This window comes from Arthrobacter sp. Leaf141 (assembly GCF_001424565.1).
In the GTDB taxonomy this organism is placed as follows: Bacteria; Actinomycetota; Actinomycetes; order Actinomycetales; family Micrococcaceae; genus Arthrobacter.
The window spans coordinates 601458-649842 of record NZ_LMOL01000005.1 but is presented as its reverse complement, the minus strand read 5'-3'; the positions used below and the strand labels follow the sequence as shown (position 1 = coordinate 649842).

Here is a 48385-nt window from a genome sequence, read left to right as displayed (position 1 = left end):
TTGAACCTGTGACCTCTGGGTTATGAGCCCAGCGAGCTACCGAACTGCTCCACCCCGCGTCGCAAGATCTACTTTACCGGGAGGTGAACGTGGGGCCAAATCGGGAGGGCGTGATGTGCGTCTCGCAGCGGCGGCGCCCGCCCCATAGAGGAGCGGACGCCGCCATTGCAATGCCTTTACTGCCTAATTTCCGGCGGACGCCGAGGGCGAAGCGGACGGCGAGGCCGAGGGTTCAGCCGAGGCATCCGGAGCCGGCGTGGCCTCCGGTGCTGCACTGGCCGGCACCTTGGCCTCGGCGTCGAGGGCTTTCTGCAGTGCTGCAGAGATGCGCTTCTGCGCCTCGCCGTAGGCTGCGAAGTCTCCCGCTGCCAGTGCGGCCTGACCGGCCTGGATGGCGGAGTTGGCCTCGTCCAGGGCCGCCTTGAGCTCGGCCTTGGCGTCGGCGTTCCCCGGTGTGGTCGGCGCTGCCGGGTCCACGGGCGTCTGGCCGTTGTTGTCCGAGTCGCCGGCCGCAGCACCGGAGTCGCCACCGAAGAGCTGCTTCAGCGCCTCATCCAGGGTGGGCGCGAAGCCCACCTTGTCACCGAACGCCACCAGCACGCGCTGCAGTGTGGGGTACGACGTCTCACCAGTGGATTTCAGGTAGACGGGCTGGACGTACAGGATGCCGCCGCCCACCGGAAGGGTGAGCAGGTTGCCGTTGAGGACTTCCGAAGCACCCTGGCGCAGCAGGTTCAACGCCTGGGAGACCGTGGGATCCGAGTTGAACTTGTTCTGGGCCTGTCCAGGGCCGGGGACCTGGGTCTCCGGCGGGATCTGGAGCAGCCGCAGCTGGCCGTAGCTGTCAGCCTTCACACCAGCCTCGTTCCCAGCGTCGGAATCCGCCGCAAGGAAGCCGTACAGCACGTTGCGGGCATTGCCGTTGACGATCTGCGGTATGAACGAGGACGTCAGCTGGAACGCGGGTTCCTTCTGGTCAGGCATCTGCAGTGACATGTAGAACGGCGGCTGCTTGACGCCGCTGGTCGAATCCACTGTGGGGTCCGCCGGTACGCTCCAGACGTCCTTGGTCTGGTAGAAGGTGGACGGGTCCGTCACGTGGTACTCGCCCAGGAGCTGGCGCTGGACCTTGAACAGGTCCTCCGGGTAGCGGACGTGGCTCATAACATCGCCCGACATTTCGGAGAACGGCTTGAGCGAGGTGGGGAACACTTTCTGCCAGGCCTTCAGCAGCGGGTCCTGGTCATCCCAGGCGTAGAGCGTGACGGAGCCGTCGTAGGCGTCAACAGTGGCCTTGACCGAGTTCCGGATGTAGTTCACCGAGCTGTTGGGCAGGGCCACGGCGCGTCCGGACGTGGTCTGGGTGTCAGTGGTGGCATCGGAAAGCTGCTCCTGCTGCGAGTACGGGTAGTACTGGCTGGTGGTGTAGCCATCCACGATCCATTTGACCCTGCCGTCCACCACTGCCGGGTAGGCGTTGCCGTCGACGGTCAGGTACGGGGCGACCTTCTCCACGCGTTCGCGGGGGTTCCGGTCGTAAAGGACCTGTGATTCCTCGTTCACGCCGTCGGAGAGGAGCAGGTCGGAGGACTGGAACTTGATGGAGTACAGGATCTTGTTGAAGAAGCTGCCCACGTTGGGACCGCCGTTGCCTTCGAACGTGTACTGCGCATCGCCTTCGCCTTCGCGGCCTGAGGGCCGGTCCTGCTCACGCGCCGGCGCTCCGTCCGGGGCACCCACGATCGAGTAGTCCGGCGAGGACTCGCCGAAGTAGATGCGCGGCTCGTAGGTGGAGTCATCGCCCAGCACACCTGTGGAGGGGATTCCGGACTGCAGGAACTCGGGCTTGCCATCCACCGTGAACTTGTTGCCCTTGGCAGCAACCACGCCGTAGCCGTGCGTGTACACAACGTGCTGGTTGAGCCAGCCCTGCTGATTGTTGGCGACGTTCGACGGGTTCAGTTCACGCACCGCGATCACGGTGTCCTGGATCTTGCCGTCAACCTCATACCGGTCAACGTTCAGCGCCTCGGGGAACTGGTAGTACGGGCGGTACTGCTCCAGCTGTGAGAACGCGTCCGAAATCAGGTTCGGGTCCAGCAACCGGATGTTCGCCGTGGTCTGGGCGTCCGGGGCGAGGGCACCGGTGCTCGCCGTGTTCGTGGCGTCATACCGGTCCACCTGGATCGCATCCAGGCCGTAGGCGGCCCGGGTGTTGTCGATGTTCCGCTGGATGTACGGCTTTTCCAGGGTCTCCTCAGACGGACGGACCTGGAACTGCTGGATGACCCACGGGTAGACGCCGCCGGCCAGGATGGATGTGATGACCAGCATGGCCGTGCCGATCACCGGCAGCCGCCAGCGGCCGATCACAGCGGACACCACAAAGAGGATGGCAACCAGGACGGCCGCGACGGCGAGGATCGCCTTGGTGGGAATGACGGCGTTGACGTCGGTGTACAACGCACCGGCCCAGCGTCCGCCGTTGCTCTGCACGGCGGAGAACCGGTCCAGGAAGAAGTTGACGCCCAGGAGGACCAGGAAGGCGGCACCGGTGACGGCGATGTGGATCTGGGCTGCGCGGCTGGTGAACACACCGCGTTCCATCAGGCGGATGCTGCCGTACAAGTAGTGGGTCAGGATGCCCGCAATGCCGGCGATGACCACAACGCTGATCAGGAAGCCCACCACGAAGCCCAGGAACGGCAGGACCATCAGGTAGAAGCTGATGTCCATGTTGAATTGGGGATCAGTCTTGCCGAACGGCTCCTGGTTGAAAAACAGCAGGACTTTCTGCCACTGGCTGGCTGCGGCGCTGCCGGCAAACAGGGCAAAGAGGACAGGCAGGCCGATCATGACGACGCGCCGGACGGGTTCCAGCTGGGCCTGGTACCTGTTGAGGTTGTCCCTGACTTCGGAGTCCGGGGCGTACACCGGCCGGGACCGGTAGGCGATGCGGATGGCGAAGAAAACACCGGCGAACATCAGCGCAAAGCCGGCCAGGAAGATGCCGATCCGTGACAGGTTCTCGGTGAGGAAGACTTCCAAGAACCCCAGTTGGCGGTACCAAAGGACGTCAGTCCAGACATTGGCAAAGAAAATGAAGCCCACAACCACCAGGGCAACAACGATCAGGGTGGGCGTCAGTGCGCCGCGTCTTGAAGGGGGTCTACCGGTGGGCATGGAGCTGGCAGGACGGGACAAACTGGTACCTCATAGCTGGTCGTCAGATTTACGAGCGTGCGTGCGAGTGACGTCAGGTCCCGGCCAAACCGCTGGATCAGTCCGTCATAATTGCCACGAGTGGCGGTATTGCTTAGTTCCTGTCGAGGACAGATGCGCCCAGTCTAGTTGTTTGTGCACGCTGGCAAGCCGGACGTGTCCTGGCCGCTGCCGGCCAGTTCGACGGCGGCACGCGCACCGGCGAGATTCTCCACCCGGACCACCTGCAGGCCGTCGGGGATGTGCCCCACCACTTCGTCGCAATTGCCTGCGGGCGCGAGGAATACAGTGGCTCCGGCGGCCCGTGCGCCGATGAGTTTCTGTCCGATGCCGCCGATGGGTCCCACGGCACCGTCCGGTGAGATGGTTCCAGTTCCGGCCACGTGCTTGCCGCCGGTGAGGTCACCGGGCGTCACGGTATCGATGATTCCCAAGGCAAACATCATTCCGGCACTGGGGCCGCCCACTTTGTCCAGGGAGATCTGGACGTCGAAGGGAAAGGTGAAGAGTGCCTTGAGCACCACACCCAGGACGAACCTGCCCTCGCCGTTGTCCTTGGGAGTGATGGTCTGGGTGACCTGCTGCCCGTCGCGTTCCACCACTACGTCCACGGGGGCACCCTTGCCTGCCGCGAGGTCCTCCTGGATGACGGCGAGGGACGTGATGTCCTTGCCGTTGATGGAGACAAGGACATCAGAGGGCTGGATCTTGCCTTCCGCGGCGGCCCCTGTGGAGAGGTCTACGGCCTGGAGCTGCTGGCCGTAGGGGATGCCCAGTTCGGTCAGCGCTGAGGCGATGGCGTTTTCCTGCGAGGTGGTCATTGCCACAGTGCTTTGTTCCTGGGCTTCCTCCTTGGAGGTACCCGTTGGGTACAGCAGTTCCTGCGGGTAGACGGCCTTGGAGCGGTCCAGCCAGGCGGAAAAGGCACCCAGGATGCTGACCGGCCCGTTGGGGCCGCCGTCCACGTAAACGGTGGTCAGGTCCAGGTTTCCGGCCGCCGGGAATGTTTCCCTGCCGGTCACACTGATGACGGGGTGGCCCTGGCTCTGTCCCAGGGTGTTGTAGGTGGGGCCGGGTGATTCCACTACGTAGGGAACGGGAATGGTGGCGACGGCGATCCCCAGTCCCAGCGCGGACACACCGGCGAGCATCATGGCCGAGACCTTACGGTCCCGGGGCGAAGGCCCGGTAGGGGCATCCGGCGGGAAGCCTTCGGCAGGCCAGCCGCCGGCTGCCTCAGGCGTGGCGGGCGGCGGGGTCAGCCCGGAGGCATGGTCCTCTGGCGGGAGTCCGCCACGGGTCGTAGTCACCGGACCAACATTACGCGGTGCTGGCCGTTGACAGCTCTTTGCCTACAGCGAACGGCGCCGCGGGGCGGCAGACAGCCGTGCACCACCGGGGTACCGTGAAGGTTGATCAACAGTCACACCGACGATCGGCGGGATCATGACCTCCAATCCACTCAACTCCTCCAACGGCGACGAGACGCCGAAGGATCCGTTGACCGAAATGCTGCAGAACCTGATGGGCGGCAAGGGGATGGAAAACTTCGACCCCGCCGAGCTGGCCAAAGCTGCCGGCCTGCCGGACGACCCCAACCTCCTGGCCCAGATGTTCTCCCAGGTCCAGGCCATGATGAGTGCACCGTCCGAGGGACCCGTCAACTGGCAGCTGGCCCACGAAAACGCCCGACGCGTGGCCGCCACCGGCGCAGACCCGTCCGTCACCTCCCAGCAGTCGAAGGAAGTGGACGAGGCACTGCGCCTGGCCGAGCTCTGGCTGGACCCGGTCACCGACCTTCCTGCCACGGGCCTGATTGGCCGTGCGTGGTCCCGTGCGGAGTGGGTGGAGGCCACCCTGGGAACGTGGAAACGGCTCACCGAACCGGTGGCGAACAGCATTGCCAACGCGCTGTCCGCAGCCATGACCGAGCAGATGCCCGAAGAGATGAAGTCCATGATGGGCGGAGCGTCCTCCATGCTGCAAAACATGGGCGGAGCGATCTTCGGCATGCAGCTGGGGCAGGCCATCGGCGCCCTGTCGGCGGACGTGGTCAGTTCCACCGACATCGGCGTGCCGCTGGCCGACCTGGAGATGGCCCTGCTGCCGGCGAATGTGGCGGCTTTCGGCGAGGGCCTTTCCCTGCCGGCCAACGATATCCGGCTGTTCCTGGCCGTCCGGGAAGCTGCGCACGCACGACTCTTCGTCCAGGTGCCGTGGCTGCGGGGCCATCTGCTCAGCGCCATCGAGGCGTACGCCAGGGGCATCCACATCGACACGTCCCGCATCGAGGAACTGGCACGGGACCTGGATCCGAGCAATCCCGAAGGCATCCAGGAAGCCCTGTCCCAGGGCGTGTTTATGCCGCAGCGCACTCCCGCCCAGGACCAGGCCCTGGAAAAACTCGAAACGGCCCTGGCCCTGGTGGAAGGGTGGGTGGACGAGCTCACCGCGGCCGCCACGGAAAAGGTCCTGCCCTCGGCGGGTGCTCTCCGCGAAACGGTCCGCAGGCGCCGCGCCACCGGCGGACCCGCCGAGCATGCCTTCGCCTCGCTGGTGGGTCTTGAACTGCGCCCGCGCCGCCTGCGTGACGCCGCCACCCTGTGGGCCAGCCTCAAGGACGAACGCGGCATCGAAGGCCGGGACGCCATCTGGCACCACCCTGACCTGCTGCCCACGTCAGAGGACCTGGATGATCCTCAAGGCTTCAGCGCCCGCCGGAAACTCGCGGAAGCCAGCGACAGCGAAGTGGACGACGCGCTGCAGAAGCTGTTGAGCGGTGGCTTCGATGACGCCCCGGAGAAAACCGACGACGACGACAGCGGGGAGCCCCAGCCGAAAGGGTAACCGCCGCGAAGGCCCGGCACGCCAGTGCCGGGCCTTCGGCGTCCGTCGCGTCATTCAGGCGTTGCGGTGGAAAAATCAGTCGGCGTCAGCCGGCCACCCGTGCGGTTCCGCGCCGGCCTCGGATCCGCTCTCCGGCAGGCCCCGGCCGGTGGCAAACGAGACGCCTTCGAGGAACGCCTTGGCCCGTTGTGTCTCCGGGTATGCCGTGAGCAGTTGCCAGAAAGCGGCATTGTGGCTGGCCACCAGGAGGTGGGCCAGTTCATGCAGCAGGACGTAGTCGATAACCCACTGCGGCATGGGCCGGAGCTTGTCCGACAGGCGGATGGAGCCCTGGGCAGGCGTCGCCGAACCCCAGCGTGAGTTCTGGTTGCTGACCCAGCGCACCGACGTCGGTACTGCGCGGCCGCCGAGGTACTGCCCGGAGAGCTGCGCCGCGTGGGCCGCGAGGGCTGCGTCGGAAGCGGGACGTTTCCTGCCGGCGGCCGTCCGCCGCTCCCCCTGGCGCTGCAGCTTGGCCAGCATCCGGTGGGCCCACTCCGCTTCCTGGGCCTTGGTGAAGCGGGCCGGGATGGCCACTACCGCCGTGCCGTTCTCCCAGAACGCCGCCACGGTGCGGGTGCGCCGTGCTGACCGCCGGATCTCCACGGGGGCACCATCAGCGGTGGTCAACGGGGCTGCCGCCCGCCGGCCAAGGACCGGCGCCGCAACGACTGCCGGCTCTGTCACAGTTCGGTACTTTCGATGAGGACCCGCAGGACGTCCTCGCCGTAGCGTTCCAGCTTGGTGGGCCCCACTCCGGCGAGTTCCGCGAGTTCCTCCAACGATTCAGGCTGGGCCTCGGCGATGGCCGTGAGCGTTGCATCCGTGAAGACAACAAACGCCGGGACGTCCGCCGACTGCGCCACGTCGCGGCGCCAATTCCGCAAGGCGTCGAAGGTCTGTTCCTCGTAGGTGGGCGGGCACGAATTGCAGCGCCCCACTTTCCGTTCCGCGCCGGTGCCCAGCATGGTGCCGCAAACCCGGCACATGGCCGGGGCCGCGGCCTTCCGGCGTGGCGCCGGGCCTTTGCCCCGCAGGCTGGAGGTGGCCACCGAGTTGGGCCGGAGACCATCCATAAACCGCGACGGTTTGCGGTTGGCGCGCCCGCCCGGTGTCCTGGCCGTTGACCAGGACAGGGACAGGTGCTCACGGGCCCGCGTGATGCCCACGTAGAGGAGGCGCCGTTCCTCGTCCACTGCTTCGGGTGAATCTGCGAACGAGATGGGCATCAGGCCTTCACTGAGCCCCACCAGGAAGACGGCGTCCCATTCCAAACCCTTGGCGGCGTGCAGGGAGGCCAGGGTAACGCCCTGCACGGTGGGCGCGTGCTGGGCAAGTGAACGTTCCTGCAGTTCGTTGACGAAATCAGCGAGGCTGAACTCCGGCCCGCGGACCTCGCGCAGCTCATCGGCCAGCGCCACCAGCGCTGCCAGGGATTCCCAGCGTTCCCGCAGGGCGCCGCCGCTGTGGGGAGCTGATTCGGTGTAGCCGAGGGAGGCCACGATATCGCGGACCACCTGGCCCAGCGTGCCCGCCGAGTCATCCTCGGCCACGGCCCGCGTGGCTGCCCGCAGCTGCAGGATGGCGTCCCGGACTTCCTTGCGCGCGAAAAACCGTTCGCCGCCGCGCAGCTGGTAGCCGATTCCGGCCGCTGCCAGCGCCTGCTCGTAGGCTTCGGACTGTCCGTTGGTTCGGAAAAGGACAGCCACCTGGCTGGCCTGGGTGCCGTCGTCGAGCAGTGCCTTGATCTTCCGGGCCACGGTGGCGGCCTCGGCTTCGTCGTCCGAGCACTCGGTGAACTCGGGGACCGGGCCCGCAGGCCGCTGCGCCACAAGCTGCAGCGGCGACGCCCAGGCGGCGTCAGCGACCGGACCGCCGCTGCGCCGTCCGGCCAGGAGGTCGTTGGCGAGCTTCACCACCTGCGGGGTGGAACGGTAGTCGCGGATGAGCTTGACCACTTTGGCTTCCGGATAGCGCGCTTTGAAATCGAGCAGGTGCTTCGGCGATGCGCCGGTGAAGGAGTAGATGGTCTGGCTGGCGTCACCCACCACACAAAGCTCGTCCCGGCCGCCCAGCCACAGCTCCAGGAGCCGCTGCTGGAGCGGGGAAACGTCCTGGTATTCGTCCACCACAAAGTGCCGGTACTGCTCACGGACGGTGGCGGCGACCTTTTCGTCCTCCTGCAGGATGCCCACCGTGATGAGCAGGACATCCTCGAAGTCGATGACGTTCCGGTCCGTTTTCACGTCCTCGTAGGACTGGAAAACACGGGCGACGGCGGTCAGGTCGAAGCCACCCGGCGCGCCACGGTCCTGGGCGTTCTCCAGGTAGTTCGCCGGGGTGAGCATTGACACTTTTGCCCATTCGATTTCCGAGGCAAGGTCGCGGATGGAGGCCCTGTCAGTACTCAGCCGAAGGCGCCGTGCAGCCTCCGCGAGCATCTGGGCTTTATGGTCCAGGAGGTTGGGCAAGGTGCCACCCACGGCCTGGGGCCAGAAGAACTGGAGCTGGCGCAACGCGGCTGCGTGGAAGGTGCGGGCCTGGACATTGCCGGCGCCGAGGTCCCGCAGCCGGCTGCGCATTTCCGCGGCAGCCCTCGCGGTGAAGGTGACGGCCAGAAGCCGCTGCGGCGAGTAGACGCCTGAGTGCACGCCGTAGGCGATGCGGTGGGTGATGGCGCGGGTCTTTCCGGTTCCGGCGCCGGCCAGCACGCACAGCGGACCGTTGAGGGTGCTGGCCACCTCACGCTGTTCGGCGTCCAGGCCGCCAAGGATGCGGTCCTCGAGGGAGGCTGTGCCGTCAAAATTCTCTGTAGTCACTTCTGCTGTTCTTAGTCTCGACTGCCGGATGAATCCGGTGGATGGTTGGCCTCAGGAACCGGTGAGGTCCTGGATGCGTCCGCCGTACCAGTGTTCGATCAGGGACCTAGCGATGGAAAGCCTGCTGGAGATGGTGATCTCACCAGCGAGCACGGCTGCCTGGAGTTCTTCTCGGCTGAACCAGCGCGCCCTGGTGACCTCAACGCCGTCGGGCGTTGCCTCGGTGTCTTCAGTGATGGCGGTGAATCCAAGCATAAGGGAGGCAGGAAACGGCCACGACTGCGACCCGAGGTACTGGCAGGCTGCCACCCGGACGCCGACTTCCTCGTGAATCTCGCGGACCACTGCCTGCTCGAGGGACTCGCCGGGCTCCACAAAGCCGGCCAGGGTGGAGTAGTTTTTGGCTTCCGCAGGACCCCCGCCGCCCAGCAGCACCCGGCCGTCCGGGCCAACCACCGTCACGATGATGGCGGGGTCCGTCCGCGGATAGTGTTCGGATTGGTCCGAAGGGCACCGCCGGACCCAGCCGCCTGCTTCGACCTCTGTGGGCGTGCCGCACCGCGGGCAGTGCGTGTGCAGGGCGTGCCAGTTGGTAATGGCGCTGGCTTCGACAAACAAGGCTGTGTGCAGGCTGCTCAGGCCCGCTGCGACGTCACGGAAACCGGCCCAGGCGGCGTCCTCGGGGATCCCGGCCGTGCCGGGCGCTGCAGGTTCGGACAGGACAAAGAGCAGCAGTTCGGTGCCTTCGGCAAGTTCCCCGCCCGGAAGGGCCGCGCCCAGGTAAACCACCAGTTCCGGGCCCTGGCCGGCAGCTGTGAGGGCTTCGTGGAGCTCCCTGGCCCCGGCCATGAACAGGCCGACGCCGTGGATCAGGCCCTGCCGCCGGGACAGGACAACAGCCATCGTCCCGGAGCCTGCCAGCAGGTCCGCCACCATGCCGGGCCTGACCCGTCCCACCGAGCCACGGTCCACCAGGGCAGGCCGGACCGGGAGGAGGGCGTCCGTCAGGTGGTTGGCCGGCAGCTGCGCCGGCACCTTCCGGTGGAGCGGCATTACAGACTCAGCGTGGCTCATAGGTCCACCGTACTGACTGGGACTGACAATTGACATTTCCAAGGGCCCGGCTGTGGACCAGCGGACCGCACTATTTCCACATATCTCAAGACTCGCCGCCGCCGGATGGGCCCGCGGGCGGGCGGGCAATCTACCGTTGAACGGTGAGAAGAAAACCGATTGAACTGGCCGCCATTGCAACCGCGGCAGTCCCCGGGCTGACCCCCACGGCCGTCAGCGCAGCCCCGGACGATCCCGCGGACTTCGACTCGGCCCTCCTCCTGGATTCCGAGGGCAAGCGCTGGCGGGTCCGGTCACCCCGGCATGCCGAAGCAAGCGCCCGGCTGGAAACCGAGTTCCTGGTGCTGCGCGCCTTCGCCCCCGGCATCCGCGCCGAGCTGCCATTCCTGATGCCCACGGTGGCCGGCAGCGTCAGGCTTGGCACGCTCACCACGTTTGTCTACTCACATCTGGCGGGCAACAACCGCAGCATTGAAGACCTCACCGCCGGGCCGGACAGCCTGGCCCGGGAAGTTGGTGCCGCCCTCGCGGCCATCCACGACCTGCCCCGCGCGCTGGTCAGCAACGCCGACCTGCCCAGTTACACCCCCAACGAGTTCCGCCAGCGCCGGCTCAACGAGCTGGACCAGGCCGCCACCACGGGCAAGATCCCGTCGGCATTGCTCCGCCGCTGGGAACACGCCATGGAGGACGTGTCCCTGTGGCGTTTCAACCCCTGCGTGGTCCATGGTGACCTGCACGAGGACAACCTGCTGGTGGAGGGTCCCCGCGTCACCGCCGTCACCGGTTGGACCGACCTCCGGATCGGCGACCCTGCCGACGACTTTGCCTGGCTGGTGGCCTCCAACGAACAGGACTTCGTGGCCGCGGTCCTGGCCGGCTACACAGCCGGACGGCGGGACACCCCTGACCAGCACCTGCTCCGCCGGGCGGCCCTTTCCGCCGAGTTCGCCCTGGCCCAGTACCTGGTCAAGGGCATCGCCGCGGGCGACACCGCCATGGTGGCCGAGGCCGAATCCATGCTCGAGACCCTGGCCAGCGATATCGCCGAATACGGCGGGCAGCCCATCAGCGTGGAGCCGCAGCCCGCCTCCGGCAGCGCCGCCCAGGACGCCGGGGCTTCGCCGGCCGGACCTGGGGAGCCGGCCGTCCACGTCGCTGGAAATGCCGTGGCAACGGACGACGGCGGCCATGCCGCGGCCGGGAAAGCCGTGACCGTGACACCGGTACCGGTAGCCGTGCAGCCGGCCGTCCACGTGGCGCCGATCCCGGTGGCTCCGGTTCCTGTGACTCCAGTCGAAGCGGCCCCGGTCGAGGCGGCCCCGGTTCGCGCGGACTCCGCGGCGCCCGCAGCGGATACCTCACCCGGCGAAACCGGGGAGGATACCTCCACCGCCGCCATCTCGATCGTTGAGGCCAAGCAGGCTGAACCGGAACCCTCCGGGCAGGGCCCGGCCAAGTCCGGCAGCTGAGCGGGCCCCGGGCGCACCCCTGATTAGGCCAGGGCGGCCTGGACCAGTTCCTCGAGTTCCCTTGCCGTTGCCAGGTCATGGGGCCGCACCACGTTGTTGTCAGCCACGTAGAAGAAGGCCGCGCGCACGTCATCCAGCGGGACACCCTTCAATCGGGCCCAGGCCAGCCGGTAGACGGCCAGCTGCACGGCCCTGGTCCGCAGGTGGGCACCTGATGGACGCCTGCCGGTTTTCCAGTCCACCAGGTCCCAGCGCCCGTCAGCGTCCTGGAAGACGGCATCAATCCGGCCACGGACCACCACGTCCCCTACCCGGGTCTCCACCGGCACCTCCACAAATGCCGGCGACCTTTCCGCCCAAGGAGAAGCCTTGAACGTGGCCACCATGGCGTCGAGATCGTAGGCGGCGTCGATGTGGTCGTCCGCGCCGGGGGCCTCCCCCAGGTCCAGCATCCCGGTGGTGCCGAAGTAGTCCTCCACCCAGGCGTGGAACGCCGTGCCCTTGCGGGCCGACATGCCCGGTTCGCGGGGCACAGGGCGGCGGAGCCGGGACAGGACTGCCGATGGGTCCTCGCCGAGGTCCACCAGCGTTGACGCCGAGATGTGGCTGGGCAGGTGCACGTCCTGGCCATGGGAACGGCGGGACCGCCGCTCCAGCAGCAGCGCCGCTTCACGGGCCCACCCAGCGGCCGGCCCGGCGGGCAGGCTGGCCGGAGTCGGTTTTCCGGCGTCGGCTGGGCTGTGCAGCTCCTCCCCCGCGGCCACGGCCGGCAGGGCAGCGACCACCCGCGCGGCGGCGGCCTCCATCATTGCCCGGCGGCCCCTTGACAGCCGGAGCCGCCCTCCGGTCCGCGGATCCACTGGCCCTTCCAGGGGGTCGTATGGCCAGGTGGCGATTTCGGTTTCCAGGGTCAGTGGACTGGCCTCCGGGAGGGACTCCTCATCGAGGGACAGCGGGTGGACGGTGGCCTGCGCCTGGTGTCCGGCACCCGCCGGTACCTGCGCCAACGGTTCCAGCTCGGCCAGGAATGGGGACATGGCTGCCTGGCCGGCCCGGGATCCCACCCATGCAGCGCTGGATACCCACAGGACGTGCTTGGCCCGGGTGTACGCAACGTAAGCCAGCCGGCGCTCCTCCGAGTCGCCGTGCGCCTGGACGTTGGCTTTGTAGTCCTTCTCGGCGTCCAGCCACCCTTTTTGGTCCGGCTGGTCCAGGTCCCACTGCGGCAGGTCGGCGCGGTCCCCCCGCAACGGCCATGGCAGCGCTGCCGCCCCGCTGCTCCAGCGGGAATCACGGTCGCTGGGAAAGGCACCCGCGTTCAGCCCGGGCACAAACACCACGTCCCACTCCAGCCCCTTGGAGGCATGGACCGTCAGCAGTTGCACTGCTTCCCGGTTGACGTCGCTCGCCGGCGCCTCCAGCCCGTTTTCCTCAGCGGACGCGGCTTCCAGCCATGCGAGGAAGGCGAGGATGTCCACACGCTGGGAGGTCCGCAGGAATCCCGCGGCGGCGTCCTGGAAGGCATCGAGGTTCCGGCGGGCCTGGTGGATGCTGATGCCGGGCCGGGCCGCCACTTCAATATCAAGGAGCATGGCCCGCTCCACTTCGCCCAACAGCGTGGTCAGGTCGTCGCCGAGGTAGCCGCGCAGCTGGCGGAGTTCGGCGGCAAGCCGGCCCAGCCGGTGGCGGGCGTCCGCGCCCAGTGTCCGGCCGTGGACGGAAACCCAGTCTTCCCGCGGCAGCCAGTCCACGGCTTCCACCAGGCTGGCGCCATCCGTGAGGTCGCTTTCGAGCACCTCAGGTTCGGCCGGGGCATCCGGCGGGCCGTCAGCGTCTGCGGCTGATCCCTCCGCAGCGCGTCCCCGCCGCCGCGCCAGCTGGCTGGACCAGTCCCGCAAAGCCATCAGGTCCGCCGGACCCAGCCGCCAGCGGGCGCCGGCCAGCAGTCGCATCAGGGCATCGGACCGGCCCGGATCGGCAAGCACCCTCAGGGTGGCTACCAGGTCCACAATCTCCGGTGTGTCCAGCAGGCCACCAAGGCCGACTATTTCGTAGGGAATCCCCCGGGCTTCGAACTGGCGCCGCACCGGTTCCATCTGGGCACGCCGGCGGCACAGGACCGCCAGTGCAGGCGGCACAGGTGTTCCGTCCGGGGCCAGTTCGAAGTCCGTAACCCGGTATTTCAGGACGTCCGCCGCCAGCGCTGCGGCCTCGTCCGCGTCGCTGCCGAACCGGCCCAGAACCACTGATCCGTCCACGGCATAGGGGCTGGCCTGTAGCGGAGGTACGTCCGCCACGGCACCCGGCGCACCGCCTGCCGGCCCCTTCTGTCCGGCCGCCCGGACCAGGGACTCGGACATCACGTTTGCCGCGGACAGGATGGAGCGCCCGTTGCGCCACGCCGTGGTGAGGTACGAGGTGGGTGCGGGCGACCAGTCCCCGAGCAAGCCGGGGCTGGTGTTGCGGACCGGGAATTCCCGTACGAAGTGGAAGAGCTGGCCTGCTGACGCGCCGCGGAAGCCGTAGATCGACTGGTTGGGGTCACCCACTGCTGTCACGGCGTGCCCGCCGCCGAAGAGCCGGGAAAAAAGCACCAGCTGGGCGTAGGAGGTGTCCTGGAATTCATCAAGCAGCACCACCTTGTAGCGCTGCCGCTCCATGTGGGCTGCCAGGGGCACGTCCTGCGCCACTTTGGCTGCGAGCGCCACAAGGTCGCCGAAGTCCAGGGCGCCGCGGGCGCGTTTGGCTAGGGCGTAGCGGCCCACCATGTCGGCCACGCTGGCCCTGGTGCGCAGCATCCCGGCGAGTTCAGCGGCGGCCTGTGGCGGGTTCTTCTTTTTGGTGGCCAGGTAGGGCAAAGCCTCGAACTCGGAGAGCCTGGCCATCAGCCACGCCTCAACATCCTCGGGTTCCTGCAGGTGTTCCGCGCATTCGCCCGCAAGCTGGATAACGGCCTTGACCAGGGTGGACTTCGCGGCACGGAAATGGGCGTATTCGCCGTCGTAGGCTTCCACCACTTCACTGGCCAGCTGCCACGCCTGGGCGCCGCCCAGGAGGACCACGTCCCGCTCCACGCCCAGCCTCAGGCCGTAGTCGGACACAATGCCGCTGGCGAACGAGTGATACGTGGAGACCTTGGGTTCGAGGGCGTCGGCACCGAGCAGGCCGGCCGGGAAGATCTTGTGGCCCTCGTCCTGGCCTGACAGGCGTTGCAGTCCCACCAGCTTGGCCCGGATCCGGGAAGCAAGCTCACCGGCCGCTTTGCGGGTGAAGGTCACGCCCAGGACTTCCTCGGGCCGCACCCAGCCGTTGGCCACCAGCCACACCACACGGTCGGCCATGGTGGCTGTCTTGCCGGATCCCGCGCCGGCGATCACCAGCCGCGGCGTCAGTGGTGAAGAGATGATGGCGGACTGCTCGGGGGTGGGAACGTTCTTCTCCCCCAACAGCACGGAGAGCTCTTCGGGTGTGAACAGCGGCTCCGGCGGCAGCTGCCCGGCCTGCTCCGTGCCCATTCTGCCCCCTGCCTGGTCCATTCCCGTTCGGTCATCTGCCTGGTCCGTACTCATTCGGTCACCTGCCGGCCGCGCGCACACAGCGGGCACACTTCCGGGAGCCGGCAGCCGTGGCCGCCATGACTGCCCTTCGACGGGTCATGCCGGGCCTCGAATTCGCTGCCGCCCATCACTGCTGCGGCGTCCTTGACCATGTCCATGGCCCAGTTTTCCTGCGGGTCAACGGGTTCCTGCTGCTGGATGGCGGGGGTTTTTGCTCCGGTTCCCAGCTGGGCCAGGACCGCTCCGCCGGGCGTGCCGGTGCCGCCGCCTTCCGGGGCTGCGAAGCCGCCGGCCAGGACCGCTGCCTGGTAAGCGCCCAGCTGCGGGTGCCGTGCCAGGTCGGCACGGCCTGGCTGGCGTTTGCCGGTTTTGAGGTCCACAATCACCAGCCTGCCCTGGCCGTCAATTTCCAGCCGGTCCACCTGTCCTCGGAGTACGGCGTCGCGTGGCTGGTCCCCGTCCACGGCTACAGTCCCCAGCGCCACGTCAAAGTCCGTTTCCACGCCCAGGAGGCTGCGGCCCTCGCTGCGCATCACCAGAACATACTGGGCCAGCTTGCGGACCATCGTTTCGGCACGCTGGAAATCCAGCCGGCCCTCCCAGTTGTCCTTCATCCCCAGCGCGGGCCAGCGGCGGACCAGTTCGGCCACGTATTCGGAGCCGGAGGCGTCCGGCAGTTCCTGTGCGATGGCGTGGACCAGTGTGCCCAGGCTGCGGGCGAAATCCGTGGCGGCCTCTCCCCCGGCTGCCTGGACGAACCAGTCCAGCGGTGACTTCTGGACGGTCTCCACCTTGGACGGCGACACAAAGACGGTCCCGCCAGGCGGCACCACCGCGTCCGTGGAGGTGGGGGGCGCCAGCCCCCACCAGGAGTCCGGGTGGGCGCCGGGAACGGGTGGCTGGGCGGATGCAAGGTGTGCCAGGATCCGTGCGGCCTCGGGAGCCGCGCTGTCCTCCGCCTGGGCATGCTGGCGCAACTCGGCAACGAGGGCCCGAAGGGTCATGGGCCGCTCCACCTGGGTGAAGGGCCTGCTTTCCTGGCCCCGTTCAAGGGGGGCCACGTAGTCCAGGAACGACGACGGCTGGTGGTCCTCTGAGGATACGGCGGTGCAGATCAGCAGTTCGCGGGCCCGGGAGACTGCGGTGGAAAAGCTGCGCAGTTCGTCGTAGCGGATGTCCCGCAGCCGGCTGAGGGGGTCCCGCTGCACGGCATACGCGGGGCCGTGCTCGACGGCGTCGCTGTAGAGGGTGCTGCCCAGCAGCTCGCCGCGCAGCCTTGTGTTGGGCCAGACGCCTTCCTGCAGCCCTGCAACAAGGACCACCGGCCATTCCCGGCCCGCTGCGCTGGCCGGAGTCATGATTTCCACGGCGTCGTCCACCTGGGCCCGGGCAGCCAGGGTGTCCATGGGAAGCTCCTGGTTCAGCAGGTACTCCAGGAACTGTTCCGGCCCGGCCCCTGGAACCTGGTCCACGTACCGTTCGGCGGTGTGGAACAACGCCATCATGGCGTCGAGGTCCCGGTCGGCACGGGCGCCGGGCTGGCCACCGGCAAGCGCGGTGCCCGTCCACTGGGACGACAGCCCGGTGGAGTTCCAGAGCGCCCACAGCATGGACTCGGCGTTGGCGCCGGGGACGGCGGCGGCCTTGCGGCCGGCCTGAAGCATCCGGGCCGTCCGCCGGGCGGCCCTGCCCTCGATACCCAGCGATGCCAGCTCCGCGGGGTCCAGCAGGGCTTCGATCAACAGCGCGTCGCTGGTCCGGCCACCGCCGCCCAGGAGTTCTTCGCGGCGCAGCGACTGCCGCAGCCGGCGCAGCTCAATGGGACTGGCGCCGCCAATCCTGGAAGTCAGGAGCGCAACTGCCGCCTCGGGGGTCAACAGTTGCGGGTCCAATGCAATGGCGAAGGCGTCCAGCAGGGGCCGGACCGCCACCTCGTCCCGGACGGCGGACTCTGCCACGGAAACGCGGACCGGGATGCCCTGGCCGGAGAGGTAGCGCTGGAGTTCGCTGACCTGCCCGCCGTTGCGGACGATCACGGCCACGTCAGCCAGGTTCCTGCCATGGTTGATGTGCTGGTCCAGGATGCGCTGGGCAACGTACCGCAGCTCATGGACGGGCGAGGGAACCAGGTGTGCTTCGACCATTCCCCGGGCCCGGTCCGGTTCCGGTGCTTCAAGCCTGCGGGCAAGCTGGCCGCCTGCCCGGACCGAGATGCGGCCGGCCACGTCCAGCCAGGCGGCAGCAACGGCCGGTGCCTGCCGGTGGGCATAGCCGAGGGGACGCTCCACCACGGGGCCGGCCGGCGACAGAAGCCGGGGCAGTTCGGCCACGAGGTCCGGGCGCGCCCCGCGGAAGCCCTGGACCACTGTGTCCGGCGACGAGGTGACGTAGCAGTCCTTCCCCGCAGCGATGTCCGCCAACAGCTCGAAGACGGCCGGATTGGCTTCCTGGATGTCGTCCACCAGGACCAGCTGGAGACGGTCACGTTCGGCAGCGAGGAATTCAGGAAAGTCCTGGAAAACCTGGCGTGCCGCCGTGATGATTCCTGCCGGGTCGAAGGCCTCAGGCATCCGCAGGTCCAGGACGTCGCGGTACTCGGCGTACAGCCGGGCAGCGGCAGCCCAGTCCGGCCGCCCGCAGGCGGCGCCCAGGTCCTCAAGGTCCCCGGCGGTCCTGCCGGACTCGATGATGCGGTCAAAAAGTTGCCGGACCTCATGGCGGAAACCCCGCGTCTCCAATGCCCCGTCAAGATCTGCGGGCCACGGCAGTTCCAGGCCGGGAATCCGGTGCCCCTCAAGGAGTTCCCTGATGATGAGGTCCTGTTCCGGCCCGGACAGCAGCCGTGGCGCCCGGTCCAGGGGAAGGAAGCCTGCCACTTTGGCCCGGCGGATCACGTCGAAGGCATAGGACGCCCAGGTCCGCGCCGGCGTGGTGCTCAGGCTTCGGTCCAGACGGGCGGTAAAGCGGTCACGCAGGAAGTCTGCTGCCAGGCGGCTGGGCGCCAGGATCAGCATCCGTTCAGGGTCGACGCCGTCCCGCTGGACCCGCCTGACGGCCGCCTCCACAAGGACAGTGGTTTTGCCCGTTCCCGGCGCGCCGGGGACCAGCACCGGCCCCGCGCCGTGACTGACGTCCACGGCGGCCTGTTGGTCCCCGGAGAGCCGCGGGACGCCTGCGTGCAGCTGGCGGGGCGCAAGAAGCCGGAGACCGGCCGGTTCCGGGGTGGCCCAGCGCTGGTCCGGGTCCTGCAGGAAACCGTCGCGGACGCCGGTGAAGGGGATGGTTACGCTCACACCGACATTCCATCATCAGCCACTGACAATCGATGCACCTGGCGCTCCAGCAGGTCGGCGATGGCGTCGATCCGGTCGAAGTCCGCATCCAGCGGCGCCCACCGGGCAGCCTGCAGATCCACGCGCCAACGGCCCTCCCCCGTTGCCAGGAACGCCTGATGGGCACCGAGGAGCGGGGTGGCCTCGGCCAGGTAATGCCGCAGCGCGTCGGCTTCGTGGCCCTCCGGAGCCTGGCCGCTGGCCTTGAGGATGCGCCACCATGGAACACCGGTGCCGTAATGGCTCATCACCGCCCCCACCTGGCGCGGCCCGCCCGCGCCCAGGAGCTCGGCGACATCGCCGTAGGCCACCGCGGACCCGGCGGGAACCAGCTGTACCACCGCCAGTACCGCCTCCACATACTCAATCCGCATTGATCCAATGTAGCCGCAGTGGCGCTCCCCGGAATTGTCTGCGGTCACCGTTAGCGTTGAGGTATGAGCACCTGGAACACCCTCCCCCGCGCAGCCTTTGACCTTGAGACCACGGGCCGTAACTCCCGCTCCGCGCGGATCGTCACCGCCTCGGTCACGGTGGTGGACCACCAGGGTGCGGTCATCAGCGAGCACGAGTGGCTGGCAGATCCCGGCGTGGAGATTCCCACCGAGGCCAGTGACATCCACGGCGTCACCACGGAAAAAGCCAGGCGTGAGGGACGGCCCGCCCGCGAGGTCACCCAGGAACTTGCCACGCTGCTGCAGGAACTCTTCGACGCCGGAACCCCTGTCATTGCCTTCAACGCCAGTTACGACTTCACGGTCCTGGCAGCCGAGTCGGCCCGGTACGGTGTCCCCCAGCTGACCAGGTTCCCCGTCCTGGACCCCTACATCATGAACAAGCAGGTGGACCGTTACCGCAAGGGCAAGCGCACCCTGACAGCCCTGTGCGAGGAGTACGGCGTGGTCCTGGACAACGCACACACCTCAGCTGCGGATGCGCTGGCCACATTGCGGGTACTCGATGCCATGGCCGGCAAGTTCCCCAAGCTGGCCATGCCCGCCAGCAAGCTGCACCAGCTGCAGGTGGACTGGGCCGTCAGCCAGGCCGCCGACTTCCAGGGCTACCTGCGCAAAACCAAGCCGGCGGCGGTCATCGAAGGCGACTGGCCGGTCCTGCCGCCACAGGATGCCGGCGTCGGCGGGTTCTGACCGCCGCTGGACACCCGCGGGGCTGCGAGGCAAGTCACAGTAACCCTGCTTCATAAAACCGCCACAATCATCCGCAGGTCATTCGGTCCGGCCGCATCCCCCCCGGACTGCCTGCCACTGTTATCCGTTGCAAGCTGAATATCGTTCGGGACTCGCCGCCGTCGTCCGTCTATTATTCACCTCACGGGTCGGTTCGGAGGGGGTGAGACAATAAAGTTTTGCGGCCACCCCTGCCTTTCATGCCCACATCAGCATGGGCGGATGCCAGGCGCCACCAGCGCAGCCTCGCGGCCGGTTGATTTATGACTCAATGAAAGTGACATCCCCAATGAGAATCAAAGCAATGAAGTGGTTCACCGCTGCTCCTGTTGCCCTGGCCCTGGCTGTTTCCCTGGCCGCGTGCGGCTCGGGAGCCTCCACGCCGAGCGGAACCCCCACGGACGCCCTCGCCGGCAGCGACCAGCAGACGCTGGATAAATACACCACCGCCGAGGTCACCCCGATCGACAAGATCGACAAAACCAAGCTGGGGCTCAACACCGAGGGCAAGCTTGAGGTGGGTACCCTTTCGGACGCACCGCCCAACATCTTCATCGATCCGTCGGGCAAGTTCACGGGTTACGACAACGAACTCCTGCGTGCCGTTGCCGGCAAGCTGGGCCTTGAGGTTGAGTTTGTTGCCACCGATTTCTCGGCGCTGCTTTCCCAGGTGTCCACCAAGCAGTTCGACGTCGGGTCCTCCTCGATCTCCACCACTGATGCCCGTCGCCAGAACGTCGGCTTCACCAACGGCTACGACTTCGGCTTCATGGCAGTGGTCGCCAAGACCGACGGCGACATCAAGGGCTTCGCCGACCTCAAGGACGACGTGCGCATCGGCGTTGTCCAGGGCACAGTGCAGGATGACTACGTCACCAACACCCTGAAGCTGGAACCGGTCCGCTTCCCGGATTACGCCACCGTCTACGCCAACGTGCGCAACGGCCAGGTTGATGCCTGGGTGGCTCCTTCCCAGCAGGCCACCGGCCAGGTCAAGGAAGGCGACGGCACCGTCATCGCCGAGTCCGTGGTCAACACGCAGAACTTCACGGCTTACGCAGTGGCCAAGGATAACCAGCCGCTCATCGACGCCCTGAACTCAGGCCTTGACGCGGTCATCGCCGACGGTACCTGGTCCAAGCTGACCAAGGAGTGGTACCCGGACCGCGAAACCCCCACCGACTGGAAGCCGGGCAGCAAGGCCGCCACGGTTCCGCAGAGCTGATTGAGCGGCAACGTTCATGGATCTCCTGGACCAGCTCGCTGACACCTTCTTCAACTGGGAGGAAATGGCCAAGGTCATTCCCTCCCTGTTGATGGTGGGCCTGCCCAACACCCTGATTCTGGCCGTAGCGTCCGGCATCCTCGGATGCCTTCTGGGCCTGCTGCTGGCGCTGATGGGAATTTCGCGCAACGCCGGCGCCCGCTGGGCGGCGCGCATCTACACCGACCTGTTCCGCGGCCTGCCGGCCATCCTGGTGATCCTGGTGATCGGTATCGGCCTGAGTCCCATCGCCCGGGAAATCACCGGCACCCGCAACCCGTATCCGCTGGGTATCCTGGCGCTGACGCTGATTGCGGCGGCCTACATCGGCGAAATTTTCCGCTCCGGCATCCAGAGCGTGGAAAAGGGGCAGCTGGAGGCTTCCCGTGCACTCGGGTTCAGCTACGGCCGGTCCATGCGCCTGGTGGTGGTGCCGCAGGGCATCCGCCGGGTCCTGCCGGCGCTGGTGAACCAATTCATCTCACTGCTGAAGGATTCGTCGCTGGTGTTTATGCTGGGCCTCGCGGCGTCCGACCGGGAAATCTTCCGGATCGGCAACGACGCCATGGCCAACACGGGCAACCTGTCGCCGCTTGTGGCGGCCGGCGTGATGTACCTGATCCTGACCGTCCCGCTCACGCACCTGGTGAACTACATCGATAACAGGCTGCGGACCGGTAAACCGGAAAAGCGTGAACCGGACGAGCTGGCAGCACCTATCGGCAAGGGGGCACAGGCATGACGGACTTTACTTCCGGCACCCTGACCGGCAAGAACCTGCACCTCTCCTTCGGGCACAACCATGTCCTCCGTGGCATCGACCTGCACGTGGAAAAGGGCACCACAGCATCGGTGATCGGCCCCTCTGGGTCCGGCAAGTCCACGCTCCTGCGGGTGATGAACCGCCTCATCGAACCGGACCAGGGTGACATCCTTCTGGATGGCCGCTCGGTCCTGAAGGACAATCCGGACGAGCTCCGGCAGCGCATCGGCATGGTGTTCCAGCAGTTCAACCTGTTCCCGCACAAAACAGTGGTGGAGAACGTTTCGCTGGCGCTGCAGAAGCTCCGCAAGCTGTCCAAGGACCAGGCCCGCGCCGAAGCCCTGGAACAGCTTGACCTGGTGGGCCTCAAGCACAAGGCCGATGCACGGCCAGCCAACCTGTCCGGCGGCCAGCAGCAGCGGGTGGCAATCGCCCGCGCTTTGGCCATGAAGCCAGAGGTGATGTTCTTCGACGAGGCCACCTCAGCCCTGGACCCGGAGCTGGTCAAGGGCGTCCTGGCGCTGATGACCGACCTCGCCAAGGGCGGCATGACAATGGTGGTGGTGACCCACGAGATGGGCTTCTCCCGCAACGTTTCCGACTCCGTGACCTTCATGGACGCCGGGGTTGTGGTGGAGTCGGGCCCGCCCGAGCAGATCTTCACCTCCCCCGCGACGGACCGGCTCAAAGGCTTCCTTTCGGACGTCCTCTAGGCCCCGTCGCTGGAACGGAAAATCCCCGGTTGCCTTGGTGGCAACCGGGGATTTTTTTGCGCGGGTAAGGGTCGACGCCGGGACTAGCCTTGGGCTGCGGCGGCGGCCCCAGCGGCGGCCGGCAGGGCGTCGAAGATGCGGTTCATGGCAGCGTCGTCGTGCGCGGCTGACAGGAACCATGCCTCAAACACCGACGGCGGCAGGTACACGCCGGACTCCAGCATGGAGTGGAAGAACGGTGCGTACCGGAAGACTTCCTGGGCCTGGGCGTCGGCGTAGTTGTGGACGCCGTTGGCCGAGGTGCCGAACGCCACCGAGAACAGGTTCCCGGCGAACTGGATGGAGTGGTCAACCCCGGCTGCGTCGAGGGCCTTGGACACGGCCGAGGACAGTTCCAGGGACCGGACGTCGATGAAGGAGTACACGTCGCGGGTGGCGTGGGTGAGGGTGGCAACCCCGGCAGCCATGGCCACGGGATTGCCGGACAGCGTACCGGCCTGGTACACCGGGCCCACGGGTGCCAGGTAATCCATCACGTCGGCACGCCCGCCAAGGGCCGCCGTCGGCATTCCACCGCCGATGACCTTGCCGAAGGTGAGCAGGTCCGGGGTCCAGGGCTCCGCCGCGTCCGGGGCGCCGCCGGTGAGTCCCCAGTAGCCCGAGTATCCGGTGCGGAAGCCGGTCAGGACCTCGTCCACAATCAGCAGCGCGCCGTGTGCCCGGGTGATCCGGGACAGGCCCAGGTTGAAGCCCTCCGCGGGGGTGACCACACCCATGTTGGCGGGGGCAGCCTCGGTGATGACGGCGGCAATGTCGGCCCCATGCAGGGCAAACGCGGCTTCGACGGCGGCAAGGTCGTTGTACGGCAGTACCAGCGTTTCAGCGGCGGTGGCCGCGGTGACGCCGGCGGAGCCGGGCAGCGCCAGCGTGGCCAGGCCAGAGCCGGCGGCGGCAAGGAGCCCGTCCAGGTGGCCGTGGTAGCAGCCGGCGAACTTGATGATCAGGTTGCGGCCGGTGAAGCCGCGGGCCAGCCGGACAGCGGTCATGGTGGCCTCGGTGCCGGTGGAAACCATCCGGACACGCTCTGCGGCGGGCACCCGCTCCTGCACGATGGCGGCGAGGTTGGCCTCATCCGGGGTGGATGCACCGAAGGACAGGCCACGGTCCACTGCCGTGTGGACGGCATCCAGCACGGCGGGGTGGGCGTGGCCCAGCAGGGCCGGCCCCCAGGAGCAGACGAGGTCAACGTATTCCTTGCCGTCGGCGTCCGTCAGGTACGGCCCTTTGGCGGACACCATAAAGCGCGGTGTGCCTCCGACTGACCCGAAGGCCCGGACCGGGGAGTTGACCCCCCCGGGCATCAGCTTGCGGGCACGGTCAAAGAGTTCCTCGTTGCGGAGGTTGCTGGAAGTCATTGGTTTATTCTCTCAGTTAGCCGGCCAGCAGTTCCGCCACCCTGGGCGCCACCGCCGTACCCATCAGTTCAATGGACCGCAGCATCGCGGCGTGGGGCAAAGGTCCGCTGCTGTACTTCAGGTCGAAGCGGTCAGCACCCAGGTCCTTTTTGAGCCGGACGATCTTGCCGGCCACCGTTTCCGGTGACCCGACGTACAGGGCACCCTCCGGGGCGCACAGGGCTTCGAACTCGCCCCGGCCGGCGGGGCCCCAGCCGCGTTCGGCGCCGAGCTTGTTCCGGAGTTTGAGCCAGTGCGGGAAGAACTCCACCTTCGCCGCTTCGTCGGTGTCCGCCACGTGTCCGGGCGAGTGGGTGGCAACCTGCTGTGCCGGGTGCCCGTACTTGCCCATCGCTTCGCGGTACAGGTCCGCCAACGGGCCGAAGGACCGGGGCTGGCCGCCGATGATCGCAAAGATGATGGGGTAGCCGTACTGGGCGCAGCGGAGCACGGATTCGGGGGTCCCGCCGACGCCGATCCAGGTGGGCAGCAGGTGGTGCTCCAACGGCGGGTAGACGCTCAGCCCGTGCAGCGCGGGCCGGGTGCGGCCTTCCCAGTGGACCGGTTTCTGCGCCCTGACCTTGTCGAACAGCTCCAGTTTTTCCTCAAAGAGGACCTCGTAATCGGCAAGGTCAAGCCCGAACAGCGGGAACGATTCCACAAAGGAGCCGCGCCCCAGCATCACTTCAGCGCGGCCGTTGGAAATGGCGTCCACCGTCGAGAAACGCTGGAAAACACGGATGGGATCATCTGAGCTGAGCACCGTCACGGCGGAGCCCAGCCGGATCTGCTGCGTCCGGGCGGCGGCAGCAGCCAGGAAGACCTCGGGGGCGGAGACGGCGTAGTCCTGCCGGTGGTGCTCCCCCACGCCGAAGGAGTGAAGACCGACGGCGTCGGCAAGTTCGGCCTGTTCCAGCAGTTGGCGCAGGGCCTGGGCGTGCGGTTGTGGGCTGCCGTCCGGATTCTCGCCAACGTCCCCGAACGTGTTCAGGCCCAGGAGGATACGGTTCGCGCCCACGGGTGCAGTGGGGCTGGCCGGTGCCGGGCCGGCGGCGGTGGCGTGTTGCGTCTCAGTCATCAGGATTCCTTCAGCCAGCCGGCAAGCTCGGCGGCCCAGTAGGTGAGCACCATGTTGGCGCCGGCGCGGCGGATGCCAAGGACGGATTCGGTGATGGCTGCCCTCCGGTCGATCCAGCCGTTGGCGGCGGCCGCTTCGATCATGGCGTACTCGCCGGAGATCTGGTAGGCAGCCACGGGGACGGGGCTCATGGCCGCGACGTCCGCCACGATGTCCAGGTAGCTCATGGCGGGTTTAACCATCACGATGTCGGCGCCTTCGGCGAGGTCAAGCTCCACTTCGCGGAGCGCTTCGGTGCGGTTGCCGGCGTCCATCTGGTAGGTCCGCCTGTCGCCCTTGAGCTGGGAATCGACGGCTTCGCGGAACGGGCCGTAGAAGGCGGACGCATATTTGGCGGCGTAGGCCACCACGGACGTGGTGGTGTGGCCGGCCGCATCAAGGGCAGTGCGGATGGCGGCGATCTGGCCGTCCATCATGCCGGAGGGACCGAGCATGTGGGCCCCGGCGTCGGCCTGGGCTACGGCCATCCTGGCGTAGATCTCCACGGTGCGGTCGTTGTCAACGTAACCGTCGGCGTCGAGAACGCCGCAGTGGCCGTGGTCGGTGAATTCGTCGAGGCACACGTCGCTCATGATGACCAGGTCATCGCCGACTTCGGCGCGGACGTCGCGGATGGCCTTGTTGAGGACGCCGTCAGGGTCCAGCGAGGCGGTTCCCTCGGCGTCGCGGACCTCGGGAATGCCGAACAGCATAATGCCACCCAGTCCCAGCTCCACGGCCTGGGCCGCCGCGCGCCGGAGTGATTCGGTGGTGTGCTGGGCTACGCCGGGCATGGACGTGATGGGGTTGGGTTCGGTGAGGCCCTCGCGGATGAAGGCTGGCAGGATCAGCTCTGCCGGCGCCAGCCGGGTTTCGGCGGTCAGCCGCCGCATGGCGGGGGTGGTGCGCAGGCGGCGGGGGCGGTGGTTGGGGAACGTCATGGTCCTGTGTCCTTCACGGTGTCTCAGGTGCTGGAAGTTGGGGGGCAGTGGCCAGGGCCGGTCAGGGCGGTGCTGCGGCCAGACCGGGCTCGTGCCCTGGTCCAATGGAACCTGTCAGGGCTTCGACCAGCCCGGCAGGTGTGGGGTCTGTAGCCACTGCCGCGGCGGGCCAGCCGAGCTCCGCAGCCTGGTCCGCCGTCGACGTCCCGATGGCGATCAGGCGGCAGGCCTGGAGCGGGAACAGGACGGCAAGCCGCCGGACGGCGCTGGGTGAGGCCGCCACAACGGCGTGGATGGTGCCCGCAGACATGCCGGCAGCTGCAGTGGCCGCAGACACCAGCCGCGGCTGTGGGGTGCCGGGTTCCGCGGCGATGGCCAGGCGGCGCTCCGGTGCGGCCGGGAAGTCCACGGTCCGGTAGGCGGTGACAGCCGTGACGTTGCTGCCGGAAGCTGCCAGTCCGTCCGCCAGCCGGGAAGCGGCGATGTCTGCCTGGGGCAGCAGGACGGGGCCGGTTCCGCCGGGCCAGACTTCAAGGAGCCCGGCGGCGGACTGTTCGCGGGCTGGGACCAGGGTGACAGTGACCCCGTTGGCTTCGAGCAGCCTGCGGGTGGCCGGCCCGATGGCCGCGACCCGGGTGGCAGCGGGCAGCCAGGCCCCCAGGGATAGCCCACGGTCGACGGCCTGGGCCACCAGGACGTGGACGGTGGTGGCGCTGCTGACCACCAGCCATTCGAAGGCACCGGCACCCAGGCCGTCGCAGGCCACCTCAAGGGCGTGCTGGTCCGCTGCCCGTTCAAAGTCGATCAGGGGCAGCACCAGGGCTGTGGCTCCTGCCGCCTCCAGTGCTGCGACCAGCCCGGTGGACCGTTCGGGACTGCGGGTTACCAGCACCTGGGTGCCGCGCAGCGGCTGCCCGGTTCCGGATTCGCTGGACGTGGGTCCCATTGCGGGATCAGGACGCCTGGAGATCGGCGATGTCCGCGGCCCCTGCAGCCAGCAGCGCCTCAGCCAGTTCGATTCCCAGGAGGGTGGCACCTACTTCGGTCAGTCCGTCCGTAGCGCGCTTGTCCCGGACGGTGGCCGTGCCGTCCACTGCACAGACAGCAGCTTCGAGGTGGAGCATGCTGCCCTTGCGGTAGGCGTAAGCACCGACGGGGGCCGCGCACCCCGCTTCAAGCCGGGCCAGCAGGGCACGTTCGGCGGTGACGGCCAGCCGGGTGTCGGGGTCGTCAAGGGCGGCGAGGGCCTGGGCCAGGACAGCCTGGGAGCCTTCGGTACTGCCGGCCTTCCGCGGCGCGTCCGCTGTCCGGCATTCGATGGCCAGGGAGCCCTGGCCGGCGGCGGGCAGCATCACATCGGTTTCGAGGAATTCGCTGACCGCGTCCAGCCGGCCGATCCGCTCCAGTCCGGCGGCTGCGAGGACCACTGCGTCCAGGTCACAGGTCTTTCCGGGGACCACCTCGGCGGTGGTGTTGCCCGGCAGGCCGGCAACGCGGCCCAGCCGGGTGTCCACGTTGCCGCGGATGTCCAGGATGTCCAGGTCGGGCCGGGCGGCGCGGAGCTGCGCGGCGCGCCGGGGCGATCCAGTGCCCACGGTTGCGCCGGCAGGCAGGTCGGCCAGCTTGAGCCCGTCCCGTGCGCACAGCACGTCGCGGACATCAACGCGCCGCGGCGTTGCCGCGAGGCTCAGTCCCACGGCAGCGCCGGTTGGGAGGTCCTTCAATGAATGGACCGCAACGTCGCATTCGTTGCGGATCAGGGCGTCGCGAAGGGCAGCCACAAAAACGCCGGTGCCGCCCATCTGCGACAGCGACCCGGTCAGGACGTCGCCGTCGGTCCTGATGTGCACCAGTTCCACCGGGAAACCCCCGACGGCGGCAAGCTGGTCCGCGGTCTGCTGCGTCTGGGTGAGCGCGAGTTTGCTGGCGCGCGTTCCGATCCTGACCGTCACTGCTGCGAGGCTCCCCCGGCCGGACCTGCTGCGGCTGTCCCGGGGTAAGGGTCGTGGCCGGTGCCTACAGTGGTGTCGGCTGCGGAGATCGTGGGCTTTTCGCCGCGGAAGTTGGCGCAGCAGCCGGGACGGCAGACGTCGTACCAGGGCCCCAGACCGGTGACGGCGGGCCGGTCGCTGATGTTGTTGGCGGCGGTCCGTTCCAGGATGAGGTCCACCATGCCGGCAACAAAAGTGCGGTGGGTGCCCGGGGTGGGTACCCGGGTTGCGGCCAGGCTCAGGTTGGCGCAGGTCTCCAAGGCCTCGGTGTCGAGATCCCACACAACTTCCATGTGGTCACTGACGAATCCGAGCGGGACAATGACGATGCCCTTGACGCCCTTGCCGGCGAGTTCCTCGATGGCATCGTTGATGTCAGGTTCCAGCCACGGCACGTGCGGGGCGCCGGAGCGGGACTGGTACACCAGCGACCAAGGAGCGGTGAGGCCTGATTCCTCCTCGACGCGCCGGATGACGGCGGCGGCGGAGGCAAGGTGCTGGGCAACGTACGCCGAGCCCTCCTCGAATTCGCGGGGCTCGCCTTCCGACCGGCCGGCCGCATCGGCGTCGCGGGTGGGGATGGAGTGCGTGGCGAAGAGGATCTGGATGGGAGCATCCGGTGTCCCTGCCGCGGCGAGCTGCGCGCGGACATCGGCCAGGCCGGCTGCGGTGCCTTCGACGAACGGTTCCACAAAGCCGGGGTGGTCGAAGTACTGGCGAACCTTGTCCACTTCGAGCCGGCCGTCCAGGCCGGTTTCCGTCAGGGCCATGCCGATGTCCTCGCGGTACTGGCGGCAGCTGGAGTAACAGGAGTAGGCACTCGTGGTGAGCATCAGCAGGCGGCGGTGGCCGGCGTCGTACGCGTCCTGCAGTGTCTGCGGGATGTAGGGATCCCAGTTGCGGTTGCCCCAGAGGATGGGCAGGTTGATGCCGCGGGCAGCAAGCTCGGCCTCGAGGGCCGCCTTGAGTTCGCGGTTCTGCTGGTTGATGGGGCTGATGCCGCCGTTGGCGCGGTAGTGGTGGGAGACCTCTTCGAGGCGCTCATCCGGGATGCCGCGGCCGCGGGTCACGTTGCGGAGGAACGGAATGACGTCCTCCTGGCCCTCGGGGCCGCCGAAGGAGGCAAGCAGGACGCCGTCATATTCCTTGGGCGCCATCCGGCCGGCTTCGGTGACGGGGTTGATGGCGGTGCTGATGCCGGATCCGTTGGCGCTCATGCCAGGACCTCCGCAACTTCTGCTGCGGAGACGCGGCGGCCCGTATAGAACGGGACCTCTTCGCGGACGTGGTTGCGGGCTTCGGTGTTGCGCAGGTGGCGCATCAGGTCCACGAGGTCCACGAGTTCCGGGGCTTCCAGGCCCAGGATCCATTCCCAGTCACCGAGGGCGAAGGAGGACACGGTGTTGGAGATGACCTGCGGGAATTCGCGGCCCAGGAGGCCGTGTTCGCGCAGCATTCCGCCGCGTTCCTCCTCGGGCAGGATGTACCACTCATAGGAGCGGACAAACGGGTAGACGCACAGCCATTCGGCCGGCGCCACGCCGCGGGAGTAGGCGGGCGTGTGGTTCTTGGCGAACTCCGCCTCGCGGTGCACACCCATGGCGGACCAGACGATCTCCGTGCCGGCGAAGAGGCCGCTCCTGCGGATGTCGCGGATGGCCTGCTGCAGGGCTTCGGGTTTGGCGCCGTGGAGCCACACCATGATGTCCGCATCGGCGCGCATGGCGGAAACGTCGTAGCTGCCGCGGTGGGTCACGCCGGCCTGGCCCAGGCGTTCCAGCAGGGCTTCGAAGTCGGCCGCGGCGTCAGCGCTGCGGACCACCTCCCCGGACCGCTTGAACACGGTCCACAGGGTAAAGAACTGCTCGGCTGATTCTTCGGTTTTAGTGACAGATTCGGCAGAAGTGTGGCTCATGGTTACAAGTTTGCCCCCTGTTGGGCGCCAAGGCGAAACCCACAACTTCTACAACGCGTAGAAGTGTTGAATGTCACACAATGCGCGGGGTGGGGTTGGCCCGGGGCCCTTGGCTAATGGCTTCGGAGCCGGAACAGCGCGGCGCCCGCAGCGCAGGCCAGGCCGATGAGTCCGGCGCCGAGCCCCACGATCGCCAGCTGCGGGCCGGCCGCTGGATCTGCCCCGGGCGCGGCCTCCGGATTGGCGGCGTGCAGCAGGCTGACCGCCAGCGACGTGCTGCCCTGGGAGCCGACGCGGGGGATGCCCGTGCCCTGCGGCGTCGCGGCCGGGCCCGGGGCTGGGGTTTGGGCGGGTACCGGAGTGGATGGGGCGGCCGCCGCTCCCCCGTTGTCCGCCGGATTCTGTGGTGCGGTTCCGCCCGGCGCGGCAGCGGCTTCGCTGGCCGGCGCCTGCGGTGCCGCCGGGATGCTACGGGGTGTTGCGGCGTTGGGCGTTGCTGTGGTGGGTGGCATGGCCGGGGTGGTGGGCGTCGGTGTTGTGGTCGACGGCGTCGCCACGGTGGGTGATGTGGTGGGTGCCGGCGCCGCAGTGGCTGGTGCAGTGGCAGCGGGAACGGCCGACGGCGATCCGGGCGACGGTGCCGTGCTGGCCGGCGTTGTGGGGGACCCCGTAGCCGTGGAGGCCGGCGTGGTGGCAGGGGCAGTGGATTTCCCCGGCGCGGGCTCCGGGGTCTTCTCCTCGGCTGCCGCAGAAGTTGCCTCGGGCCGGGATTTCTGTTGCGGCGCGGAGGGCGGCGCATCCGCACCCCATGACGACGCGGCTCCGGAGCTAAGGACCAGTACCGTTCCGATGGCCGCGGCTGCCGCGCCCCGCCGGATTCCCCCATGGATACCGGCCGAGGACAGTGCTGGCCTGGACCTGTTGTAAACCATGGGCACCGACCCTAGCCGCCCGTTCGGGGCAGGGTGAAGTCCGTGACCCGGGCCCACAACGCGCGTTTTCGGCGCCCTTCCGCTACACCCGGCGCTGACCAGCAACGATGGTCAGCCGATGAGGATGCGGGCCTGTTCCCGTGTGTCGGAAACCACTGCGGCGAGGCCGTTCCCCGCCACCCAGCCACCCACCACGGCCAGGTTGCCGGCGGCCGTGCACGCCGCCCGGATGTCGGCCACCCGGGCCTTGTGGCCCACCGCGGCGAACGGCAGGGCGCCGCGCCACCGGACCACGTCCCAGGCCACCACATGCTCCGGGCTGACAGCTTGCGCCAACAGGGCGGGGGCGTCGCGCAAGGCAGCTGCCAGGAGGTCCCCGTCCGTTTCCGGGCCCGCCTGCTGCCCGCCGGCGCCATCGACCTTTCCGTAGGACAGCCGGAGCACATGCCGGCCGGGGCCAGCCGCTGCATCGAGCCAGTCCCACTTCCCGGTGGCGTGGGTGAGTGCCTTGGCCTCGATGCCGGGTGTGCCTGGCGCCACGAGCACGCCCGTGCCGCGGGGCCGGGCATCCAGGCCTGCCTCGTCCACCACCAGGGTCACCAGTTTCACGTCCGGGCCGGACGCGGGCTGCTTGCCCGCAATGGCCGGCACGGCGTTTTCCAGGAGGCCGACGGCGGCCGGGCCGTCCACAGCCACCACCAGGAGGGCTGCGGCAAGAGTCTGTCCGAACGTGGTGACCTGCCAACCCGACGGGTTCCTGGTGACGCTGCCGGCTGCGGTATTCGGGAGGAGGACAACGCCACGGCCACGAAGGTCAGCTACCAGCGCGGTTACGAGGGTATGCATGCCGCCGGCCAGTCCGGCCACAGCGGAGCCGGCTTTTTCAGGCCGGCCGGGAGCGCTGCCGGTGGCAGCCCCTGACCCGGTGGCAGCCCCTGACCCGGTGGCAGTCCCTGCACGGGCCCGGCGCTGGGCGGAGACCGCGGCAGCGAGCGAACCGTGGTCCCTGATTCCTGCCCGCAGCCCCGGGGCCACCATGTCGACGTCGAGCAGTCCCGGGTCTGCCGAATGCACGCCACCCACGACGGGGGCCACCATACGTTCCAGGACGCGTGTGCCCATCCGCGCCCGGACCAGGGCGGACACGCTGGTGACGGGAGCGGAAGTGCCCACCGAGGCCGGCAGGAAGCGGTCCAGGGAGGCGCGCAGGGAGCCCAGCAGGCCAAGGGACCGGCGGACCTCCGGGTCCCACGGGTTGGCGGGTATGCCCAGGACGCCGGTTTTAGGCAGCTCGCGGGGACCATCCGGCAATTGGACCCAGGCGCCGCCGGGACGCGGTGCCACAATTTCGCCGGCCAGTCCCAGCTCAGCGGCAAGGGTGGCCACCGCGTCGCTGCGGGTGGCAAAGGATTCGGCGCCGCTGTCCAGGGTGAGCCCGGCCAGCGTGTGGCTGCCGATGCAGCCGCCCCAGCTGCCACCGGCTTCGAGGACCGTGACGGCGTGCCCGGCGGCCGACAGTTCCCTGGCCGCCAGCAGGCCGGAGATGCCGCCACCGATCACCAGGGCGGCTCCGGGCTGCGCCGCCAACTTGCCCACCGGACTACTCCGGTGCGATGGAGTGGATGAGTTCAACCACGCGGGTCAGGACTGCCGGATCCGTCTCGGGCGGCACGCCGTGGCCCAGGTTCAGGACGTGGCCCGGGGCTGTGGAGCCGGCGGCGATGACCTCTCGGACATGGGCTTCCAGTACCTCCCACGGGGCGGGCAGCAGGGCAGGATCGATGTTCCCCTGCAGTGGGACGCTTCCGCCCAGGCGCCGGTTGGCTTCGTCCAGGGGCAGCCGGTAGTCCACGCCCATGACGTCGACGCCGACGTTATGCATGGCCACCAGGAGCTCGGAAGTGCCGGTGCCGAAGTGGATGAGGGGGGCACCGTGGTGGCGGACGTGGTCCAGGGCGCGGGCCGAGGCGGGGGCAACGTACTTCTCGTAGTCGGCCAGGCCCAGCGAACCGGCCCAGGAATCAAAAAGCTGGGCTGCGGAGGCGCCGGCCTCAAGCTGCGCCTGCAGGAACATGCCGGAAGCGTCAGCTGCCCAGTTGGCCAGCGCGTTCCAGGTTTCTGGGTCAGCGTGCATCATGGTCCGCGGGCCCAGGTGGTCGCGGGACGGCTTTCCCTCCACCATGTATGCGGCCAGGGTGAACGGCGCGCCGGCAAAGCCGATCAGCGGGGTTTTGCCCAGCTGGGCCACCGTGAGGCGGACGGCTTCGCGGATGGGCTCCAGGGCCTCCCACGTCAGCTGCGGCAGCGCCGCCACGTCAGCAGCTGTCCGGACCGGTTTGTCCAGCACCGGGCCAACGCCGGGGACGATGTCTACGCCCACACCGGCCAGCTTCAGGGGAATAACGATGTCCGAGAAGAAGATGGCAGCGTCCACGTCGTGGCGCCGCACGGGCTGGAGGGTGATCTCCGAGGCCAACTCCGGCCGGAGGCAGGAGTCCAGCATTGCCACGCCTTCGCGGACCTTCATGTACTCCGGCAGGGAACGGCCGGCCTGCCGCATGAACCAGACGGGACGGCGGGACGGCTTGCCGCCACGGTAGGCGGTGATCAGCGGGGAATCGGTGGTGCGGCCATCCAACAGCGGGTGGTCTGGCGCTAGGACGCCGGCAGCGGACACGGCAGGGCTGGAAGTCATGCTCTCGATTGTGCCCAAAATCGGCGGCAAAAGATAACGGCGGGCAGGCGCCGCAAACCATGACAGGAGCCCCCGTGGCAGGAATCACAGCAGCCATCTGCCCTTCCCGGCGGCCGCAGTTGTTCTACCGAGCCGCGAAAAAGCTATGATTGGTCCGTTGTGGTTCTTTTTTCATTGGTGGCTACACACGCCGACATCGACCTTGAGACCGTTGCCCAGTTGAGCAACGGTTCCTCCGGTATCGCTACATCCATGCTGACCGGATCGCCGGCAGTGTCGGGTGCGGTTGTCCTTGCCACCTGCAACCGGTACGAAATCTACGGCGAGGCGCCGCATCCTGATGATGTCGAAGCGGCCCGCGCAGCGCTCGTGGCCCGGATCAGCGATGCCAGTGGGCTTAGCGAACCGCTCGTTTCCCGGTCCCTGAGCACCCGGACCGGCACTGAAGTGACCAAGCACCTGTTCGCCGTCAGCGCGGGACTGGATTCCGCCGTCGTGGGCGAACGCGAAATTGCCGGCCAGGTGCGCCGTGCCCTCATCATGGCCCAGCACGAGGGCACCGCCAGCCCCGGCCTGGTCCGGCTCTTCCAGGCCGCTTCCAAGACCGCCAAGGACGTCGGCGCGCAGACCGCCTTGGGCTCCCGGGGCCTCTCCATCGTCTCCGTGGCGCTGGACCTGGCCACCGACCTCTCCGAAAACCCCGGCTGGGCCGCCAAAAAAGTCGTCGTCTTCGGTACCGGCGCCTATGCCGGCGCCACCATGGCGCTGCTTCGCGAACGCGGCTGCACCGATATCTCGGTTTTCTCCTCGTCCGGGCGCGCCGAAGGGTTTGTAGCCACCCGCGGAGGCACGGCCCTCGACGCCGATTCCCTGCGTTCCGCGGTCGCCGCGGCTGACGTCATGATCGGCTGCAGCGGCTCGGATACCCGCGTTGAAGCCGACGAACTGGCGCAGGTCCGCGCCGGCTCCCCGCAGCCGCTGATCGCCATCGACCTTGCCCTGACACATGACTTCGACCCCGCCGTCGGAGAACTCGACGGCGTGGAACTGCTCACCCTGGAATCCGTGCGCCTCGCGGCGCCGCAGGAACAGGCCGAATCCCTGGCCCAGGCCAGCGGGATTGTCAGGACTGCCGCCAGCGCCTTCGAGCAGGAACGCGAGGCACGCTCCGTCGATTCGGCGATCGTTGCCCTCCGCCGGCACACCATGAACGTCCTGGACGCCGAAATGGAAAAGGTCCGGGCCCGGCACGGCTGCACGGCAGCTGCTGAAGAGGTCGAGTTCGCGCTCCGCCGCATGGTGAAGCAGCTCCTGCACGTCCCCACCGTCCGGGCACGGGAACTCGCCGCCAACGGCCAGCAGGACGAGTACGTGGCCGCCCTGGAGGCGCTCTACGGCATCACGGTGGACCAGCCCGCAGCGCAGGCCGCGCAGGCCGAATGCCCCGTGGACCATCAGGGCCGGCAGGACCACCAGCGTCACCAGAGTCACCAGGGCCTCGAAACCGCCTGACCCGCCCCGCACCCCCGCGTTGCCCTATCACTTATGGTCCCCTGCGGGCCCTTATGGCGACCAGAGGTGATAGCGCAACGGGGTCAGTAGACCGGCTTGTTGGGCTCAACGTCGCGGACCCAGGACAGGATGCCGCCGTCAAGGTGGCTGACGCGCTGGTAACCGGCTTTCCGGGCCGCGGCCAGCACATTGGCGGACCTGGTCCCGGCCTTGCAGTGGAACACAATGTCCTTGTCCTGCGGAAGCTCGCCCCAGGCTTCCCCGGCCAGGATCCGGCCCTGCGGCACCAGTACCGCGCCCTCGATCCGGACAATGTCGTACTCACCGGATTCCCGCACGTCCACCAGCTCGAAGTCCCGGAGCCCGGCCTTCCGTGAGGCCAGCATGGAGGCCAGCTGGGTGGCGGTGACAGTGTGCTCGGTGTCCGTGGGAACGTCGGGGGTGATGCCGCAGAACGCGTCATAATCCACCAGTTCGGTGATGGGCTCCGCGGCCGGGTCCTTGGACACCCGGATTTCGCGCCAGCTGCCGCCCAGCGCGTCGAACAGCGCCACCCGGCCCAGCAGTGAACGCCCGACGCCGGTAATCAGCTTGACCGCTTCGGTCACCATCAGGGAACCCACGGCTGCGCACAACATCCCGAAGACGCCGCCCTCACCGCAGGAGGGCACTGACCCGGCGGGCGGGGCTTCGGGGTAGAGATCCCGGTAGGTGGGTCCGTGCTTCTCCCAGAAGACGCTGACCTGGCCGTCGAAACGGAAAATGGACCCCCACACGTAGGGTTTTCCCAGGATGGCTGCGGCGTCGTTCACCAGGTAACGCGTAGCGAAGTTGTCCGCGCCGTCAAGGATGAGGTCGTAGCCGGCAAACAGCTCCAGGGCGTTGGATGCATCCAGCCGGACGTTGTGGAGCCGGACGTCCACCAGTGGGTTCAGCTCCACGATGGCGTCCCGGGCGGACTCGATCTTTGGCCGCCCCACGTCCGCCACACCATGGATGACCTGGCGCTGCAAATTGCTGAGGTCCACGGCGTCATCATCAACGATGCCCAGGGTCCCCACCCCGGCAGCCGCCAGGTACAGCAGTGCGGGGGAACCGAGTCCGCCCGCGCCAATAACCAGCACTTTGGCATTTTTGAGCCGGCGCTGGCCCAGCGCGCCGATCTCCGGAATGATCAGGTGCCGCGAGTAGCGCTCCACCTCTTCAGCGCTGAGCCCTGCCGCGGGTTCCACCAGCGGTTCAAGGGTTTCTGCTGACACATTTGCGGTGAACATCGAAGCCATACTTCAATGTATGCCCCGGGATACCGCGCGGTCATATTACCCGGCAGTAAAGTGTCTATGTAACTGCAATGGAAGGAGGGACAACCGTGGTCCCTGATGCACGGGCTGATCACCCGAACGCCGAAGCTCCGCCCACCTCCCCGCGCCCTGCAGGCCAGCGCTCCGCCCGGCTCCCCCGGGACGAGCGGCGCGCCCAACTCCTTTCAGCAGCGCAGGAAGTTTTTGTGGCCAACGGCTACCACGGCGCCGCCATGGACGAGATCGCCGAAACGGCCCATGTCAGCAAGCCGGTGCTGTACCAGCACTTCCCCTCCAAACGGGAGCTGTACCTGGCTCTCCTGGACAGCCACCTGACCTCCCTCACCGCGTTGATGATGGGTGCCTTGAACTCCACCACCGACAACGACGAGCGTGTCCAGGCGGTGATGCGTGCCTACTTCCAGTTCATCGCCAGCGATGACCAGGCCCACCGGCTGGTTTTCGAATCGGACCTGATCAACGATCCGGACGTCAGTTCCCGGCTGGAAACCTTTAACAGGACCTTTGCCGACGCCATCGCGCACGTCATCGCCGAGGACACCAAGCTTCCGCACCTGGAAGCTGAGCTCCTGGGCCGCGGCCTCGCCGGAATGGCGCAGGTCAGCGCCCGGTACTGGCTTGAAACGGACGGAAACCTGGACCTCAATGTGGCCAGCGACCTGATCTACCGTTTAGCTTGGCGCGGAATCTCTCGCTTCCCCAAAGAGTCCTAGACTACAAAGGAGACATCAGCAACGAACTTTGACTGGCTGGGAGGCCCCCTGTGGAAATTAAGATCGGCATTCAGAATGTTGGCCGCGAAATTGTGCTGGAATCCACGCAGGACGCGGATTCGGTGGCCAAGGTTGTGGAAGAGGCCATCACCAAAGGCACCGAGTTGCGCCTGAAGGATGAAAAGGGCCGTCTGGTCATTGTTCCCGGCAAGGCCCTCGCCTACGTGGAAATCGGTGCCGAAGAAGCCCGCCGGGTCGGTTTCGGCCAGTTCTGACGCGCTGCCTGCAAGGTAATAAAGGAGCCCCATGCTTTCGCTGACCATCGTTGTCCTGGCCGCCGTCGCGGTGGGGTTAATCGTGTGGGCCAATGACAAACGCCATGCCAAGTACGGGGCAGGCCTGCCCGCCGGCGTTTCGGTAAGCGTCGCGGCCCTTGCCTGGCTCATCCTGATGGCTGCGGGCTTCGGGTACCTTCCCGGCCTGACCTGGCTGCCGTGGGTCCTGCCCATCGTGCTGGGGGCTGCCGGCGCCGTGGCCGCCGCCGTTTACCTGGGCTCTACCCGGGCCCGGCAGGACACCGATAGGCTCACCGCGGTGCTGCGGCGCTGACGCCAAGCCAAAGTCCTGTGGCCACCACCCGTTGAGGTGGTGGCCACAGGACTTTAAGGGCGTCCCACGTCGGCAGCCGGCTTAGAGGAATTCGGCCCGGCCGGCCATGGCTGAGGAAGCCAACGCATGTTCCCGGCGCGGGATCCGGCCGGCCGCTGCGGCCATCCTGCCGGCTTTGACAGCGTGTTTGAAGGCCTCCCCCATCAGGACCGGGTTCTGGGCGCGGGTCACGGCCGTGGCCAGCAGCACGGCATCGCAGCCCAGCTCCATGGCCAAGGCAGCATCGGATGCCGTCCCGATTCCGGCGTCCAGCACCACCGGCACCGAGGCGCGGGAAACAATCAGTTCGATGTTGTGGGGGTTGAGGATGCCCAGGCCGGTGCCGATCGGTGAGCCCAGCGGCATCACCGCGGCGGCTCCGAGGTTCTCCAGCCGCAGGGCCAGGACGGGGTCATCGTTGGTGTAGGCAAACACCTTGAAGCCGCGGTTAACCAGCTGTTCCGTGGCATCCACCAGTTCCACGGCGTCCGGCAGCAGCGTGTGTTCGTCGGCGATGACTTCGAGTTTCACCCAGTCCGTCTCCAGTGCCTCGCGGGCCAGTTCGGCGGTCAGGACGGCGTCGCGGGCGGTGAAACAGCCGGCGGTGTTGGGCAGGACCCGGATGCCGTGGTCCACCAGCAGCTGGAACAGCGAGCCGGTTTCTGCCGTGGAGTACCGGCGCATGGCCACGGTGGTCAGGGCCGTCCCGGAAGCGATCAGGGCGGCTCCGAGCCCGTCGAGGCTGGGGGCGCCACCGGTGCCCATAATGAGCCGCGAGGCCAGGGCGACGCCGTCAATGACCAGGTCATCGCTGCCAGTGCCACCGGCCTGGTTCAGCTGTTCGGTGTTGGTGTTGGTCATGGCCCTAACCGCCCTGGACTGCCGTGACGAGTTCAACGTCGTCGCCGTCCGCGAGCGCCGTGGCGGACCATTGGCTGCGCGGCACCACCTGGGCGTTCTGCGCCACCGCCACCCCCAGCCGTGCGCCGTCGGCGGCCTGCCCATTGGCTGCGAGGACGCGGCCGGTGACCTGGCTGACCAGCATGCTGATGGACGCGCTGTCCACCACCGCATGCGGAGTTCCGTTCAGGGTGATGTTCATGCTGTCTCCTTGATGGTGCGGGGAAGGTGAGGGGCAAAACCGGAGAACCGGGCTGGGTTGAAGGGTGCCCAACGGGGATCAGCGTGACCGTCCATCAGGTCGCGGCAGATGGCTGCGGCTGCGGGGGCCAGGAGGATGCCGTGGCGGAAGAAGCCGGTGGCAATGATCAGGCCCGGCACGTGCGCGGCCATCCCGAAGCCCGTGTCCGCGCCGGTGCCGTCCGGTGCAGGCACCCGGCCCAGGAGGGGAGCGTTGTCCGGAGTGCCGGGCCGTGCCCGGGCGGTGCTCTCCAGCAGCTCGAGCTCGGCAACGGCAGGCACCAGGGCCTGGGCGTCCCGCAGAAGCTGATACACCCCACCCGCGGAGACCGCGGTGGGGCCGGCCAGGGCATCCTCGCGCTGGGTGGCGCCGATCACCACCGTGCCGTCCTGCCGCGGCACGATGTAGACGGGGACGCCGTGGACCAGGCCGCGGACGGTGGAGCCCAGCAGTGGGCGCAGGTGCTGTGGCACGGCGAGCCGCAGGATGTCGCCGTGTACCGGCCGCAACGGCAGACGCAGCCCAGGGGGAAGGCCACCCAGTGCTGCCGCCTGCAGCCCGTTGGCCACCACGGTTTCGACCGCCCGGACCGTCCCGCCGCCGGCGAGCTGCACACCTGCGACGGCACCGTCTTCCCACAGCAAGCCGCTGGCCTTGGCCGGTACCGCAAACGGATCGCCGGCGAGCGCCCGCCGCATGCTGGCCAGCAGAAGCCGCGGATCCACCTGGTGGTCTGCCGGAGTATCGAAGGCGCAGGCGATGGCGGGGCCCAGCAATGGCTCCCGGCGGCGGGCCTCCCGGATGGTGAGCGGTTCCACTGTCAAGCCGTTCGCCTGCTGCACAGCGCGCAGGTCCATCAACGCCCGGCGGTCGGCGGCGTCGGCGCCTACGGCAAGGGTCGGCGTCGTGAGGTATCCGGGGTCCCCGCCGGTGACGGCGAGATCCGCGGCGAAACCGGGCCAGAGGGCGGCGGCCGCAAGCATCAGCTCCAGGAGGTCCTCTTCCTGGTAATGCAGCTCGCTTACCGGCGCCAGCATTCCGGCGGCGGCCCAGCTGGCACCGGCGCCCGGCGCATCATCGATCAGGAGCACGGACCGGCCGGAGCGGTATGCCTCCCAGGCGATGCTGTGGCCAATCACGCCGCCGCCAATCACTGCAACGTCGGCTTCCAACGCGCCGTGCGGGCGGTCACCGGGGGTAGCAGGCAGGGCGCCCATGTGTCTCCTTCCCTACGCCGGCATTACCCGGATCAGGTCAAGCGGTCGGCTCTGACGCCCTCTCAGCCCGGCGCTTTGTGACAGCTGCCGCGGGCTCCCGCAGTACCCGGCCAGTCTAGAGGAACTAGGCTGGCAGCCATGAATGTGACCCACTCCCCTGCCGCCGCTGATCCCCTGGCCACCGCTCCCGGCGCGGCCGCGCTCCATGCAGCACGGCTGTACCTGTGCACCGATGCCCGGAAGGACCGAGGCGACTTTGCCCGGTTCGTCGACGCGGCGTTTGCCGGTGGGGTGGACATCATCCAGCTTCGCGACAAAAGCATCGAGGCGGCCGAAGAGCTGGAGCTCCTGGCCGTACTGAAGGAAGCCGCAGTCCGGCATGGCCGGCTCTGGGCTGTCAACGACAGGGCCGACGTCGCAGTCCTGTCCGGCGCCCCGGTTTTCCACATCGGCCAGAAGGACCTGCCGCTGCCCGCCGCCCGCACCCTGCTCAACGGCAACGCCGCCATCGGCTTGTCCAGCCACACCCCGGACCAGGTGGACGCGGCCCTCGCGGCAGCCGCGGGACCTGCGGCGCTGGACTACTTCTGCGTGGGGCCCGTCTGGGCCACGCCCACCAAACCCGGCCGGGCCGCCGTCGGACTCGACTTGGTGCGCTACGCTGCGGCCGCAGCCGGCGACGACGTTCCCTGGTTCGCGATCGGCGGCGTGGACCACGGCAACATCGGTGAGGTGCTGGCCGCCGGGGCCCGCCGGGTGGTGGTGGTCCGCGCCATTACCGATGCCCCTGACCCCGCAGCAGCCGCGGCTTCCCTGCGCAGCGCGTTGGAATCCGCGGACGCGTAGCGGCAGCGTCCCTGCCCGTTCGGAAAAAACCGGGCTACGCTGGGCAACGTGCCACATCACCGGCTTGCACCCCAGGTCCACGAACACAACAACGCGCTCGAAGCCGCCCTCAGTGAGCTTCGGGTCGAGCTGGAGCTGCCCGGCAAATATCCGGCTGATGCCGTCCACGATGCCGAGGCCGCCGTGGCGGCCCTGCAGCTGCCGGGCGAGGACCTGACCGGCATTGAATTCGTCACCATTGACCCGGCGTCCTCCACTGACCTGGACCAGGCGGTCTTTATGGAGCGCGACGGCGACGGGTACCACGTGCTGTATGCCATCGCCGATGTGCCCGCTTTCGTCGCCCCCGGCGGGCCCCTGGACGCCGAGACCTGGCGCCGCGGCCAGACATTTTACGCCCCCAACGGGCGGATCCCGCTGCACCCCGAGGTGATCAGTGAAGCGGCCGGCAGCCTGCTGCCGGACCAGGAGTGCCCGGCGTTTGTCTGGGACTTCCGGCTGGACGCCCGCGCAGGAGTTACGTCCGTGACCGTACGGCGTGCACGGGTCCGCAGCCGGGAGAAACTCAGCTACATGGGCGCGCAGGCGGACCTGGATGCCGGCACAGCGGGCCCGGTGCTGGAGCTGCTCAAGGAAGTGGGACTGAAACGGGTGGAGCTGGAGCGGCTCCGGGGCGGCGCCAGCCTGAACATGCCCGAGCAGGAGATTGTCCAGCTGCCCGACGGCGGCTACCGGATTGCCGCCGCACCGCAACTGCCCGTGGAGGACTGGAACGCGCAGATCTCGCTGATGACCGGGATGGCTGCGGCGCAGCTGATGCTGGCCGGAAAGGTGGGAATCCTGCGCACCATGCCGGCCCCCGACGAGCGGTCGCTGCACCACTTCCGGCTGCAGACCGAGGCCCTCGGGAAACCATGGGACGGGACCACCAGTTACGGCGAGTACCTGCGCACCCTGGACGCGGCCGAACCCCGCCAACTGGCCATCCTGCATTCGGCGGGCATGCTGTTCCGTGGTGCTGCATATACAGCCTTTGACGGGACCGTGCCGGAAAACGTTGTCCAGTCCGCCATCGGCGCCGCGTACGCCCACACCACTGCTCCCCTGCGCCGCCTGGTGGACCGTTTTGTGCTGGTGATCTGCGAGGCCCTGAGCAACGGCCGGGACGTCCCCGGCTGGGCGCGGGAGGCGCTGCCTTCCCTCCCCGAGGTCATGGCCGGCTCCGACCAGCTGGCATCCCGGATGGAACGCATGGCCCTGGACACTGTGGAGGCTGCACTGCTGGTCAACCATGTGGGGCAGGAATTCGACGCGGTAGTGATTGCCGGTTCGAAGCCGGCCAGGGACGGCGGCAATGGAAACGGCGGCGGCAATGGGAAGAACGGGAACGGCGGATCAGGCACCATCCAGATCGCCGAGCCCGCGGTCACCGCCCGCTGCGCCGGAGAGCTGAAGTCCGGCACCAAGGTCCGGGTCCGGCTGGTCTCCTCGGATATCGCCGCCCGTAAAGTCCATTTTGAGCTGGTGGCCGGAGCCTGACGGTTCGCCGCGGGGCACCAAAGCCGGGTTCCCGGGCCCGTGCCGTTAGACTGGAAAAGTAGAAACGGATGCCCGGTCGTTGATTTCCTTGATTTGAAACCAACAAGCCCGCCCCTACGCGATCTTGAGATTGACCCGCTGGTCACCAGTGCCAGCATTTAGATAGCCCGCGATCGGCTTCCACTGGAATTGCTTGCGCGCTTCGAGCGTGCTCCGGAACGGCCCAGGCCGGCCCGTTGAGCAGGCAGCGCCCTCGCCCAAATGAATAAGGAAACTCCCTGTGAGTGAATTGCACACGCACCAGCTTCTGACCGATGAGTCCGGCACCGAAACCATCGAGCCCGAAGAAACCATTATTTCGGACGAAAAGCCGCACGAAATCGAAGAAAAGTCGTTCGCCGACTACAACGTCCGCGCCGACATCGTCGAGTCCCTGGCCGACGCCGGGATCACCCACCCCTTCCCCATCCAGGCCATGACCCTGCCGGTGGCACTGTCCGGCCACGACATCATCGGCCAGGCCAAGACCGGCACCGGCAAAACCCTGGGCTTCGGTATTCCCGCGCTCCAGCGTGTGGTGGGCCGCGATGATGCAGGCTTCGACAAGCTGCCTGTCCCCGGCGCCCCGCAGGCCCTGGTGATCGTGCCCACGCGCGAGCTCGCCGTGCAGGTGGCCAGCGACCTCGAGACCGCATCCCGCAAACGCAACGCGCGCATCGCCACCATCTACGGCGGCCGTGCCTACGAGCCCCAGGTGGATGCGCTGCAGAAGGGTGTCGAGATTGTGGTGGGCACCCCCGGCCGCCTGATCGACCTTTACAAGCAGAAGCACCTGAGCCTGAAGAACGTCCGCATCGTGATCCTGGACGAGGCTGACGAGATGCTGGACCTCGGCTTCCTGCCGGACGTTGAAACCCTCATCGCCGGCACCCCCGCCGTCCGCCAGACGCTGCTGTTCTCCGCCACCATGCCCGGACCGGTCATCGCCATGGCCCGCCGCTACATGACCCAGCCCACCCACATCCGGGCCGCTGACCCGGACGATGAGGGCCTGACCAAGCGCGACATCCGCCAGCTCATCTACCGCGCCCACGCCATGGACAAGATCGAGGTGGTGGCCCGGATCCTGCAGTCCCGCGGCCGCGGCCGGACCATCATCTTCACCAAAACCAAGCGCACCGCCGCCAAGGTTTCCGAGGAACTGGTGGACCGCGGCTTTGCCGCTGCAGCCATCCACGGCGACCTGGGCCAGGGCGCCCGTGAACAGGCGCTCCGTGCGTTCCGCAACAACAAGGTGGACGTCCTGGTGGCCACCGATGTCGCTGCCCGCGGCATCGATGTTGACGATGTCACGCACGTGATCAACTACCAGTGCGTCGAGGACGAAAAGATCTACCTGCACCGTGTGGGCCGCACCGGCCGCGCCGGCAACAAGGGCACCGCCGTGACATTTGTGGACTGGGACGACATGCCCCGCTGGGGCCTGATCAACAAGGCACTGGGCCTGAGCGTTCCCGAACCGATCGAAACCTACTCCTCCTCCCCGCACCTGTACGAGGACCTGGACATCCCCGAAGGCACCAAGGGCCGGCTGCCCCGCGACAAGCGCACTCTGGCCGGTGTGGATGCCGAGGTCCTCGAAGACCTGGGCGAGACCGGCAAGAAGAACGCCGGCGGCCGCCGCGAAGGCGGACGTTCCAGCGACTCCGGCCGCTCCGGCGGACGCTCCAGCGATTCAGGCCGGTCCGGTGGACGCTCCAACGATTCAGGTCGCTCCAGCGACTCCAGCCGCTCCGGTGACTCGAGCAGGTCCGGCGGACGGTCCACGAACGCCGGCCGCACCGCCGAAGCACCCGTCGAGGCGGGCGTCCAGGCCGCCGGCCAGGCTGACCGCGCCACCTCGGCCGATCAGGCCGGCGACGGCCGCGACCGCGACCGCACCCGCAGGGGCCGCCCCGCCCGTTCCGGCAGCCAGGACAGCAACGGCGAAGGCGCCCGCAGCGCCGGCGCGGCAGGCCACGAAGGCGGAAGCCGCCGTCGTCCGTCCGAAGCGGCAGGCGAACCTGCTGCCGACGGCGCCGACCAGCCCTCGCGTGCCCGCCGCAACCGGACCCGGACCCGCCGCCGCAACGGTGAAGTTGTGGGTGACGCTGCCCAGTCCGGCAGCGCCGAGGGCTAAAACCCTCCATGACGAACACGCTTTGGGCGCCGGACGGCGGCAGCCTGGTGGTGCACGCGGAAAATTCCGTGTACCTCCCGTCGCTGCCGGCCGGCGCCTTCACGCTGATCTATGTGGATCCGCCGTTCAACACGGGCCGGGCGCAGCGGCGCCAGGAAACCAAAATGGTGGCGTCGCTGGACGGCACCGGCGACCGCGTTGGGTTCAAGGGCCGCTCCTACGACACGATCAAGGGCGCCCTGCACAGCTACGACGACGCGTTCAGCGACTACTGGTCGTTCCTGGAACCGCGGCTGCTCGAGGCCTGGCGCCTGCTGGCCGACGACGGCACCCTGTACCTGCACCTTGACTACCGCGAGGTGCACTACGCCAAGGTGATGCTCGATTCGATTTTCGGTCGGGAGTGCTTCCTGAACGAAATCATCTGGGCCTACGATTACGGCGCCCGCGCCAAAAACCGCTGGCCCACCAAGCACGACAACATCCTCGTGTACGTCAAAAACCCTGCCAAGTACCACTTCGACAGCGCCGAGGTGGACCGGGAGCCGTACATGGCGCCCGGGCTGGTCACTCCCGCCAAACGTGAACTGGGCAAGCTGCCCACGGACGTGTGGTGGCACACGATCGTCTCGCCCACCGGCAAGGAAAAGACCGGCTACCCCACGCAGAAGCCCGAGGGGTTGATCCGCCGTGTGGTGGCAGCCTCCAGCAGGCCCGGGGACTGGTGCCTGGACTTCTTTGCCGGGTCAGGGACGCTCGGCGCTGTGGCGGCAAAGCTGGGGCGGAAGTTTGTCTGCGTGGACCAGAACCAGCCGGCCATCGACGTGATGGCCAAGCGGTTGGGTGCGCACGCCACCTTCACGTCCCACCCACCCAACTAGCTCGCACTTGTTGTCGTTTTGAGCGCCCAAAACGACAACAACTGCGAGTCAGTTGGGAAAGGCCGGGCGGGTCAGGGGCGCACGACGGCGGTCCCCGTGGCCTGCGACTCGATCCGGGCCAGGACCTCGGGGCTCGTCACGTTCTCACCCAGCAGGTTGGGCTTGCCGGTGCCGTGGTAGTCCGAGGATCCGGTGACCAAAAGGTCGTGCCGGGCAGCGAGGCCACGGAGGAATTCGCGTCCCTCTTCAGGATTGTCCCGGTGGTCGATCTCCACGCCCGCCAGGCCGGCGTCGATCATGTCCCGGTACGTCTGCTCCCCCACAATCCGGCCGCGGCCGGACGCCACCGGGTGGGCGAAGACCGGGACACCGCCTGCAGCACGGACCAGTGCCACAGCAGTGGCCGGGTCCGGTGCGTAATGGGGCATGAAGTAGCGGGAACGGGAAGTCAGGATGGACGCGAACGCCTCCGACCGGTCCGCCACAACGCCGGCGGCCACCAGTGCGTCAGCGATGTGCGGGCGCCCCAGTGTGGCCCCCGGAGCCACATGATGGATGACGTCGTCCCACGTCAACGGATAATCCTCGGCCAACAGCGTGACCATCCGTTCGGCCCGGGTCAACCGTGACTCCTTGGCCTTGGTGATCTCCTCAAGCAGGCCAGGGTGCAACGGGTCGTGCAGGTAGCTCAGCAGGTGGACGCTCACCCCACGGTCCGTCCGGCAGGAAACCTCCATGCCGGGGACCAGGGCCACGCCGCACCCGGCAACGGCGGCGGCTGCCTCGGCCCAGCCGGACGTGGAATCGTGGTCCGTCAAGGCCACCACATCCAAGCCGGCGCGGGCAGCGGATGCCATCACGTCGGCGGGCGTTTCGGTGCCGTCGGAGACATTGGAGTGGGCGTGCATGTCGATCCTCACCGCTCCAGCCTAGTAGACCGGCCGCCCAGCCGGCCCGCGCCGGGGCCGGCGCCTGTTCGCGTCGCCGGGACGCTGGTGAGACGATGGTCCCGTGAACGATGCCGATAACACCCAAAATTCTGCTTCCCAGCCCCTGGACGAGCGCGTCAACAACCGCTCGCAGCGCCCCGTTTCGGACGCCTTCAAGGCCTTTATGGCCAGCAACTGGGCGCCCGCCAGCAAGGATCTGCCCGGCCGCGACGCCGTGGCCGGTTTCGCCGCAACCCGGCGCAAAACCGTCTCCGCGCAGTTCCCGGGCGAGCGCCTGGTCATCCCTGCCGGGCCGCCGAAGGTCCGCTCGAATGACTGCGATTACCGGTTCCGCCCGCATTCCGGGTTCGCCCACCTCACCGGCCTGGGCCTGGACCACGAGCCGGACGCCGTCCTGATCCTGGACCCTGTTGCCGAAGGAACGGGCGACGACGGCGGCACGCACCGGGCGACGCTCTACTTCCGTCCCCTGGCCGGGCGGGACACGGAACAGTTCTACGCCGACTCGCGCTCCGGTGAGTTCTGGATCGGCGCCCGCCCCACCCTCGCGGAATTCGAGGCCCGCCTGGGCCTGGCAACAGCCCACCTTGACGGGCTCGAAAGCGCCATCACCAAAAACGTAGGAGCGCCGGAGATCGGCGGCACCTCCATCCGCCTGGTCCGCAAGGTGGACGAGAACATTGACGCCCTGGTGGACACGGCCCGGTACAACACGGCCAAGGATCCGGACAACCTGGATATGGGTGCCCTCGACGCCCTGGACGAAAAGCTCAGCGAGGCCCTGTCCGAGGTGCGCCTGATCAAGGACGCCTGGGAGATCGAACAGATGGAGGTGGCCGTGGCCGCCACCGTTGAAGGGTTCGAGGAAGTGGTCAAGTCGCTGCCCCGCGCACTGACCCACGCCCGCGGCGAGCGTGTGGTGGAAGGCGCCTTCTTCGCCCGCGCCCGCGAAGTGGGCAACGAGCTGGGCTACGACACGATTGCCGCTGCCGGCAACAACGCCACAGTGCTGCACTGGACCCGCAACACCGGCACGGTCTCCGCCGGCGAACTCCTGCTGCTGGACGCCGGCGTCGAGGCCGACTCCCTCTACACCGCTGACATCACCCGCACCCTCCCCGCCAACGGCACGTTCACGGAGATCCAGCGCAAGGTCTACGAAGCAGTCCTCGACGCCGCCGACGCCGGCTTCGCTGCTGCCCGGCCCGGAACCCGGTTCCGGGAAATCCACACCGCCGCCACCACCGTCCTGGCCGAACGCCTGGCCAGCTGGGGCCTGCTGCCCGTTTCCGTCGAGGAAGCCATCAGCCCCGAAGGCCAGCAGCACCGCCGGTGGATGCCGCACGGCACCAGCCACCACCTGGGCCTGGACGTCCACGACTGCGCACAGGCCAAGCGGGAACTCTACCTGGACGGCATCCTCACGGAGGGCATGGTCTTCACCATTGAACCGGGCCTCTACTTCAAGAACGAGGACCTGGCCATTCCCGCCGAATACCGCGGCATCGGCGTCCGGATCGAGGACGACATCCTGATGACAGCGGACGGTCCGGTGAACCTCAGCGCTGCCCTGCCCCGCAAGGCCGAGGACGTCGAAGACTGGATGGCAGGCATCTACCGCGAGGCCGACGCCGGCAACTAAGTCCGGCGCCCGGCCCCCTGCGGCTGCCTCCGGGCAAACACAAAGAAGCTCCCGGATCACGGATCCGGGAGCTTCTTTGTTTGTTCTGGTCCGGCTACTGCCGGGAATCACCCTGGCGCTGGTCGCCGGGGGTTTGCTGCGCATCCGGCTGCTGGCCGTCCTGCTGCTGCGCGGCGGGCTGGTGGGCATCCTGCTGCTGCGCCGGCTGGCCGTTCTCCGGTCCTGTTGGCTGTTGCACGCGGACGCCATACTGCGGGCGGCCGTCCGGCAGGTCCGGGTAGGTGGTGGCGCGGGGCACGGCAGGCTGCTGCTGGGCATTGCCGGCATTTTGCCCGCTGCCATCCTGGGGCTGGCCGGCGGGCACCTGGTTGCCGTTCGGCTGGACGGGAGCCGCAGCGGGCTGCTGCCCGTACGGATCAGTCCAACCGGAAGGGCGCGCCGGGCCCTGGCCCGGCTGGTAA

At 68.0% G+C, this 48385-nt stretch carries 40 protein-coding genes, 1 tRNA gene and 1 riboswitch (1 of these 42 running past the window's edge); of the genes, 17 read left to right on the top strand and 24 right to left on the bottom strand.

Features of this window, described 5'->3' with window-relative positions; all coding sequences use genetic code 11:
• The 3 genes from ASF72_RS20770 to ASF72_RS05540 form a co-directional block, all read right to left on the bottom strand.
• A tRNA-Met gene (locus ASF72_RS20770) sits at nucleotides 1-54 on the bottom strand (it extends 84 nt beyond the left edge of the window).
• A gap of 129 nt (nucleotides 55-183) precedes the next feature.
• Nucleotides 184-3183 carry a UPF0182 family membrane protein gene (locus ASF72_RS05545; RefSeq protein ID WP_056597140.1) on the bottom strand — a complete coding sequence of 1000 codons (3000 nt, stop codon included), beginning with the start codon at nucleotides 3181-3183 and terminating at the stop codon, nucleotides 184-186.
• A gap of 164 nt (nucleotides 3184-3347) precedes the next feature.
• Nucleotides 3348-4532 carry a YlbL family protein gene (locus ASF72_RS05540; protein ID WP_432244827.1) on the bottom strand — a complete coding sequence of 395 codons (1185 nt, stop codon included), beginning with the start codon at nucleotides 4530-4532 and terminating at the stop codon, nucleotides 3348-3350.
• Between the two features lie 136 nt (nucleotides 4533-4668).
• On the opposite strand from ASF72_RS05540, the gene ASF72_RS05535 reads away from it, so the two are divergent.
• Nucleotides 4669-6069, top strand: a complete 1401-nt coding sequence (locus tag ASF72_RS05535; RefSeq protein ID WP_050687888.1) for a zinc-dependent metalloprotease — start codon at nucleotides 4669-4671, stop codon at nucleotides 6067-6069.
• Nucleotides 6070-6144: 75 nt separating this feature from the next.
• Here the strand turns inward: ASF72_RS05535 and ASF72_RS05530 are convergent, their stop codons facing one another.
• The 3 genes from ASF72_RS05530 to nudC are packed head-to-tail and all read right to left on the bottom strand — an operon-like array spanning nucleotide 6145 to nucleotide 10001.
• Complete coding sequence (locus ASF72_RS05530) at nucleotides 6145-6795, bottom strand: M48 family metallopeptidase (protein WP_050687889.1); 651 nt, start codon at nucleotides 6793-6795, stop codon at nucleotides 6145-6147.
• A complete protein-coding gene (locus tag ASF72_RS05525) occupies nucleotides 6792-8927 on the bottom strand; it encodes an ATP-dependent DNA helicase UvrD2 (protein ID WP_056597138.1) in 2136 nt (711 codons plus the stop codon). Before ASF72_RS05525 ends, ASF72_RS05530 begins: the two co-directional genes overlap by 4 nt.
• 51 nt (nucleotides 8928-8978) lie before the next feature.
• Complete coding sequence (gene nudC, locus ASF72_RS05520; RefSeq protein ID WP_056597136.1) at nucleotides 8979-10001, bottom strand: NAD(+) diphosphatase; 1023 nt, start codon at nucleotides 9999-10001, stop codon at nucleotides 8979-8981.
• A gap of 143 nt (nucleotides 10002-10144) precedes the next feature.
• On the opposite strand from nudC, the gene ASF72_RS05515 reads away from it, so the two are divergent.
• A complete protein-coding gene (locus ASF72_RS05515) occupies nucleotides 10145-11473 on the top strand; it encodes a macrolide 2'-phosphotransferase (RefSeq protein ID WP_056597134.1) in 1329 nt (442 codons plus the stop codon).
• A gap of 23 nt (nucleotides 11474-11496) precedes the next feature.
• Here the strand turns inward: ASF72_RS05515 and ASF72_RS05510 are convergent, their stop codons facing one another.
• Genes ASF72_RS05510 through ASF72_RS05500 form a run of 3 tightly spaced genes read right to left on the bottom strand, consistent with a single transcriptional unit; the run spans nucleotide 11497 to nucleotide 18736 of the window.
• Nucleotides 11497-14988 (bottom strand): ATP-dependent helicase, encoded by a 3492-nt coding sequence (locus ASF72_RS05510; RefSeq protein ID WP_235504656.1) that lies wholly within the window; start codon nucleotides 14986-14988, stop codon nucleotides 11497-11499.
• Nucleotides 14989-15038: 50 nt separating this feature from the next.
• A complete protein-coding gene (locus ASF72_RS05505) occupies nucleotides 15039-18281 on the bottom strand; it encodes an ATP-dependent helicase (protein ID WP_056597470.1) in 3243 nt (1080 codons plus the stop codon).
• Nucleotides 18282-18319: 38 nt separating this feature from the next.
• The gene (locus tag ASF72_RS05500; RefSeq protein WP_050687949.1) at nucleotides 18320-18736 is read right to left on the bottom strand and encodes an MGMT family protein; all 417 of its coding nucleotides are present in this window, start codon (nucleotides 18734-18736) and stop codon (nucleotides 18320-18322) included.
• A 63-nt stretch (nucleotides 18737-18799) separates the two neighbouring features.
• Between ASF72_RS05500 and ASF72_RS05495 the strand changes: the two genes are divergently transcribed.
• From ASF72_RS05495 to ASF72_RS05480, 4 genes are all read left to right on the top strand, one after another.
• Complete coding sequence (locus ASF72_RS05495; protein ID WP_056597129.1) at nucleotides 18800-19510, top strand: 3'-5' exonuclease; 711 nt, start codon at nucleotides 18800-18802, stop codon at nucleotides 19508-19510.
• A 328-nt stretch (nucleotides 19511-19838) separates the two neighbouring features.
• A complete protein-coding gene (locus ASF72_RS05490; RefSeq protein ID WP_050685955.1) occupies nucleotides 19839-20774 on the top strand; it encodes an ABC transporter substrate-binding protein in 936 nt (311 codons plus the stop codon).
• 16 nt (nucleotides 20775-20790) lie between these two features.
• The gene (locus ASF72_RS05485) at nucleotides 20791-21555 is read left to right on the top strand and encodes an amino acid ABC transporter permease (protein WP_050685954.1); all 765 of its coding nucleotides are present in this window, start codon (nucleotides 20791-20793) and stop codon (nucleotides 21553-21555) included.
• Nucleotides 21552-22289, top strand: coding sequence for an amino acid ABC transporter ATP-binding protein (locus tag ASF72_RS05480; RefSeq protein ID WP_050685953.1), 738 nt, complete (start codon nucleotides 21552-21554; stop codon nucleotides 22287-22289). Before ASF72_RS05485 ends, ASF72_RS05480 begins: the two co-directional genes overlap by 4 nt.
• A gap of 83 nt (nucleotides 22290-22372) precedes the next feature.
• Here the strand turns inward: ASF72_RS05480 and hemL are convergent, their stop codons facing one another.
• From hemL to ASF72_RS05440, 8 genes are all read right to left on the bottom strand, one after another.
• Nucleotides 22373-23704, bottom strand: coding sequence for a glutamate-1-semialdehyde 2,1-aminomutase (hemL, locus tag ASF72_RS05475; protein WP_050685952.1), 1332 nt, complete (start codon nucleotides 23702-23704; stop codon nucleotides 22373-22375).
• A 16-nt stretch (nucleotides 23705-23720) separates the two neighbouring features.
• Nucleotides 23721-24821, bottom strand: coding sequence for an LLM class flavin-dependent oxidoreductase (locus ASF72_RS05470; protein ID WP_056597127.1), 1101 nt, complete (start codon nucleotides 24819-24821; stop codon nucleotides 23721-23723).
• On the bottom strand, nucleotides 24821-25801 hold the full coding sequence (gene hemB, locus ASF72_RS05465) for a porphobilinogen synthase (protein ID WP_050685948.1): 981 nt from the start codon (nucleotides 25799-25801) through the stop codon (nucleotides 24821-24823). The genes ASF72_RS05470 and hemB overlap by 1 nt, the downstream gene beginning before the upstream one ends.
• 61 nt (nucleotides 25802-25862) lie before the next feature.
• Nucleotides 25863-26747, bottom strand: coding sequence for a uroporphyrinogen-III synthase (locus tag ASF72_RS05460; protein WP_056597125.1), 885 nt, complete (start codon nucleotides 26745-26747; stop codon nucleotides 25863-25865).
• 7 nt (nucleotides 26748-26754) lie between these two features.
• Nucleotides 26755-27753: a hydroxymethylbilane synthase gene (gene hemC, locus ASF72_RS05455; protein WP_050685944.1), complete on the bottom strand. Its 999-nt coding sequence runs from the start codon at nucleotides 27751-27753 to the stop codon at nucleotides 26755-26757.
• Entirely contained in the window at nucleotides 27750-29009 is a 1260-nt protein-coding gene (locus ASF72_RS05450; RefSeq protein WP_056597123.1) for a ferrochelatase, read from the bottom strand. The genes hemC and ASF72_RS05450 overlap by 4 nt, the downstream gene beginning before the upstream one ends.
• A complete protein-coding gene (gene hemQ / locus ASF72_RS05445; RefSeq protein WP_056597120.1) occupies nucleotides 29006-29707 on the bottom strand; it encodes a hydrogen peroxide-dependent heme synthase in 702 nt (233 codons plus the stop codon). Before hemQ ends, ASF72_RS05450 begins: the two co-directional genes overlap by 4 nt.
• Before the next feature lie 113 nt (nucleotides 29708-29820).
• Nucleotides 29821-30219, bottom strand: coding sequence for a hypothetical protein (locus ASF72_RS05440; protein WP_056597118.1), 399 nt, complete (start codon nucleotides 30217-30219; stop codon nucleotides 29821-29823).
• Between ASF72_RS05440 and ASF72_RS05435 the strand changes: the two genes are divergently transcribed.
• Nucleotides 30218-30634, top strand: coding sequence for a hypothetical protein (locus tag ASF72_RS05435; protein ID WP_056597116.1), 417 nt, complete (start codon nucleotides 30218-30220; stop codon nucleotides 30632-30634). The two genes, ASF72_RS05440 and ASF72_RS05435, sit on opposite strands and share 2 nt — an antisense overlap.
• A gap of 116 nt (nucleotides 30635-30750) precedes the next feature.
• Here ASF72_RS05435 and hemG read toward each other — a convergent pair whose 3' ends face one another.
• The gene (gene hemG, locus ASF72_RS05430; RefSeq protein ID WP_056597114.1) at nucleotides 30751-32235 is read right to left on the bottom strand and encodes a protoporphyrinogen oxidase; all 1485 of its coding nucleotides are present in this window, start codon (nucleotides 32233-32235) and stop codon (nucleotides 30751-30753) included.
• A 4-nt stretch (nucleotides 32236-32239) separates the two neighbouring features.
• Nucleotides 32240-33334 (bottom strand): uroporphyrinogen decarboxylase, encoded by a 1095-nt coding sequence (gene hemE / locus ASF72_RS05425; protein ID WP_050685933.1) that lies wholly within the window; start codon nucleotides 33332-33334, stop codon nucleotides 32240-32242.
• A gap of 159 nt (nucleotides 33335-33493) precedes the next feature.
• Between hemE and ASF72_RS05420 the strand changes: the two genes are divergently transcribed.
• The gene (locus ASF72_RS05420) at nucleotides 33494-34846 is read left to right on the top strand and encodes a glutamyl-tRNA reductase (RefSeq protein WP_056597111.1); all 1353 of its coding nucleotides are present in this window, start codon (nucleotides 33494-33496) and stop codon (nucleotides 34844-34846) included.
• A gap of 83 nt (nucleotides 34847-34929) precedes the next feature.
• Here ASF72_RS05420 and moeB read toward each other — a convergent pair whose 3' ends face one another.
• Entirely contained in the window at nucleotides 34930-36129 is a 1200-nt protein-coding gene (gene moeB / locus ASF72_RS05415; protein ID WP_056597109.1) for a molybdopterin-synthase adenylyltransferase MoeB, read from the bottom strand.
• A gap of 86 nt (nucleotides 36130-36215) precedes the next feature.
• Here moeB and ASF72_RS05410 point away from each other — a divergent pair, with 86 nt between their 5' ends.
• The 3 genes from ASF72_RS05410 to ASF72_RS05400 are packed head-to-tail and all read left to right on the top strand — an operon-like array spanning nucleotide 36216 to nucleotide 37490.
• A complete protein-coding gene (locus ASF72_RS05410; RefSeq protein ID WP_050685927.1) occupies nucleotides 36216-36881 on the top strand; it encodes a TetR/AcrR family transcriptional regulator in 666 nt (221 codons plus the stop codon).
• Nucleotides 36882-36931: 50 nt separating this feature from the next.
• The gene (locus ASF72_RS05405) at nucleotides 36932-37156 is read left to right on the top strand and encodes a DUF3107 domain-containing protein (protein ID WP_050685980.1); all 225 of its coding nucleotides are present in this window, start codon (nucleotides 36932-36934) and stop codon (nucleotides 37154-37156) included.
• Nucleotides 37157-37187: 31 nt separating this feature from the next.
• Nucleotides 37188-37490 (top strand): hypothetical protein, encoded by a 303-nt coding sequence (locus tag ASF72_RS05400; protein ID WP_056597107.1) that lies wholly within the window; start codon nucleotides 37188-37190, stop codon nucleotides 37488-37490.
• An 81-nt stretch (nucleotides 37491-37571) separates the two neighbouring features.
• Here the strand turns inward: ASF72_RS05400 and ASF72_RS05395 are convergent, their stop codons facing one another.
• The 3 genes from ASF72_RS05395 to thiO form a co-directional block, all read right to left on the bottom strand.
• A complete protein-coding gene (locus tag ASF72_RS05395; protein ID WP_050685924.1) occupies nucleotides 37572-38390 on the bottom strand; it encodes a thiazole synthase in 819 nt (272 codons plus the stop codon).
• Nucleotides 38391-38394: 4 nt separating this feature from the next.
• Nucleotides 38395-38631: a sulfur carrier protein ThiS gene (gene thiS, locus ASF72_RS05390; protein ID WP_050685922.1), complete on the bottom strand. Its 237-nt coding sequence runs from the start codon at nucleotides 38629-38631 to the stop codon at nucleotides 38395-38397.
• A complete protein-coding gene (gene thiO, locus ASF72_RS05385; protein ID WP_056597105.1) occupies nucleotides 38628-39887 on the bottom strand; it encodes a glycine oxidase ThiO in 1260 nt (419 codons plus the stop codon). The genes thiS and thiO overlap by 4 nt, the downstream gene beginning before the upstream one ends.
• A riboswitch (TPP riboswitch) is annotated at nucleotides 39880-39998 on the bottom strand. Its footprint overlaps the gene before it by 8 nt.
• Before the next feature lie 27 nt (nucleotides 39999-40025).
• Between thiO and thiE the strand changes: the two genes are divergently transcribed.
• The 4 genes from thiE to ASF72_RS05365 all read left to right on the top strand — a co-directional run bounded on the left by thiE (nucleotide 40026) and on the right by ASF72_RS05365 (nucleotide 45332).
• A complete protein-coding gene (gene thiE, locus ASF72_RS05380; RefSeq protein WP_056597102.1) occupies nucleotides 40026-40733 on the top strand; it encodes a thiamine phosphate synthase in 708 nt (235 codons plus the stop codon).
• Between the two features lie 48 nt (nucleotides 40734-40781).
• On the top strand, nucleotides 40782-42272 hold the full coding sequence (locus ASF72_RS05375) for an RNB domain-containing ribonuclease (RefSeq protein WP_056597099.1): 1491 nt from the start codon (nucleotides 40782-40784) through the stop codon (nucleotides 42270-42272).
• Nucleotides 42273-42552: 280 nt separating this feature from the next.
• On the top strand, nucleotides 42553-44451 hold the full coding sequence (locus ASF72_RS05370) for a DEAD/DEAH box helicase (protein ID WP_050685914.1): 1899 nt from the start codon (nucleotides 42553-42555) through the stop codon (nucleotides 44449-44451).
• Nucleotides 44452-44459: 8 nt separating this feature from the next.
• Complete coding sequence (locus ASF72_RS05365) at nucleotides 44460-45332, top strand: DNA-methyltransferase (RefSeq protein ID WP_056597097.1); 873 nt, start codon at nucleotides 44460-44462, stop codon at nucleotides 45330-45332.
• A 71-nt stretch (nucleotides 45333-45403) separates the two neighbouring features.
• Here the strand turns inward: ASF72_RS05365 and ASF72_RS05360 are convergent, their stop codons facing one another.
• A complete protein-coding gene (locus tag ASF72_RS05360; protein ID WP_050685909.1) occupies nucleotides 45404-46252 on the bottom strand; it encodes a PHP domain-containing protein in 849 nt (282 codons plus the stop codon).
• A 91-nt stretch (nucleotides 46253-46343) separates the two neighbouring features.
• On the opposite strand from ASF72_RS05360, the gene ASF72_RS05355 reads away from it, so the two are divergent.
• Both ASF72_RS05355 and ASF72_RS21220 read left to right on the top strand, forming a co-directional pair.
• Nucleotides 46344-47924: an aminopeptidase P family protein gene (locus ASF72_RS05355; protein ID WP_050685907.1), complete on the top strand. Its 1581-nt coding sequence runs from the start codon at nucleotides 46344-46346 to the stop codon at nucleotides 47922-47924.
• Between the two features lie 76 nt (nucleotides 47925-48000).
• Nucleotides 48001-48385, top strand: a 385-nt coding sequence (locus ASF72_RS21220; RefSeq protein WP_200933619.1) for a hypothetical protein, incomplete at its 3' end; no start/stop codon positions are given.

Coding starts and splice junctions, on each gene's coding strand:
- ASF72_RS05395 (WP_050685924.1), bottom strand. CDS start 38,390: ATGACCAACACCAACACCGAACAGCTGAACCAGGCCGGTGGCACTGGC.
- ASF72_RS05400 (WP_056597107.1), top strand. CDS start 37,188: ATGCTTTCGCTGACCATCGTTGTCCTGGCCGCCGTCGCGGTGGGGTTA.
- nudC (WP_056597136.1), bottom strand. CDS start 10,001: ATGAGCCACGCTGAGTCTGTAATGCCGCTCCACCGGAAGGTGCCGGCG.
- hemL (WP_050685952.1), bottom strand. CDS start 23,704: ATGACTTCCAGCAACCTCCGCAACGAGGAACTCTTTGACCGTGCCCGC.
- ASF72_RS05545 (WP_056597140.1), bottom strand. CDS start 3,183: ATGCCCACCGGTAGACCCCCTTCAAGACGCGGCGCACTGACGCCCACC.
- ASF72_RS05495 (WP_056597129.1), top strand. CDS start 18,800: ATGAGCACCTGGAACACCCTCCCCCGCGCAGCCTTTGACCTTGAGACC.
- thiO (WP_056597105.1), bottom strand. CDS start 39,887: ATGGGCGCCCTGCCTGCTACCCCCGGTGACCGCCCGCACGGCGCGTTG.
- hemB (WP_050685948.1), bottom strand. CDS start 25,801: ATGACGTTCCCCAACCACCGCCCCCGCCGCCTGCGCACCACCCCCGCC.
- hemQ (WP_056597120.1), bottom strand. CDS start 29,707: ATGAGCCACACTTCTGCCGAATCTGTCACTAAAACCGAAGAATCAGCC.
- ASF72_RS05485 (WP_050685954.1), top strand. CDS start 20,791: ATGGATCTCCTGGACCAGCTCGCTGACACCTTCTTCAACTGGGAGGAA.
- ASF72_RS05365 (WP_056597097.1), top strand. CDS start 44,460: ATGACGAACACGCTTTGGGCGCCGGACGGCGGCAGCCTGGTGGTGCAC.
- thiE (WP_056597102.1), top strand. CDS start 40,026: ATGAATGTGACCCACTCCCCTGCCGCCGCTGATCCCCTGGCCACCGCT.
- ASF72_RS05500 (WP_050687949.1), bottom strand. CDS start 18,736: ATGCGGATTGAGTATGTGGAGGCGGTACTGGCGGTGGTACAGCTGGTT.
- ASF72_RS05440 (WP_056597118.1), bottom strand. CDS start 30,219: ATGCCACCCACCACAGCAACGCCCAACGCCGCAACACCCCGTAGCATC.
- thiS (WP_050685922.1), bottom strand. CDS start 38,631: ATGAACATCACCCTGAACGGAACTCCGCATGCGGTGGTGGACAGCGCG.
- ASF72_RS05435 (WP_056597116.1), top strand. CDS start 30,218: ATGGCCGGGGTGGTGGGCGTCGGTGTTGTGGTCGACGGCGTCGCCACG.
- ASF72_RS05480 (WP_050685953.1), top strand. CDS start 21,552: ATGACGGACTTTACTTCCGGCACCCTGACCGGCAAGAACCTGCACCTC.
- ASF72_RS05470 (WP_056597127.1), bottom strand. CDS start 24,821: ATGACTGAGACGCAACACGCCACCGCCGCCGGCCCGGCACCGGCCAGC.
- moeB (WP_056597109.1), bottom strand. CDS start 36,129: ATGGCTTCGATGTTCACCGCAAATGTGTCAGCAGAAACCCTTGAACCG.
- hemE (WP_050685933.1), bottom strand. CDS start 33,334: ATGACTTCCAGCCCTGCCGTGTCCGCTGCCGGCGTCCTAGCGCCAGAC.
- ASF72_RS05460 (WP_056597125.1), bottom strand. CDS start 26,747: ATGGGACCCACGTCCAGCGAATCCGGAACCGGGCAGCCGCTGCGCGGC.
- ASF72_RS05510 (WP_235504656.1), bottom strand. CDS start 14,988: ATGGGCACGGAGCAGGCCGGGCAGCTGCCGCCGGAGCCGCTGTTCACA.
- ASF72_RS05450 (WP_056597123.1), bottom strand. CDS start 29,009: ATGAGCGCCAACGGATCCGGCATCAGCACCGCCATCAACCCCGTCACC.
- ASF72_RS05490 (WP_050685955.1), top strand. CDS start 19,839: ATGAGAATCAAAGCAATGAAGTGGTTCACCGCTGCTCCTGTTGCCCTG.
- ASF72_RS05535 (WP_050687888.1), top strand. CDS start 4,669: ATGACCTCCAATCCACTCAACTCCTCCAACGGCGACGAGACGCCGAAG.